The sequence below is a fragment of the Streptomyces sp. NPDC046716 genome (assembly GCF_040645755.1).
Classification (GTDB): Bacteria; Actinomycetota; Actinomycetes; order Streptomycetales; family Streptomycetaceae; genus Streptomyces.
Genome location: NZ_JBEYYU010000002.1, coordinates 227,461 through 282,795, shown reverse-complemented (window position 1 = coordinate 282,795; position 55,335 = coordinate 227,461). Strand labels below are relative to the sequence as shown.

The 55,335-nt window shown below is 71.7% G+C and carries 56 protein-coding genes (2 of these 56 cut by a window edge); 35 read left to right on the top strand and 21 right to left on the bottom strand.

The window, feature by feature from the left end; genetic code table 11:
• From ABZ930_RS02815 to ABZ930_RS02795, 5 genes are all read left to right on the top strand, one after another.
• A protein-coding gene (locus tag ABZ930_RS02815; RefSeq protein WP_361540299.1) for an ABC transporter substrate-binding protein crosses the window boundary here: on the top strand, positions 1-1,491 show its 3' portion. The gene continues 141 nt to the left of window position 1, outside the view; only the last 1,491 of its 1,632 coding nucleotides appear in the window; its start codon lies off the left edge, out of view; it ends in the stop codon at positions 1,489-1,491.
• A 78-nt stretch (positions 1,492-1,569) separates the two neighbouring features.
• Positions 1,570-2,493 carry an ABC transporter permease gene (locus ABZ930_RS02810; protein ID WP_361540296.1) on the top strand — a complete coding sequence of 308 codons (924 nt, stop codon included), beginning with the start codon at positions 1,570-1,572 and terminating at the stop codon, positions 2,491-2,493.
• Positions 2,486-3,508: an ABC transporter permease gene (locus tag ABZ930_RS02805; RefSeq protein ID WP_361540293.1), complete on the top strand. Its 1,023-nt coding sequence runs from the start codon at positions 2,486-2,488 to the stop codon at positions 3,506-3,508. The genes ABZ930_RS02810 and ABZ930_RS02805 overlap by 8 nt, the downstream gene beginning before the upstream one ends.
• 5 nt (positions 3,509-3,513) lie before the next feature.
• The gene (locus tag ABZ930_RS02800; protein ID WP_361540291.1) at positions 3,514-4,497 is read left to right on the top strand and encodes an ABC transporter ATP-binding protein; all 984 of its coding nucleotides are present in this window, start codon (positions 3,514-3,516) and stop codon (positions 4,495-4,497) included.
• Positions 4,484-5,629: a dipeptide ABC transporter ATP-binding protein gene (locus ABZ930_RS02795; RefSeq protein WP_361540289.1), complete on the top strand. Its 1,146-nt coding sequence runs from the start codon at positions 4,484-4,486 to the stop codon at positions 5,627-5,629. The genes ABZ930_RS02800 and ABZ930_RS02795 overlap by 14 nt, the downstream gene beginning before the upstream one ends.
• Positions 5,630-5,769: 140 nt before the next feature.
• Here the strand turns inward: ABZ930_RS02795 and ABZ930_RS02790 are convergent, their stop codons facing one another.
• Positions 5,770-7,914 carry a prolyl oligopeptidase family serine peptidase gene (locus tag ABZ930_RS02790; protein WP_361540286.1) on the bottom strand — a complete coding sequence of 715 codons (2,145 nt, stop codon included), beginning with the start codon at positions 7,912-7,914 and terminating at the stop codon, positions 5,770-5,772.
• Between the two features lie 164 nt (positions 7,915-8,078).
• On the opposite strand from ABZ930_RS02790, the gene ABZ930_RS02785 reads away from it, so the two are divergent.
• From ABZ930_RS02785 to ABZ930_RS02750, 8 genes are all read left to right on the top strand, one after another.
• Positions 8,079-8,273, top strand: coding sequence for a hypothetical protein (locus ABZ930_RS02785; protein ID WP_111666458.1), 195 nt, complete (start codon positions 8,079-8,081; stop codon positions 8,271-8,273).
• Between the two features lie 37 nt (positions 8,274-8,310).
• The gene (gene mshB, locus ABZ930_RS02780) at positions 8,311-9,213 is read left to right on the top strand and encodes an N-acetyl-1-D-myo-inositol-2-amino-2-deoxy-alpha-D-glucopyranoside deacetylase (RefSeq protein ID WP_361540283.1); all 903 of its coding nucleotides are present in this window, start codon (positions 8,311-8,313) and stop codon (positions 9,211-9,213) included.
• Positions 9,210-9,644 carry a DUF6113 family protein gene (locus ABZ930_RS02775; RefSeq protein WP_361540280.1) on the top strand — a complete coding sequence of 145 codons (435 nt, stop codon included), beginning with the start codon at positions 9,210-9,212 and terminating at the stop codon, positions 9,642-9,644. The genes mshB and ABZ930_RS02775 overlap by 4 nt, the downstream gene beginning before the upstream one ends.
• Before the next feature lie 187 nt (positions 9,645-9,831).
• Positions 9,832-11,868, top strand: a complete 2,037-nt coding sequence (locus tag ABZ930_RS02770) for a hypothetical protein (RefSeq protein WP_361540277.1) — start codon at positions 9,832-9,834, stop codon at positions 11,866-11,868.
• 95 nt (positions 11,869-11,963) lie between these two features.
• Positions 11,964-12,872, top strand: a complete 909-nt coding sequence (locus ABZ930_RS02765) for an ABC transporter ATP-binding protein (RefSeq protein ID WP_361540274.1) — start codon at positions 11,964-11,966, stop codon at positions 12,870-12,872.
• Complete coding sequence (locus ABZ930_RS02760; RefSeq protein ID WP_361540271.1) at positions 12,869-13,609, top strand: ABC transporter permease; 741 nt, start codon at positions 12,869-12,871, stop codon at positions 13,607-13,609. The genes ABZ930_RS02765 and ABZ930_RS02760 overlap by 4 nt, the downstream gene beginning before the upstream one ends.
• Positions 13,606-14,775 (top strand): sensor histidine kinase, encoded by a 1,170-nt coding sequence (locus tag ABZ930_RS02755; protein WP_361540267.1) that lies wholly within the window; start codon positions 13,606-13,608, stop codon positions 14,773-14,775. The genes ABZ930_RS02760 and ABZ930_RS02755 overlap by 4 nt, the downstream gene beginning before the upstream one ends.
• Positions 14,772-15,386: a response regulator transcription factor gene (locus ABZ930_RS02750; RefSeq protein ID WP_361540264.1), complete on the top strand. Its 615-nt coding sequence runs from the start codon at positions 14,772-14,774 to the stop codon at positions 15,384-15,386. The genes ABZ930_RS02755 and ABZ930_RS02750 overlap by 4 nt, the downstream gene beginning before the upstream one ends.
• Positions 15,387-15,474: 88 nt before the next feature.
• Here the strand turns inward: ABZ930_RS02750 and ABZ930_RS02745 are convergent, their stop codons facing one another.
• Together ABZ930_RS02745 and ABZ930_RS02740 are read right to left on the bottom strand one after the other, a co-directional pair.
• Complete coding sequence (locus tag ABZ930_RS02745) at positions 15,475-16,317, bottom strand: transglutaminase-like domain-containing protein (RefSeq protein WP_361540261.1); 843 nt, start codon at positions 16,315-16,317, stop codon at positions 15,475-15,477.
• 30 nt (positions 16,318-16,347) lie between these two features.
• Positions 16,348-17,385: a GNAT family N-acetyltransferase gene (locus tag ABZ930_RS02740; protein ID WP_361540258.1), complete on the bottom strand. Its 1,038-nt coding sequence runs from the start codon at positions 17,383-17,385 to the stop codon at positions 16,348-16,350.
• Positions 17,386-17,526: 141 nt separating this feature from the next.
• On the opposite strand from ABZ930_RS02740, the gene fdxA reads away from it, so the two are divergent.
• Positions 17,527-17,847 (top strand): ferredoxin, encoded by a 321-nt coding sequence (gene fdxA, locus ABZ930_RS02735; RefSeq protein ID WP_111666449.1) that lies wholly within the window; start codon positions 17,527-17,529, stop codon positions 17,845-17,847.
• 107 nt (positions 17,848-17,954) lie between these two features.
• On the top strand, positions 17,955-19,058 hold the full coding sequence (locus ABZ930_RS02730) for a bifunctional succinyldiaminopimelate transaminase/glutamate-prephenate aminotransferase (RefSeq protein ID WP_361540254.1): 1,104 nt from the start codon (positions 17,955-17,957) through the stop codon (positions 19,056-19,058).
• Positions 19,059-19,137: 79 nt separating this feature from the next.
• Here ABZ930_RS02730 and ABZ930_RS02725 read toward each other — a convergent pair whose 3' ends face one another.
• Positions 19,138-19,581: an ATP-binding protein gene (locus tag ABZ930_RS02725; protein WP_361540251.1), complete on the bottom strand. Its 444-nt coding sequence runs from the start codon at positions 19,579-19,581 to the stop codon at positions 19,138-19,140.
• A 311-nt stretch (positions 19,582-19,892) separates the two neighbouring features.
• Positions 19,893-20,822 (bottom strand): heavy metal transporter, encoded by a 930-nt coding sequence (locus ABZ930_RS02720; protein ID WP_361540248.1) that lies wholly within the window; start codon positions 20,820-20,822, stop codon positions 19,893-19,895.
• A gap of 74 nt (positions 20,823-20,896) precedes the next feature.
• Here ABZ930_RS02720 and dapE point away from each other — a divergent pair, with 74 nt between their 5' ends.
• Both dapE and ABZ930_RS02710 read left to right on the top strand, forming a co-directional pair.
• Positions 20,897-21,982 (top strand): succinyl-diaminopimelate desuccinylase, encoded by a 1,086-nt coding sequence (gene dapE, locus ABZ930_RS02715; protein ID WP_361540245.1) that lies wholly within the window; start codon positions 20,897-20,899, stop codon positions 21,980-21,982.
• Positions 21,983-22,069: 87 nt separating this feature from the next.
• Entirely contained in the window at positions 22,070-22,819 is a 750-nt protein-coding gene (locus ABZ930_RS02710) for a TIGR00730 family Rossman fold protein (protein ID WP_361540242.1), read from the top strand.
• A 17-nt stretch (positions 22,820-22,836) separates the two neighbouring features.
• Here ABZ930_RS02710 and folP read toward each other — a convergent pair whose 3' ends face one another.
• The gene (gene folP, locus ABZ930_RS02705) at positions 22,837-23,697 is read right to left on the bottom strand and encodes a dihydropteroate synthase (RefSeq protein ID WP_361540239.1); all 861 of its coding nucleotides are present in this window, start codon (positions 23,695-23,697) and stop codon (positions 22,837-22,839) included.
• Between the two features lie 151 nt (positions 23,698-23,848).
• On the opposite strand from folP, the gene ABZ930_RS02700 reads away from it, so the two are divergent.
• Both ABZ930_RS02700 and ABZ930_RS02695 read left to right on the top strand, forming a co-directional pair.
• Positions 23,849-24,238 (top strand): DivIVA domain-containing protein, encoded by a 390-nt coding sequence (locus ABZ930_RS02700; protein ID WP_361540397.1) that lies wholly within the window; start codon positions 23,849-23,851, stop codon positions 24,236-24,238.
• Positions 24,235-24,843 carry a DNA-3-methyladenine glycosylase I gene (locus ABZ930_RS02695; RefSeq protein WP_361540236.1) on the top strand — a complete coding sequence of 203 codons (609 nt, stop codon included), beginning with the start codon at positions 24,235-24,237 and terminating at the stop codon, positions 24,841-24,843. The genes ABZ930_RS02700 and ABZ930_RS02695 overlap by 4 nt, the downstream gene beginning before the upstream one ends.
• Here ABZ930_RS02695 and ABZ930_RS02690 read toward each other — a convergent pair.
• A complete protein-coding gene (locus ABZ930_RS02690) occupies positions 24,840-25,643 on the bottom strand; it encodes an enoyl-CoA hydratase-related protein (RefSeq protein ID WP_361540233.1) in 804 nt (267 codons plus the stop codon). The two genes, ABZ930_RS02695 and ABZ930_RS02690, sit on opposite strands and share 4 nt — an antisense overlap.
• A 320-nt stretch (positions 25,644-25,963) precedes the next feature.
• Between ABZ930_RS02690 and ABZ930_RS02685 the strand changes: the two genes are divergently transcribed.
• Positions 25,964-26,131, top strand: coding sequence for a DUF3117 domain-containing protein (locus ABZ930_RS02685; protein WP_003966491.1), 168 nt, complete (start codon positions 25,964-25,966; stop codon positions 26,129-26,131).
• 189 nt (positions 26,132-26,320) lie between these two features.
• Here ABZ930_RS02685 and ABZ930_RS02680 read toward each other — a convergent pair whose 3' ends face one another.
• Positions 26,321-27,019 (bottom strand): O-methyltransferase, encoded by a 699-nt coding sequence (locus ABZ930_RS02680; RefSeq protein ID WP_361540394.1) that lies wholly within the window; start codon positions 27,017-27,019, stop codon positions 26,321-26,323.
• A 145-nt stretch (positions 27,020-27,164) separates the two neighbouring features.
• Between ABZ930_RS02680 and sigE the strand changes: the two genes are divergently transcribed.
• The 5 genes from sigE to ABZ930_RS02655 all read left to right on the top strand — a co-directional run bounded on the left by sigE (position 27,165) and on the right by ABZ930_RS02655 (position 32,216).
• Positions 27,165-27,950 carry an RNA polymerase sigma factor SigE gene (gene sigE, locus ABZ930_RS02675; protein ID WP_361540391.1) on the top strand — a complete coding sequence of 262 codons (786 nt, stop codon included), beginning with the start codon at positions 27,165-27,167 and terminating at the stop codon, positions 27,948-27,950.
• The gene (locus ABZ930_RS02670) at positions 27,947-28,936 is read left to right on the top strand and encodes a zf-HC2 domain-containing protein (RefSeq protein WP_361540230.1); all 990 of its coding nucleotides are present in this window, start codon (positions 27,947-27,949) and stop codon (positions 28,934-28,936) included. The genes sigE and ABZ930_RS02670 overlap by 4 nt, the downstream gene beginning before the upstream one ends.
• 140 nt (positions 28,937-29,076) lie before the next feature.
• Positions 29,077-30,768: a trypsin-like peptidase domain-containing protein gene (locus tag ABZ930_RS02665; protein ID WP_361540227.1), complete on the top strand. Its 1,692-nt coding sequence runs from the start codon at positions 29,077-29,079 to the stop codon at positions 30,766-30,768.
• A gap of 165 nt (positions 30,769-30,933) precedes the next feature.
• On the top strand, positions 30,934-31,404 hold the full coding sequence (locus tag ABZ930_RS02660) for a sec-independent translocase (RefSeq protein ID WP_361540224.1): 471 nt from the start codon (positions 30,934-30,936) through the stop codon (positions 31,402-31,404).
• 134 nt (positions 31,405-31,538) lie between these two features.
• Positions 31,539-32,216, top strand: a complete 678-nt coding sequence (locus tag ABZ930_RS02655) for a hypothetical protein (RefSeq protein ID WP_361540221.1) — start codon at positions 31,539-31,541, stop codon at positions 32,214-32,216.
• 205 nt (positions 32,217-32,421) lie between these two features.
• Here the strand turns inward: ABZ930_RS02655 and ABZ930_RS02650 are convergent, their stop codons facing one another.
• The 3 genes from ABZ930_RS02650 to ABZ930_RS02640 are packed head-to-tail and all read right to left on the bottom strand — an operon-like array spanning position 32,422 to position 35,448.
• Complete coding sequence (locus ABZ930_RS02650) at positions 32,422-33,555, bottom strand: Mrp/NBP35 family ATP-binding protein (protein ID WP_361540218.1); 1,134 nt, start codon at positions 33,553-33,555, stop codon at positions 32,422-32,424.
• A gap of 44 nt (positions 33,556-33,599) precedes the next feature.
• Positions 33,600-34,175, bottom strand: coding sequence for a DUF1003 domain-containing protein (locus ABZ930_RS02645; RefSeq protein WP_361540215.1), 576 nt, complete (start codon positions 34,173-34,175; stop codon positions 33,600-33,602).
• The gene (locus tag ABZ930_RS02640; protein ID WP_361540212.1) at positions 34,165-35,448 is read right to left on the bottom strand and encodes a CBS domain-containing protein; all 1,284 of its coding nucleotides are present in this window, start codon (positions 35,446-35,448) and stop codon (positions 34,165-34,167) included. The genes ABZ930_RS02645 and ABZ930_RS02640 overlap by 11 nt, the downstream gene beginning before the upstream one ends.
• A 219-nt stretch (positions 35,449-35,667) precedes the next feature.
• Here ABZ930_RS02640 and ABZ930_RS02635 point away from each other — a divergent pair, with 219 nt between their 5' ends.
• Positions 35,668-36,372 (top strand): hypothetical protein, encoded by a 705-nt coding sequence (locus tag ABZ930_RS02635; protein ID WP_361540388.1) that lies wholly within the window; start codon positions 35,668-35,670, stop codon positions 36,370-36,372.
• An 18-nt stretch (positions 36,373-36,390) separates the two neighbouring features.
• On the opposite strand, the gene ABZ930_RS02630 is transcribed toward ABZ930_RS02635, so the two are convergent.
• On the bottom strand, positions 36,391-36,909 hold the full coding sequence (locus ABZ930_RS02630; protein WP_361540209.1) for a hypothetical protein: 519 nt from the start codon (positions 36,907-36,909) through the stop codon (positions 36,391-36,393).
• A 13-nt stretch (positions 36,910-36,922) separates the two neighbouring features.
• Positions 36,923-38,056: a magnesium and cobalt transport protein CorA gene (locus ABZ930_RS02625; protein ID WP_361540206.1), complete on the bottom strand. Its 1,134-nt coding sequence runs from the start codon at positions 38,054-38,056 to the stop codon at positions 36,923-36,925.
• A gap of 521 nt (positions 38,057-38,577) precedes the next feature.
• Between ABZ930_RS02625 and ABZ930_RS02620 the strand changes: the two genes are divergently transcribed.
• Positions 38,578-39,168: a suppressor of fused domain protein gene (locus tag ABZ930_RS02620; protein WP_361540203.1), complete on the top strand. Its 591-nt coding sequence runs from the start codon at positions 38,578-38,580 to the stop codon at positions 39,166-39,168.
• 16 nt (positions 39,169-39,184) lie between these two features.
• On the opposite strand, the gene ABZ930_RS02615 is transcribed toward ABZ930_RS02620, so the two are convergent.
• Positions 39,185-40,441, bottom strand: coding sequence for an MFS transporter (locus ABZ930_RS02615; protein ID WP_361540200.1), 1,257 nt, complete (start codon positions 40,439-40,441; stop codon positions 39,185-39,187).
• 193 nt (positions 40,442-40,634) lie between these two features.
• On the opposite strand from ABZ930_RS02615, the gene ABZ930_RS02610 reads away from it, so the two are divergent.
• The 3 genes from ABZ930_RS02610 to ABZ930_RS02600 all read left to right on the top strand — a co-directional run bounded on the left by ABZ930_RS02610 (position 40,635) and on the right by ABZ930_RS02600 (position 43,006).
• Positions 40,635-41,273, top strand: coding sequence for a DUF6758 family protein (locus ABZ930_RS02610; RefSeq protein WP_361540197.1), 639 nt, complete (start codon positions 40,635-40,637; stop codon positions 41,271-41,273).
• Between the two features lie 124 nt (positions 41,274-41,397).
• Positions 41,398-42,261: a PHP domain-containing protein gene (locus ABZ930_RS02605; protein ID WP_361540194.1), complete on the top strand. Its 864-nt coding sequence runs from the start codon at positions 41,398-41,400 to the stop codon at positions 42,259-42,261.
• Between the two features lie 139 nt (positions 42,262-42,400).
• Positions 42,401-43,006 carry a MarC family protein gene (locus ABZ930_RS02600; RefSeq protein WP_361540191.1) on the top strand — a complete coding sequence of 202 codons (606 nt, stop codon included), beginning with the start codon at positions 42,401-42,403 and terminating at the stop codon, positions 43,004-43,006.
• 75 nt (positions 43,007-43,081) lie between these two features.
• On the opposite strand, the gene ABZ930_RS02595 is transcribed toward ABZ930_RS02600, so the two are convergent.
• The 3 genes from ABZ930_RS02595 to ABZ930_RS02585 form a co-directional block, all read right to left on the bottom strand.
• On the bottom strand, positions 43,082-43,234 hold the full coding sequence (locus ABZ930_RS02595) for a hypothetical protein (RefSeq protein WP_181512666.1): 153 nt from the start codon (positions 43,232-43,234) through the stop codon (positions 43,082-43,084).
• A 203-nt stretch (positions 43,235-43,437) separates the two neighbouring features.
• Positions 43,438-44,328 carry an alpha/beta hydrolase gene (locus tag ABZ930_RS02590; protein ID WP_361540186.1) on the bottom strand — a complete coding sequence of 297 codons (891 nt, stop codon included), beginning with the start codon at positions 44,326-44,328 and terminating at the stop codon, positions 43,438-43,440.
• Positions 44,329-44,425: 97 nt separating this feature from the next.
• Positions 44,426-46,738 (bottom strand): DEAD/DEAH box helicase, encoded by a 2,313-nt coding sequence (locus tag ABZ930_RS02585; protein ID WP_361540183.1) that lies wholly within the window; start codon positions 46,736-46,738, stop codon positions 44,426-44,428.
• Between the two features lie 536 nt (positions 46,739-47,274).
• On the opposite strand from ABZ930_RS02585, the gene ABZ930_RS02580 reads away from it, so the two are divergent.
• Positions 47,275-48,045 (top strand): ferritin-like fold-containing protein, encoded by a 771-nt coding sequence (locus tag ABZ930_RS02580; protein ID WP_361540180.1) that lies wholly within the window; start codon positions 47,275-47,277, stop codon positions 48,043-48,045.
• A gap of 52 nt (positions 48,046-48,097) precedes the next feature.
• On the opposite strand, the gene ABZ930_RS02575 is transcribed toward ABZ930_RS02580, so the two are convergent.
• The 4 genes from ABZ930_RS02575 to ABZ930_RS02560 all read right to left on the bottom strand — a co-directional run bounded on the left by ABZ930_RS02575 (position 48,098) and on the right by ABZ930_RS02560 (position 50,019).
• The gene (locus ABZ930_RS02575) at positions 48,098-48,370 is read right to left on the bottom strand and encodes a hypothetical protein (protein WP_361540177.1); all 273 of its coding nucleotides are present in this window, start codon (positions 48,368-48,370) and stop codon (positions 48,098-48,100) included.
• Positions 48,371-48,550: 180 nt separating this feature from the next.
• Entirely contained in the window at positions 48,551-48,778 is a 228-nt protein-coding gene (locus ABZ930_RS02570) for a DUF3107 domain-containing protein (RefSeq protein WP_361540174.1), read from the bottom strand.
• A 155-nt stretch (positions 48,779-48,933) separates the two neighbouring features.
• Entirely contained in the window at positions 48,934-49,575 is a 642-nt protein-coding gene (locus ABZ930_RS02565; protein ID WP_361540172.1) for a TetR/AcrR family transcriptional regulator, read from the bottom strand.
• A gap of 225 nt (positions 49,576-49,800) precedes the next feature.
• Positions 49,801-50,019 (bottom strand): hypothetical protein, encoded by a 219-nt coding sequence (locus tag ABZ930_RS02560; RefSeq protein WP_361540169.1) that lies wholly within the window; start codon positions 50,017-50,019, stop codon positions 49,801-49,803.
• A 241-nt stretch (positions 50,020-50,260) separates the two neighbouring features.
• Here ABZ930_RS02560 and ABZ930_RS02555 point away from each other — a divergent pair, with 241 nt between their 5' ends.
• From ABZ930_RS02555 to ABZ930_RS02540, 4 genes are all read left to right on the top strand, one after another.
• The gene (locus ABZ930_RS02555) at positions 50,261-51,331 is read left to right on the top strand and encodes an alpha/beta hydrolase (protein ID WP_361540166.1); all 1,071 of its coding nucleotides are present in this window, start codon (positions 50,261-50,263) and stop codon (positions 51,329-51,331) included.
• A 59-nt stretch (positions 51,332-51,390) separates the two neighbouring features.
• A complete protein-coding gene (locus ABZ930_RS02550; RefSeq protein WP_361540385.1) occupies positions 51,391-52,737 on the top strand; it encodes a DUF3152 domain-containing protein in 1,347 nt (448 codons plus the stop codon).
• 200 nt (positions 52,738-52,937) lie between these two features.
• Complete coding sequence (locus ABZ930_RS02545; protein WP_361540163.1) at positions 52,938-54,737, top strand: DUF3492 domain-containing protein; 1,800 nt, start codon at positions 52,938-52,940, stop codon at positions 54,735-54,737.
• Positions 54,734-55,335, top strand: the beginning of a protein-coding gene (locus ABZ930_RS02540) for a hypothetical protein (protein WP_361540160.1). 874 nt of this gene lie beyond the right edge of the window; 602 of the gene's 1,476 nt are visible here — the first part of the coding sequence; the start codon lies at positions 54,734-54,736; its stop codon lies off the right edge, out of view. Before ABZ930_RS02545 ends, ABZ930_RS02540 begins: the two co-directional genes overlap by 4 nt.

Genomic DNA, 55,335 nt, shown 5'->3' with positions numbered 1-55,335 from the left:
AACCCGCTGGAGCCCGCCAACACCAACGAGGTGCAGGGCGGCAAGGTCCTGGACATGATCTTCCGCGGTCTGAAGCGGTACGACCCGAAGACCGGCGAGGCCAAGGACATGCTCGCCGAGAAGATCGACACGTCCGACTCGCAGAACTTCACGATCACCGTGAAGAAGGGCTGGACGTTCTCCAACGGCGAGAAGGTCACCGCCAAGTCCTTCGTCGACGCCTGGAACTACGGCGCGAGCCTGAAGAACAACCAGAAGAACGCCTACTTCTTCGGCCAGATCGACGGCTACGACAAGGTGCACCCGGACTCCGGCTCGCAGAGCATGGACAAGCTCTCCGGCCTCAAGGTCACCGGCGACGACACCTTCACGGTCAAGCTGAACCAGAAGTTCTCCACCTGGCCCGACACCCTCGGCTACGCGGCCTTCGCCCCGCTGCCCAAGGTCTTCTTCGACGACCACGACTCGTACGTCCAGAAGCCGATCGGCAACGGGCCGTACACCGTGAAGTCGTACCAGAAGGGCTCGCAGATGTCCCTGCGCAAGTGGGACAAGTACCCGGGCGACGACAAGGCCGAGAACGCGGGCGTGGACCTCAAGGTCTACACCGACAACAACACGGCCTACACCGACCTGACGGCCGGCAACCTCGACCTCGTCGATGACGTGCCCGCCGCCCAGCTCACGAACGTGAAGAGCGACCTCGACGGCCGGTACATCAACACCCCCGCCGGCATCATCCAGACGCTCGCCTTCCCGTTCTACGACGCCGACTGGAACAAGGCGGACAGCGACAAGGTCCGCAAGGGCCTGTCGATGGCGATCAACCGCAAGCAGATCACCGAGTCGATCTTCCAGAAGACCCGCACCCCCGCCACCGACTGGACCTCGCCGGTCCTCGGCGAGGACGGCGGGTACAAGGAGGGCCTGTGCGGTGAGTTCTGCGACTACAACCCCACCGAGGCCAAGAAGCTGGTCAAGGAGGGCGGCGGCATCCCCGGCGGCCAGGTGCAGATCGGCTACAACGCCGACACCGGCAGCCACAAGGAGTGGGTCGACGCCGTCTGCAACTCGATCAACAACGCCCTCGGCAACGACAAGGCGTGCGTCGGCAGCCCCACCGGCACCTTCGCCGACTTCCGCAACAAGATCACCGACAAGAAGATGACGGGCCCGTTCCGCGCCGGCTGGCAGATGGACTACCCGCTCATCCAGAACTTCCTGCAGCCGCTGTACTACACCGACGCCTCGTCCAACGACGGCCACTGGTCCAACAAGGAGTTCGACTCCCTCGTGGACAAGGCCAACGCCGAGTCCGACCAGGCCGAGGCCGTGAAGATCTTCCAGCAGGCCCAGGAGGTCGTCCGGGACAACATGGCGGCCATCCCCCTCTGGTACCAGAACGGCAGCGCCGGCTACTCGGACAAGGTCTCCAACGTGGCGCTGAACCCGTTCAGCGTCCCGGTCTACAACGAGATCAAGGTCAACTGACGCCAGGGGAGGGGCGGCCGTCGGGCCGCCCCTCCCGCCCCCTCGCTGAACCCTCGCGGAAACGGAACCGGAGTCCTCATGGGACGTTATGTGATCCGGCGCCTGCTGCAGATGATCCCGGTCTTCATCGGCGCGACGCTGCTGATCTTCCTCATGGTCAACGTGATGGGCGACCCCATCGCCGGGCTGTGCGGCGACAAGGCCTGCGACCCTGCCACCAAGGCGCAGCTGTCGAAGGAGTTCGGCCTCGACAAGCCGGTGTGGCAGCAATACCTGACGTACATGGGGAACGTCTTCACCGGCGACTTCGGCACGGCGTTCAACGGCCAGAAGGTCACCGAGCTGATGTCGACCGCGTTCCCCGTGACCATCCGTCTGACGATCGTGGCGATCCTCTTCGAGATCGTCGTCGGCATCACGCTCGGCGTCATCACCGGCCTCAAGCGCGGCCGCCCCATCGACACCACCGTGCTGCTGCTGACCCTCGTCGTCATCTCCATCCCGACGTTCGTCACCGGTCTGCTGCTCCAGCTGCTGCTCGGCGTCAAGTGGGGCTGGATCGAACCGGCGGTGTCCACGGAGGCGACCTTCAGCGAGCTGATCGTGCCCGGCCTGGTCCTCGCCTCGGTCTCCCTCGCCTACGTCACCCGCCTGACCCGGACCTCCATCGCCGAGAACAAGCGCGCCGACTACGTGCGCACCGCCATCGCCAAGGGCCTGCCCAGGCGTCGCGTCATCACCCGGCACCTGCTGCGCAACTCGCTGATCCCCGTCGTCACCTTCATCGGCGCCGACGTCGGCGCGCTGATGGGCGGCGCCATCGTCACCGAGCGCATCTTCAACATCCACGGCGTCGGCTACCAGCTCTACCAGGGCATTCTGCGCCAGAACACCCAGACCGTGGTCGGCTTCGTGACGATCCTCGTGCTGGTCTTCCTCGCGGTGAACCTGATCGTCGACCTCCTGTACGCCGTACTCGACCCGAGGATCCGCTATGCCTGAACCGCAAGCACCAGAGCCTTCCAGGCGGCCCGGGGCGTCCGGCGGCGGGCGCGCGCCCGAGGACGGTGCCATCGCCGCGACCGGCATGGGCGGCGCGATGGACCTCGCCACCAGCGAGGGCGCGACCGTGGAGAGCTCCCCGGGCGGCCCCGCCGGCGGCCCGGCCGACAAGCCCCGCAGCCTGTGGTCCGACGCCTGGCGCGACCTGCGCCGCAACCCGGTCTTCATCATCGCGGGCCTGGTCATCCTCTTCCTGGTGATCATCTCGATCTGGCCGCAGCTGATCGCCTCCGGCAACCCGCTCTCCTGCGACCTGTCCAAGCGTCAGCAGGGCTCCGCGCCGGGTCACCCCTTCGGCTTCGACGGTCAGGGCTGCGACGTCTACACGCGCACCGTGTACGGGGCCCGCAACTCCATCACGGTCGGTGTCTGCGCCACGGTCGGTGTCGCGCTCCTCGGGTCGGTCCTGGGCGGTCTCGCCGGGTTCTTCGGCGGGTTCTGGGACTCGATCCTGTCCCGTATCACCGACATCTTCTTCGCGATCCCCGTCGTCCTCGGCGGCCTGGTGCTCCTGTCGGTCGTCAGCAGCAACACCGTCTGGCCGGTCATCGGTTTCATGGTGCTGCTCGGCTGGCCGCAGATCTCGCGCATCGCGCGCGGTTCGGTCATCACCGCCAAGCAGAACGACTACGTGCAGGCGGCCCGCGCGCTCGGCGCCTCCAACTCGCGGATGCTGCTGCGGCACATCACGCCGAACGCGGTCGCGCCCGTCATCGTCGTCGCGACGATCGCCCTCGGCACGTACATCGCCCTGGAGGCGACCCTGTCGTACCTCGGCGTCGGTCTGAAGCCGCCGGCGGTCAGCTGGGGCATCGACATCTCGTCGGCGTCGGCGAACATCCGCAACGCCCCGCACGCGCTGCTGTGGCCGTCCGGCGCCCTCGCGATCACGGTCCTCGCGTTCATCATGCTCGGCGACGCGGTGCGCGACGCCCTCGACCCGAAGCTGAGGTAGCGCCCATGCCGTTGCTCGAAGTACGCGACCTGAACGTGGAGTTCCGGACCCGGGACGGCATCGCCAAGGCGGTGAACGGTGTCAACTACACGGTCGACGAGGGCGAGACCCTCGCCGTTCTCGGCGAGTCCGGCTCGGGCAAGTCGGTCACCGCGCAGGCCGTGATGGGCATCCTCGACATGCCGCCCGGGAAGATCACCGGCGGCGAGGTCCTCTTCCGCGGCCAGGACCTCCTGAAGCTCAAGGAGGAGGAGCGGCGCAAGATCCGCGGCGCCGAGATGGCGATGATCTTCCAGGACGCGCTCAGCTCCCTCAACCCCGTGCTCTCGGTGGGCGAGCAGATCGGCGAGCTGTTCACCGTCCACCGCGGCATGTCCCGCAAGGACGCCAAGGCCAAGGCCGTCGAGCTGATGGACCGGGTCCGCATCCCGGCCGCGAAGGAACGCGTCGGCCAGTACCCGCACCAGTTCTCCGGCGGTATGCGCCAGCGCATCATGATCGCGATGGCGCTCGCCCTGGAACCCGCCCTGATCATCGCCGACGAGCCCACGACCGCCCTCGACGTCACGGTCCAGGCCCAGGTCATGGACCTGCTCGCGGAGTTGCAGCGCGAACTCCACATGGGCCTCATCCTCATCACGCACGACCTCGGTGTCGTCGCGGACGTCGCCGACAAGATCGCCGTGATGTACGCGGGCCGCATCGTGGAACAGGCCCCCGTGCACGAGATCTACCGGGCGCCCGCGCACCCGTACACCAAGGGCCTGCTGGAGTCGATCCCGCGCCTGGACCAGAAGGGCCAGGAGCTGTACGCGATCAAGGGCCTGCCGCCCAACCTGATGAACATCCCGCCCGGCTGCGCCTTCAACCCGCGCTGCCCGATGGCACAGGACGTGTGCCGCACCGACGTCCCCCCGCTCGCCGACGTCTCCGAGAGCCGTCGCAGCGCCTGCCACTTCTGGAAGGAGACGCTCGATGCCGCACAGTGAGCACGTCAGCAAGCAGGACCTCAAGCGCGAGGGCGAGATCGCCCGGCACCTGCTGCACCAGTCGCAGGCGGAGTCCTCCTACGCGGCGAACGGCTCGGCCTCCGGGCACGAACCGATCCTCGAGGTGCGCGGCCTGGTCAAGCACTACCCGCTCACCCAGGGCATCGTCTTCCGCAAGCAGGTCGGCGCGGTCAAGGCCGTCGACGGCGTCGACTTCGACCTCGGCCAGGGCGAGACCCTCGGCATCGTCGGCGAGTCCGGCTGCGGCAAGTCCACGGTCGCCAAGATGCTCGTGAACCTGGAACGCCCGACGGCGGGCCAGATCAAGTACAAGGGCGAGGACATCACCAAGCTGTCGGGCCGGGCCCTGAAGGCCGTCCGCCGCAACATCCAGATGGTGTTCCAGGACCCGTACACCTCCCTCAACCCCCGCATGACGGTCGGCGACATCATCGGCGAGCCGTACGAGATCCACCCCGAGGTGGCACCCAAGGGCGACCGGCGCCGGCGCGTCCAGGAACTGCTCGACGTGGTCGGGCTCAACCCCGAGTACATCAACCGCTACCCGCACCAGTTCTCCGGCGGCCAGCGCCAGCGCATCGGCATCGCCCGCGGACTCGCCCTGCGGCCCGAGATCATCGTGGCCGACGAACCGGTCTCCGCACTCGACGTCTCCGTCCAGGCCCAGGTGATCAACCTGCTCGACCGGCTGCAGAACGAGTTCAACCTCTCCTACGTCTTCATCGCCCACGACCTGTCGATCGTGCGGCACATCTCCGACCGGGTCGGCGTCATGTACCTGGGCCGCGTCGTGGAGATCGGCTCCGACTCGCAGATCTACGACCACCCGACCCACCCCTACACCCAGGCGCTGCTCTCCGCGGTCCCCGTCCCCGACCCCCGCGCACGCGAGCACCGCGAACGCATCCTGCTGGCGGGCGACGTCCCCTCACCGGCCGACCCGCCCTCCGGCTGCCGCTTCCGCACCCGCTGCTGGAAGGCACAGGAACGCTGCGCGCAGGAGGAACCGCTGCTCGCGGTGCCCGAGGTGTTCAGCACGGTCGACACCCCCGCCCGACACCCCTCGGCCTGCCACTTCGCGGAGGAGAAGCAGGTCGTGCCGTCGGAGTGAGAGCCCCCTCGGGCCTTTACACACAGGCAACTTGACGGACCCGGTCCCGATATACGGACAGGCCAGGATGTTCCACGTACGGCCGTGCGGGTGCCGTGAACCGGGGCCGGAGCGCGCCATGTCGCTCCGGCCCCGGTTGCCTACGCCCTCGGCAACGACCGCTTCAGGAAGTCGACCTGGAGCAGCAGCAGATTCTCGGCGACCTGTTCCTGCGGCGTCATGTGCGTGACGCCCGACAGCGGCAGCACCTCGTGCGGCCGCCCGGCGGCGAGCAGCGCGGAGCTGAGCCGCAGCGCGTGCGCCACGACCACGTTGTCGTCCGCGAGTCCGTGCACGATCAGCATCGGCCGGTGCTGATCGGCCGCCTCGGCCAGGCCGTCGTCCGTCACCAGGGAACTCTTCGCGTACGTGTCCGGGCTCTTCGCCGGATCCCCGAGGTAGCGCTCCGTGTAGTGGGTGTCGTACAGCCGCCAGTCCGTCACCGGCGCCCCGGCGATCCCCGCGTGGAAGACGTCGGGACGGCGCAGCACGGCCAGCGCCGACAGGTAGCCGCCGTAGCTCCAGCCGCGCATCGCCACCCTGGACAGGTCAAGCGGGAACCGGTCGGCCAGCGCGTGCAGCGCCGTGACCTGGTCGTCCAGCGTCACCGTGAAGTCGCCGCGCACCGCCTTCTCCTGGCCGGGCGAGACGCCCGGGGTGCCCCGGCCGTCCGCGACGATCACGGCGAAGCCCTGGTCGGCGAACCACTGGGACGTCAGATACGGATTGTGCGCCGCCATGACGCGCTGCCCGTGCGGACCGCCGTACGGGTCCATCAGGACCGGCAGCGGACCGTCTCCCTCGGTGTACGAGGAGGGGAGCAGGACGGCGCACGGAATGCCGTCCGCCTCGGTCAGGGTCACGCGCGGCGAGAGGACGGGCGTCTGCGCGAAGGAGGCGATCTCGGCGACGTGCTTGCCGCCGCGCTCCACGCGCACCCGTGCGCCGGGGGCGTCGAGGGTTGCCGAGACGAGGACCGTGACATCGCCGGAGCGGACCGCCGAGTGGACGCCGGGCTCGCCGGTCACCCGCTGCACGCCCAGCTCGTTGACCCGGTAGACGTGCACCTCGCCGGTCTCCGGCGCCTCGGCGTCCGCGCCCGCCGACGCCGAGACCAGCACATCGCCCTCGCCGACATCGAGAACGGCGCGGACATGCAACTGCGGTCCGGTGAGCGGGCGTTCGCCCACCGCCAGGACCCGCGCGCCCCCCTCGTCGGCGATCCGCACCAGCTGCCCGCTCGGCGACCAGCACGGCACGCCCGGCAGCAGCTCCAGCCACTGGTCGTCCTCGTCGGCGTGCACCATGCGGGTCGAGCCGTCCTCGGGGTCCACCGCGAGGTACAGCGCGCTGAGCTGGTCGCGGGCCTGCACCAGGAGCAGCGGGGCGCCGTTCGCCGACCAGTGGACGCGGGCCAGGTACGGATAGGCGGCCCGGTTCCAGTTGATCTCGGTGCGGGTGCCGTCGAGCGCGTACGAGAAGAGCCGCACCTCGGCGTTGGGGGTGCCGGCCGACGGATAGGCGACCCGGGCCGGTTCGCGGTCGGGGTGCGCCGGGTCGGCGATCCACCAGCGGTGCACGGCCGCGTCGTCGGCGCGGGCCACCAGGAGCCGGTCCGAGTCGGGGGACCACCAGTGGCCCCGGTAGCGGGACATCTCCTCGGCGGCGATGAACTCCGCCAGCCCGTACGTGACCGTGTCCGACTCCGGGGTCGCGAGCGCCCGGTCGTCCCCGCCCTCCGCGCCGACGACGCGCAGGGCGCCCTTGGCGACGTAGGCGATGTGCCGGCCGTCGGGGGAGGGGCGCGGGTCGATCACCGGTCCGGGCACGGGCAGTTCACGGGCGGTCCCGGCCCGCAGTTCGGCGGCGAAGAGGCGGCCGGACAGGGCGAACGCCGCCAGCTCCACCGCCGCGTCCGTCGCGTACCCGACGATGCCCGCGCCGCCCTCGCGGCTGCGCTCGCGCCGGGCGCGCTCCGCCGCGGACAGCTTCTCCGACGCGCCGCCGAGCAGCGCGGACGGCTCCGCGGCCGGCCGCTCCCGGCCGCTCGCCACGTCCAGCACCCACAGCGCGCTCGCCCGGTCGGTACCGGAGGGGGAGCGCAGGAAGACGACGCGCTCCCCGTCGGGCGCCACCGTGAACGCCCGTGGCGCGCCCAGCGTGAAGCGCTGGGTACGCGCGTGCTGACGAGGGAAGGAAGGAGGAGTCGACGGCTCTGTGACGAGCGTCTCGGTCTCGGTGGTCATCCCCGAAGCGTAGGGCGCGAGTGGACCATGCGCCCCCTCGTGCTTCCGGTGCCCCCTGGTGGCGACTCATGCGTGACGACGGATAGTTATGATCCGTAGCATTCCGTGGGTAGACAGGTCTCGGAAGACTCCCGGCGACCGGATCACTTTGGAGGAGGACCGCTGTGGCACTCTCGATCTCGGCCGTGGTGCTGTTCGCGATCATCGTCTTCATCCTGATCAAGAAGTCCGGGCTGAAAGCCGGTCACGCGATCGTCTGTGTGCTTCTCGGCTTCTACCTGGCGAGCTCGTCCATCGCGCCCACGATCAAGGAGCTGACGACGAACGTGGCGGACATGGTCGGCGGCATCAAGTTCTAGGCGCGGGGTTCCGCGCGCGGGGTTCTAGGCTGGGGGCATGACCGAACTGCCCGCCCGGCGTCTGCTCCTCGTGCACGCGCACCCCGACGACGAGTCGATCAACAACGGCGCGACGATGGCCAAGTACGCCGCCGACGGCGCGCACGTCACCCTCGTGACCTGCACCCTCGGCGAAGAGGGCGAGGTCATTCCGGACGAACTGGCCCATCTCGCCCCGGACCGGGAGAACCTTCTCGGACCGCACCGTATCGGCGAGTTGGCCGCGGCCATGAAGGAACTGGGCGTCACCGACCACCGCTTCCTCGGCGGCCCGGGCCGCTTCCACGACTCCGGGATGATGGGCGCCGAGCAGAACGGCCGGCCGGACTCCTTCTGGTCCGCCGACCTCGACGAGGCCGCCGCCCACCTGGTCGCCGTCGTCCGCGAGGTCCGCCCGCAGGTCCTCGTCACGTACGACCCCGACGGCGGCTACGGCCACCCGGACCACATCCAGGCGCACCGCGTCGCCCTGCGCGCCGCCGACCTCGCCGCCGAGCCCGCCTTCCGGCGCGACCTCGGAGAGCCGCACACGATCGCCAAGATCTACTGGAACCGGGTGCCCCGCACGGTCGTCGAAGAGAGGTTCCGGCGTCTCGACCCCGCCCCGTTCGGCGCCGTCGCCGCCGTCGGTGACGTACCGGGCGTCGTCGACGACGGACGGATCACCGCCGAGATCGACGGGCGGCCGTACCTCGACCGCAAGGCCGCGGCGATGCGCGCCCACGCCACCCAGGTCGAGGTCGCGCGGGGAGACACGGTGTTCGCGCTGTCCAACGGGCTGGCGCAGCCCCTGTTCGACGTCGAGTACTACGAGTTGGTGCGGGGCGAGCCCGGATCGGCCTACGAGAAGGACCTGTTCGAGGGCGCCGAGAGCCCGACCGCCGAGGGAGCGCGACGATGACGAGCAAGAACACGACCCCGGCCCGGACGCAGGGCGGCAGCGCCCTCGCCCAGCCGATCGACTTCAGCCCCGGCCGGATCGCCGCGCTGCTCGGTCTCCTCGTGCTCGGCGCGCTGGTCGGCGGCGCGGGCGCGCTGGCCCAAGGCGGCTGGTTCCCGGGCGGATTGCTGCTCGCGCTGCTCGGCGCGGCCGGCGCCTTCCACGGCGGAGCCCGGCTCACCGGCGGCAGAGCCGGGGCCGTGGCGCCGGCCGTGGGCTGGCTCGTCGTCGTCGTGCTGCTCACCACGAGCCGGCCCGAGGGTGACTTACTCTTCGGCGCGGGACTGGGCTCCTACCTCTTCCTCCTCGGAGGGATGGCAGCGGCTGTGATCTGCGCCACCATCGGGCTGCCGGGGCAACCACCCGTGTCCGGCGCCCGACTTGGGAAGTGACGTGACTTTTTTGGTGGACGCCCGACGGGCACGTGACGGACACCTGACGGATATCGCCACCGGCCCCACAGGGGATTCACCATCCGTCACACGATGACTTCCCGCGACGGCCAGTATGGTGGTGCGCGCCGCCGAACAGCCCGCGCGAGGTCGAGACGGGCGGCGGAGCCAACCGGGAGAACCTGCCTTGAGTCGTGAAACTGACAGTTCGTCCTCCGGGCCCCAGGGGCGCGGCGCAGCCGCCTACCCGTCCGGGACGCCTCCGTACGGCACGTCCGCGCAGGGCGCGGCGTCCGGGGACGCCGAGCCGACACCGCCGGGCGACCAGGACGGCCCCAAGACCGAGACGACCCTGACGACCCGGATCCGGATCAACATCCCGGGCTCGCGGCCGATCCCGCCGGTCGTGATGCGTACGCCGATGAGCGACGTCGATGGAGGTGCCGGTGGCGCCGACGGGCCCCAGGACGCCGAGCCGGGCCGCGGTCCCGCCGCCCCGCAGACGCCCCAGGCGCCGGCCGCCGAAAGCCGTCCCGCGGCGCCCGCCGGGTTCCCGGCCGACGCCCCGCAGCCGGGTGCGCCCGCCGAACCCGCGGCGCAGCGCGAGGAGAAGACCAGCGACTGGTTCGCCCCGCGCAAGGCGGCGCCCGCTCCACCGCGTCCCGGCGCCGCGGGCGCTCCGGCCCCCGGCCCGGGCACCCCGAAGCGCGGCACGTCCGCCGGTACCTCCGGCGGCTTCGACGTGTCCGGCGCCGTCGCGGCCGGACCGCTGGGCAGCGGCGCCCCGCAGGGACCCGAGGGCGGGCCCTCGGGCCGGCCGGGTCCGGGCGGCCAGGACCGCGGTGACCTGCCGTACTTCTCGGCGAACGCGAGCGGGAACGCGCCGGGCGGTCCCGACGGCGCCCCGCGCCGCGGCCCCGCCGGTCCCACCGGTGGTCCCGTCACCGGCGACGGCCCGAAGCTGACGCCGCCGGGCGCGCCGAGCGGTCCGAATCCGCTGACGCCCGGCGCCGGTGCCCCGACGCCGCCCCGGATGAGCGACGACACCGCGATCCTGACGCCGCAGGTTCCCGCCCCCGAGCCCCCCGGGGCCGGCGGCAACGTCTCCGGCGACACGCTCACCAGCGGCATCCCCGTCGTCCCGCAGCCCGGCCAGGGCGCGGGCCCCGGCTCGCCGTTCGCTCCGCAGGGTCCGGGCGGCGGACCGGTGGCGCACACCCCGCCGAAGCTGCCGGACCCGGTGCAGAGCGCCCCGGCCGCGGCCCCCGCGAAAAAGAAGAAGGGCCGCAGCAAGCTGGTCCTGCTCGGCGCGGGCGTCGTCGGCGTGGCCGGTGTCGCCTACGGCGCGGGCCTGCTGATGAACCACTCCGACGTCCCCAAGGGCACCACCGTCCTCGGTGTCGACATCGGCGGCGGCACCCGGGACGAGGCGGCCGCCAAGCTGGAGAGCACCCTCGGCAAGCGCACCGACGACGCCCTGAAGCTGGAGGTCGACGGCAAGACCGTCGAGCTGAAGCCGGACCAGTCGGGCCTCTCGCTGGACAGCGCGGCCACCGTCTCGGCCGCCGCGGGCAGCGACTACAACCCGGTCTCGGTGATCGGCTCGCTCTTCGGCAACCAGCGGGTCGTGCAGCCGGTCATGCCCGTCGACGAGGAGAAGCTGCACGCGGCCCTCCAGGACGCGGCGGGCGGCGGTGCGACCTCCGGCGACGGCACGATCAAGTTCGTCCCCGGCAAGGCCGTCGCGGTCTACGGCAAGGCGGGCAAGGGCATCGACGTCGACCAGTCGGCCGGCGCGGTCGCCGAGGCGTACCGGGCGCACGTCGAGACGGGCAAGGACGCACCGGTCTCGGTGGCGACCTCGACCCAGCAGCCGACGGTCTCGAACGCCGAGGTCGACCGGAAGATGAAGCAGTTCGCCGAGCCGGCGATGTCCGCCAACGTCACGATCACGGCGGGCGGCAAGCAGATCGACTTCGGCCCGGCGATCTCGCTGCCGAAGGTGCTCGGCATGAAGGCCGTCGACGGCAAGCTGGTCGAGACGTACAACCTGCCGGCGCTCAAGAAGCTCTACGGCAACACCTTCGACGGCGTCCTGATCACCCGCGGCACCGGCAAGAAGACGGCGGTCCAGCCGACCGACGTCGCCCAGGCCATGGGCAGGGCGCTGCTGGGCAAGACCAAGGCCGAGCGCACCGTGGACATCCCCACGAACGCCGGCTAGCACGGCTCGTCGTCCGTCCCGCATGACATCTGTCATGCGGGACGCGCGACAGGAAGCACTGCCGTACCGGGCCGCCGAGCGGCGACGATGGCGTCATGAACACAGACGCAGCGGTCACCTTCACCGGGGTGACGAAGACGTACGGCACGGTGAAGGCGGTCGACGGGCTCAGCCTCACGCTGCACCCCGGCGAGACCGTCGCCCTGCTCGGCCCGAACGGCGCCGGGAAGTCCACCACCCTCGACCTGCTCCTCGGCCTGCGTCCCGCCGACACCGGTGACGTACGGGTCTTCGGCCTCGGCCCGCGCGACGCGATCGTGCGCGGCCGGGTCGGCGCCATGCTGCAGAGCGGCGGCCTGATGGACGAGGTGACCGTGCGCGAGCTGGTGCGGCTCGCGGTGGCCCTGCACCCCAAGCCGCACAAGACCGACGAGGTCCTGAGCCGGGCCGGCATCACCCAGATCGCCGACCGCAAGGTCAACAAGCTCTCCGGCGGCCAGGAGCAGCGCGTCCGCTTCGCCCTCGCCACCGCCGGCGACAGCGATCTGATCGTCCTCGACGAACCGACGACCGGCATGGACGTGTCGGCCCGCCAGGCGTTCTGGGCGACCATGCGCGAACAGGCCGACCAGGGCCGCACCGTGCTGTTCGCCACGCACTACCTGGAAGAGGCGGACGCGATCGCCGACCGCGTCCTCGTCCTGCACCGCGGCCGTCTGCTCGCCGACGGCACCGCCGCCGAGATCAAGGCGAAGGCGGGCGCCCGGAAGGTCTCCTTCGACCTGGAGGGCACCATCGACGAACCCGCCCTGCGCGCCCTGCCGTTCCTGACCACCGTCGACGTGTCCGGCCAGACGGTCCGCATCCAGTCCACCGACGCCGACGCGACCGTGCACGCGCTGTACGGGCTCGGCGTCTACCCCCGAAATCTCGAAGTCGCCGGACTCGGCCTGGAGCAGGCCTTCGTCGCCATCACCAACGCCGAGGAGGCGAAGGCGTCATGAACAGCCTGATCAAGCTGGAGCTGACCCGCGCCCTGCGCAACAGGAAGTTCCTGTTCTTCTCCGTGGTCTACCCGTCGGTGCTCTTCCTGCTGATCGCCGGATCGGCCGACAGCAAGGACATCGTCGACGGCACCGGGCTCAGCCTGCCCGCGTTCATGATGGTCTCCATGGCCTCCTTCGGCGCGCTCACCGCCGTCCTCATGGGCAACAGCGAGCGCATCGCCAAGGAGCGGGAGAGCGGCTGGGTGCGCCAGCTGCGGCTCACCACCCTGCCCGGCCGCGGCTACGTCCTCGCCAAGACGGCCAGCGCCGCCGTGGTCTCGCTGCCCTCCATCGTGATCGTCTTCGGCGTGGCCGCCGTCTTCAAGGACGTACGGTTCGACGCCTGGCAGTGGCTCGCGCTGACCGGCGCGATCTGGGCGGGCAGCCTCTGCTTCGCCGCGCTCGGGGTCGCCCTCGGCTATCTCGCGTCCGGCGACGCCGTCCGCCCGATCACGATGATCGTCTACTTCGGTCTGTCCATCCTGGGCGGCCTGTGGATGCCCACCACGACGTTCCCGCAGTGGCTCCAGGACATCGCCAAGTGGCTGCCCACGCACGCCTACGCCGGTCTCGGCCAGGCCATCGAGCTGGGCAACGCCCCGCACGCCAAGGACGTTCTGCTGATCGTCGTGTACTTCCTGCTCTTCGCGGGCGGCGCGGCGTACCTGTACCGGAAGGACACGTTGAAGGCGTGAGCACCGAGTTGGAGGCCACGGGCCGCATCCCCAGGGTCGGTCAGCCGCCGGAGAGCCGCCGGGAGTTCTTCGTGAAGCTCCTGTGGATCGCCATGTGGCTGGCCTTCCTCGGCAGCCCGGTCGCGGATCTCGCCCAGGGGCACCACAGCGCCGTGGGCACCACCCTCGGCAGCCTGGGCCTGACGGTGTTCGTGGTCGCGTACATCGGCCTCGTGATGCGGCAGACGGGCCGCCGACTCGGCCGGTTCGCGGCCCGCGCCTGCCTGAGCGTGCTGCCCGTCTTCGCCGTCGTCCTCTCGCTCACCCTCGGGTCCGAGTGGCTGGTCCTGTTCGTCTACGTGTCCGTGGCCTTCGGCGCGGTCCTGCCGCTGCGCCACAGCCGGCTCGCGATCGTCGGGGCGACGGCCGTCATGGTCGGCGTCGGCCTGCTGCTCGGCACCGAACCGCAGTACTGGCTGGTCGTCCCGGCCCTGCTCGGCGGCTTCTCCATGATCGGCGTACGGGAACTGGTGCGGACGACCCGGGAGTTGCGGGAGGCGCGGGCGCAGGTCGCGCAGCTCGCCGCCAACGAGGAGCGGCTGCGGCTCGCCCGCGATCTGCACGATCTCCTCGGGCACTCGCTCTCCCTGATCACGCTGAAGAGCGAACTGGCGGGCCGGATGCTCCCCGACCACCCCGACAAGGCGGCCGACCAGGTCGCCGACATCGAGAAGGTCAGCCGCCAGGCCATGGTCGACGTGCGCGAGGCCGTCACCGGCTACCGGCGCGCCCGGCTGTCCGCCGAGCTCGCGGGCGCCCAGGTCGCGCTCACCGCGGCGGGCATCGAGGCGACGGTGCCGGCCGAGGCACCCGGCCTGCCCGAGGCCCGCGAGGCGGCGCTCGCCTGGTCGCTTCGCGAGGCCGTCACCAACGTCGTACGGCACAGCGGCGCCCGCCGCTGCGTCGTCGCCGTCACCCGCCGCGAGACGCTGGACGGGCCGGTGGTCGAGCTGACCGTGGAGGACGACGGCGCGGGACCCGCGGGCCGGCCCGCCGGGAACGGGCTGACCGGCCTCGGCGAACGCCTCGCCGCGGTCGGCGGCTCGCTGGAGACCGGCGCGGCCGCCGGGCACGGATTCCGCCTGGTGGCCCGGGTCCCGGCGGCCTCCGTAGGATCCGCGGCATGACCCACCCGATCAAGGTGCTGCTCGCGGAGGACCAGTCGATGGTCCGTGAGGCCCTCGCGGCGCTGCTCGGCCTGGAACCCGACATCGACGTCGTCGCCCAGGTGGCGCGCGGCGACGAGGTACTGGCGGCGGCCCGCAACCACGCGGTGGACGTGGCGCTGCTCGACATCGAGATGCCGGGCTGTACGGGCATCGAGGCCGCCGCCCGGCTGACGCGCGAGCAGCCCGGGGTGAAGGTGGTCGTCCTGACCACGTTCGGCCGCCCCGGCTATCTGCGCAGCGCCATGGAGGCGGGCGCGCACGCGTTCCTGGTCAAGGACGCCCCCGCCGCGCAGCTCGCGGAGGCCGTCCGCAAGGTCCTCGCCGGCGAACGCGTGATCGACCCCACGCTGGCCGCGGCGGCCCTGGCCGAGGGCGCCAACCCGCTCACGGACCGGGAGCGCGAGGTGCTCCGCGCGGCTGCCGACGGCCGCACCAACGCCGAACTGGCCCGTTCCCTGAACCTCTCCCAGGGCACGGTCCGCAACTACCTCTCGGTGACCATCCAAAAACTGGCGGTCCGCAACAAGGCGGAGGCGGTACGGGTGGCCGAGGAGAAGGGCTGGCTGTAGCAGCGCCCCGCAGGGGCGCGGGGCTGTATCGATGTGCGGCTCCGCCGCGTGGGCGCGAGCAACCACGACGGCGCCGCACCTGAAGACCTCAGTTCAGCATCGCCCGAGCACCCCGAGCCTGCCCCAGCACCAGCTCCCCAGCGGCAGCGTCCACGGCCCCGACCACCTCGGCATAGGCCTCCAATTCGGCGGCCCCCAGCAAGAATTCACCCCGCTGCACCAACAACTGAGCCCGCTCATAACGCAACCGCGCCGGATGCGAGGGCAACAGCAGCGACCACTCCACGGCCCACAGCGACACATCCGACCGCTCCGGCCGCGTCGACGCCCAGGCCCGCACATTGTTCAGAATCCGCAGGACGACCTCCAGCGGATCGGCGGGCCGCAGCATCGACGGATCGAGCGGCGCCCCCGTCGCCCCCGCCACCAGCAACTCCGCGTCGGACCCGGTCAGCACCCGCCCCCCGTCGAACGGGTCGGCGAGCACCTGATGCTCCGGCGGACCGAACCCGACCACGAAGTGCCCCGGCAGCGCCACGCCGTACACGGGCGCCCCGGCCCGCCGGGCCACCTCCAGCCACACCACCGACAGCAGGATCGGCAGCCCGCGCCGGCGCCGTACGACCTCGTGCAGCAGCGACGACTCCAGCCGCTGGTAGTCGCCCGGCACGCCGTGGAACCCGAGCTGCGCCCCGAGCAGTTCGGCCAGGGCCGTCGCCCAGGCCCGCGGCCCGCCGGGCCGGAACGGCAGCCGGCCGGCCAGCTCGTCCAGCTCGATCTCCACGGCGTCCATGCCCGCCTCGTCGAGCGAGCCGTCCGCCTCCGCGGCGAGCAGCAGACACAGCCGCGTGAGGTCGGGCCGCTCGGCCCGGGCCTCCTCGGCGAACCGGCGCCGCAGTTCGGTGGAACGGGGGGACAGGTGCGGGGACATACGTGCCTCGTGCCCTCTCAGGCCGATCGATTAGCGGGCGCGGCGGTGGTCGGCACCGCCGATGCCGCTCAGGTGCTCCGGTGCACGGTAGTAGTGGTAGGTGTGATGCGTGGCGAAACCCATGCGGTCGTAGAGGGCGCGCGCCCCCTCGTTGTCCGCCTCCACCTGGAGCCAGGCGGCCGACGCGCCCTCGTCGAGGGCCTGCCGTGCCAGCGCCGTCATCACCTTCGTGGCGAGGCCGCGGCGCCGCTGGGCAGGGTCGACCTCCACGGCACCGAACCCGGCCCACCGTCCGTCGACCACGCACCGCCCGATCGCGGCGGGCACGTCGCCCTCGCCCGGCACGGTCGCGAACCACACCGAAGGACCGGCGCACAGCACCTTGAGGGCGACCTCGCTCGCCCCCTTGCGCTGGTAGCGCGCGAGCCAGTCCACCGACGGCTGCCGTGTGAGCACGACCTCGGCCCCTGGGTCGGGCCCGTCCCCGACCGGCGCGAGCGCGCCGATCCGCACCTCGGTCGGCGACTCGTCCGTCCAGCCGCGGGCGGTCAGTTCCGCGCAGAGCAGTTCCTGCGTCCCCTCGGCGCCGGTCGCCGCCTGCGCGTACACGGGCAGCCCCCGGGCCGCGTACCACCGGTGGACGTGCGCCAGCGCCTCGTCGAGCGGCATGCCCGGGTCGCCCACGGGCAGCACGGAGTTGGCCCGTTTGGTGTAGCCCTCGGCCGCCCGCAGCCGCCACTCGCCCAGCCGTTCGTCCTCGAGCGGCTGCCAGGCCCGTGCGCAGATGTGCGCCAGTTCGGCGAAGGTCGCGGCCGGCCCCCGGCGCCGGGCCGGTTCGGCGGGCACCACCTTCCCGGCGACCAGCGAGGACTCCTCGACCGTGACCCGTTCACCGTCTTTTCGTGTGATGAGCAGCACACCGCTGTTCCACGATGTGAGAACTCCGACGGTGTCGGTGAAACGCCGACCCGCGGGACCGTCCTCGCTCACCCGTCGTACTGACACGCGTTTTCCCACGTCATCGCCCGAGATGCGGACTTCGAGCCGTCCGCCAGCAGTGAATTCCACAGCTAGGCCCACCCCTCCTGTTCGGATCATGGCCGGGAACGGAGATACTAGGTGGCGGGCATCGACGACGCCGCGCTCCCGCGCGCCAGGCGGCGGAGCCTGCGGAGGCCCGCCAGCGCCCTATCGAGGAGGAACGACAGCGTGACCTACGTCATCGCGCAGCCTTGTGTCGACGTCAAGGACAAGGCGTGCATCGAGGAGTGCCCGGTCGACTGCATCTACGAGGGCTCCCGGTCCTTGTACATCCACCCGGACGAATGCGTCGACTGTGGTGCCTGTGAGCCGGTCTGTCCGGTCGAGGCCATCTTCTACGAGGACGACACTCCGGAGGAGTGGAAGGACTACTACAAGGCGAACGTCGAGTTCTTCGACGAGCTCGGTTCGCCCGGTGGTGCCTCGAAGATGGGCCTGATCGAGAAGGACCACCCGTTCATCGCCGCGCTGCCGCCGCAGAACCAGTAACTGCGCAAGCGGTACGCACAGGCGCTGCCCCGGTCCCGTACGGCTTCCACTGCCGTACGGGGCCGTGGCATTTGTCCACCGTCGTCGTGAGAGAAGTGAGCTGACAGGTGTCCGCAGTCCCGGCCCCCATCGACCGCATTCCGACCTTCCCCTGGGACAAGCTGGAGCCGTACAAGAAGACGGCCGCGGCGCACCCGGGCGGCATCGTCGACCTGTCCGTCGGCACGCCCGTCGACCCGGTGCCCGAGCTGATCCAGAAGGCCCTGGTCGACGCCGCGGACTCGCCCGGCTACCCCACGGTCTGGGGCACCCCGCAGCTGCGCGACGCCCTGGTCTCCTGGTGCGAGCGACGGCTCGGCGCCCGCGGTCTGACGCACCACAACGTGCTGCCGGTCGTCGGCTCCAAGGAACTGGTGGCCTGGCTCCCGACGCAGCTGGGCCTCGGCCCCGGCGACAAGGTCGCCTACCCGCGTCTGGCCTACCCCACGTACGAGGTGGGCGCCCGCCTCGCCCGCGCCGACTACGTCTCCTACGACGACCCGACCGAGCTCGACCCCACGGGCATCAAGCTCCTGTGGCTCAACTCCCCGTCGAACCCGACGGGCCGGGTGCTGTCCAAGGACGAGCTGACCCGGATCGTGGCCTGGGCCCGCGAGCACGGCATCCTGGTCTTCTCCGACGAGTGCTACATCGAGCTGGGCTGGGAGGCCGACCCGGTCTCGATCCTGCACCCGGACGTCAACGGCGGCAGTCACGAGGGGCTGGTCACCGTCCACTCGCTGTCCAAGCGCTCGAACCTGGCGGGCTACCGGGCGGCGTTCCTGGCCGGTGACGCGGCGGTCCTCGACCCGCTGCTCCAGATCCGCAAGCACGGCGGCATGATGACCTCCGCCCCGACGCAGGCGGCCGTCGTCGCGGCGCTCGGCGACGAGGGCCACGTCCACGACCAGCGCGCCCGCTACGCGGCCCGCCGTGAACTGCTGCGCGAGGCGCTGCTGAAGCACGGCTTCCGCATCGAGCACAGCGAGGCCAGCCTGTACCTGTGGGCGACCCGCGGGGAGTCCTGCTGGGACACCGTCGCCCATCTCGCGGAGCTCGGCATCCTGGTGGCGCCCGGCGACTTCTACGGCGCGGCGGGGAACACGTTCGTCCGCGTCGCCCTGACGGCGTCCGACGAGCGGATCCAGGCGGCCGTGGACCGGCTGGCCTGACGCCCACCGACCACGACGAAGGGGCCCCGGACGCTTGCGCAAGCGTCCGGGGCCCCTTCGTCGATCAGTCGCGCGCGACTCAGCCGAGCGGCAGGCTCTGGACCGGGAGGGACTCGGTCGGCAGACCGCCCTGGGTCAGGGAGTCGGTGGGCAGGCCGCCCTTGGTGGCGGTGCCGGCGGTGTCGCCGACCACGTCACCGGTGCTGCCGGCCAGGTCGCCCGCGGCCTTCTGCGCCGCCGGGGTGGCGGTCTTGGCGCCCTTGCCGACCGTCTTGCCGGCCGCCGGAACGGCCTTCTTCACGGCCTTGCTCCCGGTGTCGCCGGCCATGCCGGTGGCGTTCTGGGTCGCTCCGTCGACGGTGTTGCCCAGGTTCGCGCCGTCCAGCGCGGTCACACCGCCGAGGTCGGGCGTGGCGGGCAGTTCGGCAGCGCTCACGGAACCGGCCGCACCGACCACGGGTGCCGCTCCCGCCGCAAGGAGCAGCGCGGCCTGGGCGATCCGACGGGTCAGGGGGAGGGACATGATGCTCCTTAGACGGGAGAGAACGTGTGGTGCCCGGTCACCGTGCGGCGCCTGCCGTGCGGCGGTCGGACGCCGTGACAACAGCCCGACGCCCCGGGAAGGTTGCGGGTCGGCAACGTAAAGGGTTGGTAATGCGTCGCATTATCTGCTGCGGATAAAAACGGGCAAACGCCGCCGTCCGTACAGGCTCGAAAACCGCTGGAAGCCCCTTGTCCCAAGGGGATCGCGGCCTGCGCCGAAGTGCGCCCGCGAGCGCGTGCACGACGTTCACCGGACGCGACCCGCGTGCCCCTATCGGGTGACAGCCCGCACTACTGCCCAGTGACGATTCGGACCTCGCCGACGGCGGTCTGTGCCTTTGCCGGGTTCGGTGCCGTGCGCCACTTCTGCCCGGATTCTCCGGCGGTCCACTCCCGGCCCGCATAGGAGACGCGTTCGACGCGCAACGCGGACGAGTTGGCCACCGCCCACTGCGCCAGCTCCCAGCCGCGCTGCCGCTCCCCGCCCACGGCGGAGTCCGGTTCGGCGGGCACCGGGACCCGCACCGTGGCCCCGCCCCCGGCCGGCGGGACGACCTTCCGCCCGAAGTCCCGCCCGAAGTCCCGCCCGAGCGCCGCCCGCACGCCCGCCGGACCGCCGGCCCGCGTCGTCCCGACACCGCTCGGGCGGCCCTCGCAGGTCAGCGAGGCGGCGGCCCGCCCGGTCAGGGAGGCGGCGAGCAGCGAAGCGTCCGGCTCGTGCTTCGCGTACGCCTGCGGAAAGCCGCTGCGCTGCACGCGCTGGGCGGCCACGGTCAGCGGCAGCCGCGAATAGCCCGGGACCCTCTCCAGGCGCGCGTAGAACCGCCCCGCCGCGTACGCCGGTTCCATGATCTGCCGCGCGGTGCCCCAGCCCTCCGAGGGGCGCTGCTGGAACAGGCCGAGCGAATCCCGGTCGCCGTACCCGATGTTGCGCAGACCGGACTCCTGGAGGGCCGTCGCCAGCGCGATGGTGACGGCGCGCTCGGGCATCCCGCGCGACGTGCCCACCGCGGCGATCGTCGCCGCGTTCACCGCCTGCTCGGACGTGAACACATAGGACACCCCGCCGCCGTGGGCCGACGTCACCGTGCACCTCGGCGCGGGGCGCGAGCCGGTGGCGTACTGCACGGCCGCATAGCCGGCCACGGCGAGCAGCACGGCGACGGACGCGCCGAACCTCACGAGGCGGCCGCGCCGCACGGGAGTGGGGGGCCCAGGCACGCGACGTACGGTACTGGAGCCCACCGACAGGACGGGCGACGGCGGCCGGGCGCCGCCCGTCTAGGATCGGCGCCATGGACCGCACCGCGCTTGACCTCACCCAGGACGCCGCCCGCCTCACCGCCCAGCTGGTCGACTTCGCCTCGCCCAGCGGCAGCGAGAAAGAGCTCGCGGACGCCGTCGAGGAGGCCCTGCGCGCCCTGCCGCACCTCACCGTCGACCGGTACGGCAACAACGTCGTGGCGCGGACGAACCTGGGCCGCGCCGAGCGGATCATCCTGGCCGGTCACATCGACACCGTCCCGATCGCGGACAACGTCCCCTCGCGCCTCGACGAGGACGGCGTCACCCTGTGGGGCTGCGGCACCAGCGACATGAAGTCGGGCGCCGCGGTCCAGCTCCGGATCGCGCGGACCGTCACCGAGCCCAACCGCGACCTCACCTTCGTCTTCTACGACAACGAAGAGGTCGCCGCACACCTCAACGGCCTGGGGCATGTGGCCGACGCCCACCCCGACTGGCTGGAGGGTGACTTCGCGATCCTCCTGGAGGGCACCGAGGGCCTGGTCGAGGGCGGCTGCCAGGGCACCCTGCGCGTCATCCTGAAGGTGTCGGGCGAGCGGGCGCACTCCGCGCGCGCGTGGATGGGCAAGAACGCCATCCACGCCGCGTCCCCGATCCTGGAGCGCCTCGCCGCCTACGAGCCGCGCAAGCCGGTCGTCGACGGCCTGGAGTTCCACGAGGGCCTGAACGCCGTGGCCATCGAGGGCGGACTCGCCAAGAACGTCATCCCCGACGCCTGCGCCGTCACGGTCAACTTCCGTTACGCCCCGGACCGTTCCATGGAGGAGGCCGAGCGGTTCGTCCGCGACTTCTTCGCCGGCTGCCCCCTCGACGAGTTCATCGTCGACGACCACACCGGCGGCGCCCGGCCCGGCCTCACGCACCCCGCGGCCGCAGCCTTCCTGGCCGCCGTCGGCGGCGAGCCGCGCCCCAAGTTCGGCTGGACCGACGTCTCCCGCTTCAGCGCCCTCGGCGTCCCCGCGGTCAACTACGGACCGGGCAACCCGATCTACGCCCACAAGATCGACGAGCGGGTGGACACCCGGCTCATCCTGGAGGCCGAGAAGGTGCTTGCCTCCTGGCTCACCGCTCCTTGATACGCCGAGGTCCCTCGCATGTAACCCGCGTAGACCTACCCTTGCTCTACGTAAGTGCGTGATGACTGCGCAGGAAGGGAGCGGACAATGAGCAACCCCGAGGGCACGCGACGTCCCAAGGAGCAGCGGACGGGGCCGGTGGTCCGCCGCCGTGACCAGGTCCAGCCCGGGACGAGCGACCAGCGTCTGCTCGACACGGAGGGCCCGTCGGGCTGGGTGCACACCGACCCCTGGCGGGTGCTGCGCATCCAGTCCGAGTTCATCGAGGGCTTCGGCACGCTCGCCGAACTGCCGCCCGCGATCAGTGTGTTCGGCTCCGCCCGCACACCGGAGGACTCACCGGAGTACGCGGCGGGCGTCGAGATCGGCAAGGCCCTGGTGGAGGCCGGTTTCGCCGTGATCACGGGCGGCGGGCCGGGCGCCATGCAGGCCGCGAACCAGGGCGCCGTGGAGGCCAAGGGCATTTCGGTCGGCCTCGGCATCGAACTGCCCTTCGAGCAGGGGCTCAACCAGTATGTCGACCTCGGCCTGAACTTCCGCTACTTCTTCGTCCGGAAGACGATGTTCGTGAAGTACGCGCAAGGGTTCGTCGTGCTGCCCGGCGGCCTCGGCACCCTGGACGAGCTCTTCGAGGCGCTCACGCTCGTCCAGACCACCAAGGTGACGCGCTTCCCGATCGTCCTGTTCGGCACGCAGTACTGGAGCGGACTCGTCGACTGGCTGAAGAACACGGTCATCGCCCAGGGCAAGGCCGGCGAGGCCGACCTGCTGCTGTTCCACGTCACGGACGACGTGGAGGAGGCGATCACGCTGGTCACCAAGGAGACCGGCAAGTAGACCGCTCGCGCGTGCGGTCAGGCCAGTCCCCGGCGGGCGACCGCCGGGGGCCGGTGACCCGCGATGGACGCCACCATGTCGAGCACCTGCCGCGTCTCCGCGACCTCGTGCACCCGGTAGACCTGCGCGCCCAGCCACGCCGACACCGCCGTCGTCGCCAGCGTCCCGATGACCCGCTCCTTGACGGGCTTGTCGAGCGTCTCGCCCACGAAGTCCTTGTTGGACAGCGACACGAGCACCGGCCAGCCCGTCTCCACCATCTCCGGAAGGCGCCGCGTCGCCTCCAGCGAATGGCGGGTGTTCTTGCCGAAGTCGTGGCCCGGGTCGATCAGCACCGACTCGCGCGCCACCCCGAGGGACACCGCCCGCTCCGCGTAGGAGACCGTCACGTCCAGGATGTCCGCCATCACGTCGTCATAGGTGACCCGGTGCGGCCGCGTACGGGGCTCCGCGCCCCCCGCGTGCGTGCACACGATGCCCACGCCGTAGCGCCCCGCGACCTCCGCCAGCTTCGGGTCGACGCCGCCCCACGCGTCGTTGAGCAGATCCGCGCCCGCCTCGCACACGGCCTCACCGACCTCGTGCCGCCAGGTGTCGACGCTGATGATCACGTCGGGGAAGCGCCGCCGCACCTCCGCCACGAAGCCCACGGTGCGCCGCGCCTCCTCCGCCGCGTCGACCTCCTCGCCGGGACCGGCCTTCACCCCGCCGATGTCGACGATCAGGGCGCCCTCGGCGACGGCCTGCTCGACCCGCGCGAGCGCGGGCTCGTCCCGGAACGTGGCGCCCTGGTCGTAGAAGGAGTCGGGGGTCCGGTTGACGATCGCCATGATCACCGGTTCGTGCGCGGCGAACTCGTGCCGGCCCAGCCTGAGCATCCCTGTGACTCTCCTCTGGATCCCACTGCAATCACGTATCAAGGGTCGCCTGCGACCTTAACTGTCAGTACGGCATGGCACGATCGGACCCTGACGGTTTCGGGCTGCGTGAAGGCCGGCCCGGTCGAGCCAGGGGACGGCACAGATGGTCATGTTCTTGTTTCTGGTCGTCGCGCTCGTCGTGGTGGTCGGAGCGGTGACGCTCGCGATCGTCGGCGGGGGCGACGGCGGCACGCTGCGCGACGAGCCGTCCCAGTTCTACGCCGACCCGCTGCCGCACGATCGCCCCGTCGGCCCCGCCGACGTGGACGCGCTGCGGCTGCCCACCGCCGTGCGCGGCTACCGCATGGCGGAGGTCGACGACGCGCTGAACCGGCTGGGAGCGGAGCTCGCCGAGCGGGACGCCCGCATCACCGAGCTGGAGTCGGCGCTCGCCTCGGCCGACGCACAGAGCCGCCAGCAGCCGTTCGACCGCCGCCCCGACAGCGGTTTCGCCCCGCCCGGCGGATACCTGGACGAGCCGGGGGAGAGCCACCGATGAGCGAGCCGACCGGCGCCGCGATCCCCGGCCCCGACGGCAGGCCGCGCTGCCCCTGGGGCCTGTCGACCGACGACTACGTCGCGTACCACGACACGGAGTGGGGCCGCCCGGTCCACGGCGACGACGCGCTCTTCGAGCGGCTCAGCCTGGAGGCCTTCCAGTCCGGGCTGTCCTGGATCACGATCCTGCGCCGCCGCGAGACCTTCCGCACCGCCTTCGCCCACTTCAAGATCGCGGACGTCGCCGCCTTCACGGACGCCGACCGCGAGCGCCTGCTGGCCGACCCCGGCATCATCCGCAACAGAGCGAAGGTCGACGCCACGCTGTCGAACGCGCGGGTGCTCGCCGACTGGCCCGCCGGCGACCTCGACCGCCTCATCTGGTCCTTCGCGCCGGACGCCACCGACCGCCCGGCCCCGCGGCTGCTCTCCGACGTACCGGCGAGCACCGACGAGTCGAAGGCCCTCTCCAAGGAGCTGAAGAAGCGGGGCCTGCGCTTCGTCGGCCCCACCACGGCGTACGCGCTGATGCAGGCGTGCGGGCTGGTCAACGACCACCTGGCCGACTGCACGGCCCGCACGACGGCCGGTCGGGACACGCCCTAGCGGCCGAGGTACTTCGGCTTCTCCTTGGCGATGAAGGCCTGCACCGCGATGGCGTGGTCCTCGGAGACCCCGGCCCGCGCCTGCAGCTCGTCCTCCTTGTCGAGGGCCTCGTCGAGGGAGTGGTCGGCGGCGAAGGCGACCGACTCCTTGAGCGCGGCGTAGGCGACGGTCGGCCCGGCCGCGAGCAGCAGCGCCAGCTTGCGGGCGGTCTCCGCCAGCTCGGCGGCGGGCACGATCTTGTTGACGGCGCCGATCTCGAAGGCCTCCTGCGCCGTGATCGTGCGCGGGAACAGCAGCAGATCGGTGGCCCGGCCCGGCCCGATCAGCCGCGGCAGCGTCCAGGAGACACCCGAGTCGGCGGTCAGCGCGACACCCGCGAACGACGTGTTGAACGACGCCGTGTCCGCGACGATCCGGTAGTCCGCGCAGAGCGCGAAGCCGAAGCCCGCGCCGGCCGCCACGCCGTTCACCGCCGCCACGACCGGCTTCGGCATCTGGGTCAGCGCCCGCACGATCGGGTTGTAGTGCTCGCGCACCGTGTTCATGGTGCGGCCCTGGCCGTCCTCCCGGTCCGCCATGAGCGACCCGATGTGCTCCTTCAGGTCCTGCCCGACACAGAACGCCCGGTCGCCGGCCGCGGTGAGCAGCACCGCCCGTACGGCCTTGTCGTCGGCGGCGGCCTGCACCGCGTCGCGGAGGGCGACCTTGGCCTCGGTGTTCATCGCGTTCATCGCCTCGGGGCGGTTCAGCGTGATCGTCGCGAGCCCGTCGCTCACCTCGTAGAGCACGGCGTCGGCCATGGGAGCCTCCTATGCGGTTGCTTAGTCGTCCGTGCACAGCATGACGGAGATCACGGCCCGCGGAACGCCCCTCGCATGTGACCTGCGTCAAACGATTGCGTCACGGAAGAGGCGCGAGAGCGGCGTAGTATCGCAGCCACATCCCCGAATTGAGTGGTTTTGCTCAAGCGCGTTGCGCAAGCGATGCCTGCCGATGTTGGTCATGGGGTCCTGCGATGCGGGATAATGGCCTAGAAGCAATGTGTTCGATGCCGGTGATGAGTGCCCGTTCAGGGGGCCGTCGGCGCTGATGTGAGCTGGTTTCAGGAAGGGGAACGAGCATGGCGGCCATGAAGCCGCGAACGGGTGACGGCCCGCTCGAGGTGACCAAGGAGGGGCGGGGCATCGTCATGCGCGTTCCGCTCGAAGGCGGCGGTCGGCTCGTGGTCGAGCTGACGCCGGACGAGGCAGACGCCCTCGGCGACGCCCTGAAGAAGGTCGTCGGCTGACGCGGAAGCGACCATACCTTTTCGACCGCCCTGGCACACATCCGGTGCCGGGGCGGTCGTGTTTTACCAGGTCAAGTAGGGTGCGGGACGCCGTGGGGTGCCCCGCCAGGGGCGCGGGGCCGTGTCAGTCTGGGCGCGGCCGGCCACGACGGACGGGTCGACCGCGAGACAACCGGACCAGCCCTTTGCCTAGCGCTTCACGGCGCAGAGCAACCCGTCCCCGACGGGCAGCAGCGAAGGCACCAGCTCCGAAGACTCCCGTACGGCCCGCAACAACTCCCGCAACCGCACGACCTCCACCGGCTGCGGCCCCGAGTCCACGGTCCGCCCGTCGGCGAAGACACCCTCGAAACAGACCAGCCCACCCGGCCGCAGCAGCCGCAACGATTCGGCGAGATACTCCAGCGACTCCATCCGGTCCCCGTCACAGAAGACGAGGTCGTACCCGCTGTCCGCGAGCCGCGGCAGCACATCGAGCGCCCGCCCCGGAATGAACCGGGCCCGGTTGCTGGCGAAGCCGGCCGCGCGGAACGCCTGCCGGGCGAACTGCTGCCGCTCCGGCTCCGGGTCCACCGTGGTCAGCACGCCGTCGGGCCGCATGCCGTGCAGCAGATGGATTCCGGACACGCCGGTGCCCGTACCGATCTCGGCGACGGCCTTGGCCCCGACGGTGGCGGCGAGCAACCCCAGGGCCGCGCCCGCGCCGGGTGACACCGAGCGCAGCCCCGCGTCCCGGGCCCGGTCCCGGGCCCAGCGCAGTGCCTCGTCCTCGGCGACAAAGGCGTCGGCGAACGCCCAACTCGTCTGCCGGTTGCCGGTAATGGCCCTCTCCTGTCCCCGTGGTTGCCTGCGCGTGACTTTATCCGTTGGTGGCGGGAACTCGCAGATGGGACCGGGCGTTTAGGAGAGCAGGGGGAAAGAGCAGGACGAAGCGGGGGAGAGCGGGATGGCGACAGCGGTAGAACCGGTGGTCGACAGCCGACCGGCAAATCTGAGTAAAAACGCTTATCCGGAGCTAACGGGCGAGGTGGCTATGGTAGGGGCTCCACTGGACACCACCAGAGCCGATAGGGGAGGTGCGGCTGCGCCTGTGGATCGGGGAGGAGTGCTGCGGCGCTTTCTCAGGTCGGCGGGTGAGCCGAAATCTGTGACCAACACCGCTGACCGATTCCGCAGCACTGACTCCGCGCAGCAGACCGCGACCTTTGCCGCTGACGCGGAATCTCAGGCGTGGACTCCGCCCACATGGGAGGAGATCGTCAGCACGCACAGCGGCCGGGTGTACCGGCTCGCCTACCGCCTGACCGGCAATCAGCACGACGCCGAAGATCTCACCCAGGAGGTCTTCGTCCGCGTCTTCCGCTCGCTGTCGACGTACACGCCCGGCACCTTCGAGGGCTGGCTGCACCGCATCACGACGAACCTGTTCCTGGACATGGTCCGCCGCAAGCAGCGCATCCGCTTCGACTCCCTGGGCGACGACGCCGCCGAGCGTCTGCCCAGCAGAGAGCCGTCCCCGCAGCAGGTCTTCAACGACGCGCACTTCGACGCCGACGTCCAGCAGGCGCTGGACACCCTGGCGCCCGAGTTCCGCGCCGCCGTCGTCCTCTGTGACATCGAGGGACTGTCGTACGAGGAGATCGCCGCGACCCTGGGCGTGAAGCTCGGCACGGTCCGCAGCCGGATCCACCGTGGCCGTTCACAGCTGCGCAAGGCCCTGCAGCACCGCTCGCCGGAGGCCCGCAAGGAGCGCCGCACGCTCGCGACGGCGACGACGGGGGCGATCCCTGTCCTAGGAACAGGGGGCGCGACCGCGTGAGTGGATCACGTCTCAATCCTGCCGACCGCCAGCTCACCGCGGCCGACCAGCATCTCGGGGACCGGCTGGCCGCCTTCGTCGACGGTGAACTGGACCACGACGCCCGCGAGCGCGTCCTCGCCCACCTGGCGACCTGCGCCCGGTGCAAGGACGAGGCCGACGCGCAGCGCCGCGTCAAGAGCGTCTTCGCCGAGGTGGCCCCGCCGCCGCCCAGCGACAGTTTCCTCGCCCGCCTCCAGGGCCTGCCCGCCGGCGGTGACGCCGATGACGACGGAACACCGTTCGGCAGCGGCACCTTCGGCACGGGCCGAGCCTTCGGCAACGTCCGAGGCCTGGGGAACGGCGTGTTCGACGTCGACGCCGAGCCCTTCGGCTACGCACGGTCCGGCGCCCACGCCGCCGTGCTCCCCGTGCAGCACGGCTTCCGTATCCACGAGGTGAGCCGCGACCGGCACGACAGCGACCGGGCCTCGCGCGGGCGCCGGTTCGCGTTCGCCGCGGCCGGGGCGGTCTCGCTCGCCGCGATCGCGCTGGGCGGTGTCACGTCCGGCGTTCCCGCGGACACCTCCGACGCCCGCGGCACGGGAGGCGGCGGCAACAGCAATGTCACGCCGCTGCGCAGCCAGGCGGCCGGCGCCGCGTCCACGCCCGAGACCCAGCGCCGCAGGGCGCTCTCCCCGCTGCTCGGCCAGAGCGGCGGCGCCCTCGCCGCACCGGTCTCCTCGGCCGGATCGAGCGCCCCGCTGCTTCCGGGGGGCGGCCACGCGGACAGCGCCAGCTATCCGTTCTCCACCCCGATGCTCTCCGCCGCCGCCCGCATGACCCCCCTCATACGTCCCGCCGCCACCGTCCCCGTGGTCTCCCTCGCTCTGAACCCGCACACGTCCTCCGAGGTGACCGGCCTCGGTCTCGCGACGGAGTCGACCCTCGCCGCGACCCCCACAGCCGAGCCGACGGTCTCCTCGCATCCGTCGTCCGCCCGCTGAGCCTGCCTGACAGCCCTTCGCCGGACCCGCCGAACCTGGTTGAATCCAGGTGAGGCCACGTCCCGGGTATCGCCCCGGGGTGCGCGGCCGGGAGCCGGCGGTGACGTGCCGCGGGCCGGGTGCGGGGAGAACAGCGGGACATGGACGAGGGCAAGCCCACAAAGGCCAAGTGGTGGAGCCGCCCCCGACCGGACACGGGGCGCCCGGTGGAGGACGACGGCGACTGGCATCTGCCGGCCCCCGAGGCGGCCTCCGGCGGTGCACCCGACACCGTCGCCCCGGAAGCCGGGCCGGAGGAAACCGTCACCCCTGCCGCCCAGGAGGCCGTAGAGGCTCCTGGGACGCCTGTTGACGCCCCGAGAACCCCTGACGCCCCCCAGGCCCCCCAGGCCCCGCAGGCCTCTCAGGCGCCGGTGGAGCCGGTGGAGCCGGTGGACGCCTCCCCTCCGGTGCCCGCCCCCGCTGCCGCCCCGGAGCAGCCTCTTCCCGCTCCTCCGGCCGACCCGTACACCGAGGTGCCGTACGGTGCGCCCGGACCGTGGGCGCCCGCGCCGCCGGTCCAGCACCCGGGGCTGACCCGAGCCGCACCGCCGGCCCCCTACGCGGGCGCAGCGGCTCCCCACCCGGCTCCGGCCCCGATGCCTGCCGCGCCCTGGCAGCAGTACGACCCCTGGGCCGGGCCCGTATCGCTGTCGCAGAGCGGCGCGACCGTCGGGGCGAGGCCGCGGCGCGGGCGGCGCGGCCTCGTGGTCGCCGCCGTACTGATCGCGCTGGCCTCCGGTGGCATCGGCGGCGCCATCGGCTCGTACCTGGAGCGCAACGGCGGGACGGACATCGAACTCCCGCAGGCGGGCGCCGAGTCCACCCACCGCGCGCCCGGAAGCGTCGCGGGCATCGCGGCGAGCGCGCTGCCCGGCGTCGTCACCATCCACACCAAGGGCTCGTCCGAGCAGGGCACCGGCACCGGCTTCGTCCTCGACGACCGCGGCCACATCCTCACCAACAACCACGTCGTGGACCCGGCGGGGACGGGCGGTGAGATATCGGTCACGTTCGCCGGAGGGGAGAGCGCCCGCGCGAAGGTCGTCGGGCACGACACCGGCTACGACCTCGCCGTCATCAGGGTGGACAACGTGCACGGCCTCAAGCCCCTGCCGCTCGGCAACTCCGAGAGCGTGCAGGTCGGCGACCCGGTCGTGGCCATCGGCGCGCCCTTCGACCTCGCCAACACGGTCACCTCCGGCATCATCAGCGCCAAGGACCGGCCGATCACGGCGGGCGGCGAGAAGGGCGACGGAAGCGACGTCAGCTACGTCGACGCCCTGCAGACCGACGCACCCATAAACCCGGGCAACTCCGGCGGCCCGCTGGTCGACTCCAAGGGCCGTGTCATCGGCATCAACAGCGCCATCCGCTCCGCCGGCGGCGGAGCGGAGCTGGACGGCGGCCAGTCCGGCTCCATCGGCCTCGGCTTCGCCATTCCGGTCAACCAGGCCAAGCGCGTCGCCGAGGAACTGATCAACACCGGCCGGGCCACGCACCCGGTCATCGGCGTCACCCTGGACATGGACTACACGGGCGACGGCGCGCGCGTGGGCACCAAGGGCAACAGCGGCGGCTCGTCCGTCAGCCCCGGCGGGCCCGGCGCCAGGGCCGGGATCCGGCCGAGTGACGTGATCACCGAGGTCGACGGGGTGCGGGTCCACTCCGGCGAGGAGCTGATCGTCAAGATCCGCTCCCACCGCCCCAAGGACAAACTGGTCCTCACGGTCGAAAGGGACGGCGAGGAGCGCAAGGTGTCCCTGGTTCTCGGCTCGGCCGACGGCAACTGACCGGCAACCGGCCGGTCAAGTCCCGGCACAGATGATCCCGGACGTAGCCGGGTGGCTACCAAATGGACAGGTACGCCGGGTACCGTGGACCGGTCCCCTGTCGGACCCTGCCGAAGACCTGCTACCGAAGACCGCCGCGGGCCGAGGACACGCTAGGAGTGCAAGGTGTTCAACGACATTGGCCTACCGGAGGTCATAGCGCTTGTTGTGCTGGCCGTGCTCATCTTCGGCCCCGACAAGCTGCCGCAGGTCATTCAGGATGTCGCGCGGACCATCCGGAAGATCCGTGATTTCTCGGACAGCGCGAAGCAGGACATCCGTAATGAACTGGGTCCTGAGTTCAAGGACTTCGAATTCGAGGACCTGAACCCCAAGACGTTCATCCGCAAGCAGCTGGACAGCGATGAACTGGGGCTCAAGGAGATTCGCAACGGCTTTGACCTGAAAAAGGAAATGGCCGAGGTCGGCGACGCCGTGCAGACGGTCGGTGACGTGCGCGACGACGGCTCGTCCTCATCGCCCGCCACCAGCGGTCGGATCAGCATGACCAAGGGTCCTGATCTCGAGAAGCGTCCCGAGGCGACGGAGCAGTCGGCCAAGCCGACGCCGCCGCCCTTCGACAGCGACGCGACCTGAACCACACCTCTCGAAACCGGGCCCTGTGGACCCGGTGTGGCATCCTGCCTTGTTGTTGCGCGGACCGGACGTGAGAACGCCCGAGGGGGGCGGGCCGCTGCGGTCCGTACGAGAGCGAGGAGGCGGCCGGGTACATGGAGACGACGAGTCGGGTGGGCGCGCAGGCGCCGGCCACCGAGGGGGCCGGTCAGGTCCCCGGGGCCCGGCGTACGGTCGACGGATACCTGCTGGCGTCCTTCCCGTGGTACGGCCTCGACGAGGCCTTCACGGGACCGCGTTGGCTGATGCAGGTCGGCACCACGGCGGACGGGTCCGTCGAGCACGGTTCGATCGGGCACGGTGACGAGCCCTCCGTGCGCAGCGAGGGAACCCTTCACGGGGACGCCGCCGAGCGGTTCGCGGTCGTGGTGACCGTCGCCGCCAATCCGGTACGGCGCAGCTCCGACGGCACGGGTGTGCTGGAGGCGACGTCCGTCTCCTCTGCGGCCTGGCTCGCCGGGGTGGGGCTGCTCTCGTACACCTGGCCGGGGCAGATGGATCACACACTCCGGGACGACTGGCTGGAGCAGCAGACCGAGACGGCGTGGGTCCTCGCGGACGATCTCCGGTCGTCGGACTGGGCCGTGCTGTCCTTGCCGGTCGACGGGGTGCCGACCGAGTTCCATTACCGGGAGTCGGAGTACGGCTGGGTTCTCGCCGGGTCGACGCAGGCCGGGGTTCATCTCGGGGCCTACGGCCGGGGGATGAGCGCCTACGGTCTGGGCTTCTCCGTGGTGAAGGACATCGCCGAGTACGCCTCGGGCTCCGCGTAGAGCACGGGCCGACGGGGGCTGACCGGGCTGTTGCGCCGTCGGTCGGCTGTCGGCCGGTGGGGGCTTCTCGCGCAGTTCCCCGCGCCCCTGGAAGCGAGCTCCGCTCGCCCAGGGGCGCCAGGGGGAGGCTGCGCGCAGCGCATGCCTCAGGGGCGCGGGGAACCGCGCGACCAGCCCCCGTGCACCCGCGCCCAAGGGCGAGGGCTCAGAACTTGTTGCGCGGGGTGATTCCCAGCGACATGCCCGACAGGCCGCGCTGGCGGCCCCCCAGCTGATCCGCGATGCCGCGCAGCGCCGCGCCGGCCGGGGAGTCGGGGTCGGACAGCACCACCGGCTTGCCCTCGTCGCCGCCCTCGCGGAGTCGCACGTCGATGGGGATGGAGCCGAGCACCGGCACCTCGGCGCCCGTCGTCCGCGTCAGCCCCTCGGCGACCAGCTTGCCGCCCCCGGTGCCGAACACGTCGACCATCTCGCCGCAGTGCGGGCACGGCAGCCCCGACATGTTCTCCACGACGCCCACGATCTTCTGGTGCGTCTGCACCGCGATCGACCCGGCCCGCTCGGCGACCTCGGCGGCGGCCTGCTGAGGCGTCGTCACGACGAGGATCTCGGCGTTCGGCACCAGCTGCGCGACGGAGATCGCGATGTCACCCGTCCCCGGCGGCAGGTCGAGGAGCAGGACGTCGAGGTCGCCCCAGAAGACATCGGCCAGGAACTGCTGCAGCGCGCGGTGCAGCATCGGCCCGCGCCACACCACCGGCGCGTTGCCCGGCGTGAACATGCCGATGGAGATGACCTTCACGCCGTGCGCGGACGGCGGCATGATCATGTTCTCGACCTGGGTGGGCTTGCCGTCGGCGCCCAGCATGCGCGGCACGGAGTGGCCGTAGATGTCGGCGTCGACGACACCGACCTTCAGACCGTCGGCGGCCATCGCGGCGGCGAGGTTCACGGTCACGGAGGACTTGCCGACGCCGCCCTTGCCGGAGGCGACCGCGTAGACACGGGTCAGCGAGCCGGGCTTGGCGAACGGGACCTCGCGCTCGGCGGTGCCGCCGCGCAGCGCCGCGGCCAGCTCCTTGCGCTGCTCGTCGCTCATCACGTCGAGGGTGACCCGGACGTCGGTCACGCCCTCGACGCGCAGGACGGCGTCCCGCACGTTGTTCTCGATCGTCGAGCGCATCGGGCAGCCCGACACGGTCAGGTACACGGTGACCGCGACGACTCCGTCCGCACCGATGTCCACCGATTTGACCATCCCCAGCTCGGTGATGGGTCGCTGGATCTCGGGGTCGTTCACTGTCGCGAGTGCCTCGCGCACCGCGTCTTCCGTAGCCATACGACCGATAGTACGGCGCGGTAACCGGGGCACGGAAAGCCCCGTCAGCGGTCGTCTACGTCACGTGCCCGATCCCGCTCGGCCGGGAATACCCCGTTCTCGGGAACGGACCGCCGCTGCTCCTCCAGCTCCTTGAGGAGGTCCTGCAGCTCGGAGCGGATCCAGTCCCTGGTCGCGACCTCGCCGAGGCCGATCCGCAGGGCCGCGACCTCCCGGCTCAGGTACTCGGTGTCGGCGATCGACCGCTCGTTCTGCTTGCGGTCCTGCTCCAGGTTGACCCGGTCGCGGTCGTCCTGCCGGTTCTGCGCGAGCAGGATCAGCGGAGCGGCGTAGGACGCCTGGAGCGACAGCATCAGCGTCAGGAAGATGAACGGGTACTGGTCGAAGCGCAGATGGTCGGGCGCCGCGATGTTCCAGATCACCCACGCGATGATGATCACCGTCATCCAGACGATGAACCGCCCCGTCCCCAGGAACCGGGCGATGCGCTCCGACAGCCGTCCGAAGGCCTCGGGGTCGTACTCGGGCAGCAGCCGGCGACGCGGGGCGCGCGGCTGGTCCAGGCGGATCCGGGGGCGGCGCGTCGCCTCCTCGCGGCGGGACGTCTCCTCATTCGCCATGGTTCACGTCCCCCGCGAGGTGGAACTCCTGCTCGCGCCAGTCGTCGGGCAGCATGTGGTCGAGGACGTCGTCGACGGTGACGGCGCCGAGCAGCGACCCGCTCTCGTCGACGACGGGCGCGGCCACCATGTCGTACGTCGCGAAGAACCCGGCGATCTCCGGCAGCGCGGCGGACGGCGACAGGGCCTGCAGATCGTCGTCCAGGATCGAGCCGACCATCGTGTACGGCGGATCGCGCAGCAGCCGCTGGAAGTGGATGGTGCCCAGATACTTGCCGGTCGGCGTCTCGTCCGGCGGGCGGCAGACGTAGACCTGCGCGGCGAGCGCGGGGGAGAGGTCGGGATTGCGGACCCGGGCGAGCGCGTCGGCGACGGTCGCGTCCGGGCGCAGCACGATCGGTTCCGTCGTCATCAGACCGCCCGCGGTCTTGTCCTCGTACGCCATCAGGCGCCGCACGTCGGCCGCGTCGCTCGGCTGCATCAGGGTGAGCAGCCGCTCCTTGTCGTCCTCGGGCAGCTCGCCGAGCAGGTCGGCCGCGTCGTCCGGGTCCATCTCCTCCAGGACGTCGGCGGCCCGCTCCTCCTTCAGCTTGCCGAGGATCTCGATCTGGTCGTCCTCGGGGAGTTCCTCGAGGACGTCGGCGAGCCGTTCGTTGGTGAGCGCCGCGGCGACCTCGGCCCGCCGCTTGGGCGAGAGGTGGTGCAGGACGTTCGCCAGGTCGGCGGGGCGCAGCTGCTCGAAGGTCGCGAGCAGGTTCTCGGCGCCCTGCCCGTGCTCCTCCAGGGAGAACCCGGTGACGGCCGACCAGTCCACGGTCAGCGTCTCGCCCTTGCGCCGGAAGGTGCCGCCCTTGCCCCTGCGGACGAAGACCCGGTCGATCTCCCAGTCCCGGCGGGCCGGCAGCTGCTGCACGGAGACGTCGAGGACGGTGACGACTTCTCCAGGTTCCCCGGACTCCACCAGCCGCACCCGGCGGTCCAGCATCTCGCCCAGCACGAGGCGCTCGGTGGGCCGCTGCTCGAAGCGCCGGACGTTGAGCACTCCGGTGGTGATGACCTGGGCCGACTCGATGCCGGTGACGCGGGTCATGGGCAGGAAGATGCGCCGCCGCGTCGACAGTTCGACGACCAGGCCGAGGACCCGGGGCGGCCGCCGTCCCACCCGCAGCATCGCGACGACATCGCGGACCCGGCCGACCTGGTCCCCGTTCGGGTCGAAGACGGCGATGCCCGCGAGGTGCGAGACGAAGATCCGGGGGGCGCCACCTGCCATGTCTGCCCGCACCTCCTCCGCGCGTAAGTGATCAATCCGTGGTTCAGGCTAGCCGGTACCCGTCGAACACGCCTTTGCGCATCCGCCCGCCCGGACCGACACCGGCCACGGCGGACACCACGGGTACGCTGCCGTACTGCCGACGAGCCCCTTTCCGTACGAGAGGTAGTACCGCCCGTGACCGTTTTCCCCCTGGCCCGCCGTACCCGCAGGACGCTCATGGTCGGCGTGATGTGCACGGGGCTCGCGGCCGGGCTCGCGGCCTGCGGAGACGATCCGGACGCGGGCACCAACGGGGTCGGCAAACTGGAGCCGGACACGATCCAGTCCCGCACGGTCAAGGCCGCACGCGGCGCCGACGCCGTGCGCCTCGCCGGCACCGTCGTCAGCGGCGGCAGGACGTACAAGCTCGACATGCGGCTGAAGGACGAGGGCGGCACCGGCTCGGTGACGACGGGCGGCGGCACCTTCCGGCTGCTGCGGGTCGACGAGCACCTCTACCTCAAGGCCGACGCCGACTTCTGGTCGCACTCCGACGACGAGGGGCAGCACGGCGACGGCGCCGCCGCCGACAAGCTCGACGGCAAGTACGTGAAGGTGCCGGCCGGCGACCCCTCGTACAAGCGGCTGAGCACCTTCACCGACAAGGACGTGCTGCTCGACGGGCTGCTCACGCTGCACGGCACCCTCGCGAAGGGCGACCGCGGCACCTCCGGAGGGGTCCGCACGATCGCGCTCACCGGCGACGACGGCTCCGGCGGCACGCTCGACGTCTCCCTGGAGGGAACGGCGTACCCCATGCGGCTGGCGCGGGCCGGCGGCGCCGGGATCCTGCAACTCACCGAGTGGGGCAAGGACTTCGCGCTGGACGAGCCGACGTCGGACGACACCGTCGACTACGGCCGGCAGCTGCCGGAGTCCTGAGCGGCCGCGCGGGCGCCCTCAGCGGCGTCTGCCGCGTCGTGCCAGGAGCCGGGGCAGCCCCGCCGGCGCCGGATCGCGGGTGGTGGCGGGCGACGGCACCGGCGGCGCCGCCTGCGCGTCCGCGGGGGCCGGGACCGGATCCGCGCCGCGCACCGGCTCCAGCCGCAGCACCCGGCACTCGCGGCTCCAGCGCTCGGTCATCGTCTCCGCGTCCGGCGCGTTGAGCCGCTTGCCCTTCAGCTCGCCGACGGCCGCCTCCCACTGCGGCGTACCGGGCGCCAGCTCCACGGCCGTCGCCCGCCAGCCGACCAGCCGGCCGCCCTTGTCCTTGCTGCGCACGGTGACCACGGCGGTGCCCCCGTCGACGAGACCGGGCAGCGGCTGCTCGCCGGGCCCGTCCCCGACCACATGGGCCGCGCCCTCGTGCCACACGTGCCACAGGGCCCGCTCGGCGTCGGTGCCCCGCACCCAGATGAGCCCGGACTTCTTGGTGGCCTCCTCGACGAGGGCGGCGTCGAGCAGTTCGGCAGTCGTCATGCCGTCAGCGTAGCTACAGCCAGCCGTTGCGCTTGAGGGTGCGGTGGATGGTGACGCACGCCGCGACGGTGACGGCGAGCACCAGCGGGTAGCCGTACCGCCAGTGCAGCTCGGGCATGTGCTTGAAGTTCATGCCGTAGACGCCGCAGACCATGGTCGGTACGGCGACGATGGCCGCCCACGAGGTGATCTTGCGCATGTCCTCGTTCTGCGCGACGGACGCCTGCGCCAGGTTGGCCTGAAGGATCGAGTTGAGGAGTTCGTCGAAGCCGATGACCTGCTCCTGGACGCGCTCCAGGTGGTCGGCGACATCACGGAAGTACTTCTGGATGTCGGGGTCGATCAGCCGCATCGGCCGCTCGCTCAGCAGTTGCAGCGGACGGCGCAGCGGGGCGACGGCCCGCTTGAACTCCAGCACCTCGCGCTTGAGCTGGTAGATCCGGCCGGCGTCGGTGCCGCGCGGCCCGCCCTTGCCGGTCTGCGAGAAGACGTCGGTCTCGACCTCGTCGATGTCGTCCTGCATCGCGTCGGCCACCGCCAGATAGCCGTCGACGACGTGGTCGGAGATGGCGTGCAGCACCGCGCTCGGGCCCTTGGCGAGCAGCTCCGGCTCTGCCTGGAGGCGACGGCGCAGCGCGCGCAGCGAGCCCTGCCCGCCGTGCCGCACGGTGATGAAGAAGTCGCGGCCGAGGAAGCACATGACCTCGCCGGTCTCCACGACCTCGCTGGTGTCGGTCAGTTCGGCGTGCTCGACGTAGTGGATGGTCTTGAACACGGCGAAGAGCGTGTCGTCGTACGGCTCCAGCTTGGGCCGCTGGTGGGCGTGGACGGCGTCCTCGACGGCGAGCGGGTGCAGCCCGAACTCGGCGGCGATACCGGCGAATTCCTTCTCGGTCGGCTCGTGCAGACCGATCCAGGCGAAGCCGCCGTCCCGGCGCACCTGGAGGCGTGCCTCGCTCGGCGTCAGGCAGCGGTCGCCGCTCTCCACGCGGGCCCCGTCGCGGTAGACGGCGCAGTCCACGACGGCCGAGCAGGCGGACGGGGCGCGGGTGGGGTCGTACGAGGAGCGGCTCTCGTTCTCGTACGGGGCCACGCTCTTGCGCAGCGAGGGGCGGACGGCGAGACGCAGGTCGCGCATCATCGACATGGGCAGGCTCCTTCGCGGGCGGGAGCCGCGCGGGGCACTCGGGAAATCGGAACTGCCCGGAATGAGGACGTCCTGGCCAACCGGAAACCGGGACATGCTGCACGTCCACAAAGCGGGGAGCACCGCACCGACGCCGGGCGGCTCCGCTGACTGATTCAGATCAGGAAGATCGGAAAGATCAGGTGGAAACGAAGTGCTCTTCCGGCGAACGCGAACAGCCCGGACAGCCCAAGAGGCAGACGGCCGACGAAACGCCGGTGACTGCTGACTGCGGTGTGGGACGCGGGCCTAGCGGCCGGAAGAACGGGTGGTACTGCACGGTCGACTTCGATCCATGACAGCCCCACCTCCTCCGGCCGGTCCCCCGTGAGGGACGATCAGTGGGTCGGGTCTTCGAGGGCTCTTGAGGGCCTTCGGCGGGGACGCTCGGCGTTCCGTCCCGACCAGCGGCCAAGACTATCAGCCGACTGAAGAAGCAAGCCCCGCCTTTACCCGTTCCATGCGAGTTCTATGCTCGCGGGATGGGAGAAGTTCTTGCGCTTGTAGAGGCCCGGCTGCGGACGGCCCTGGGCGAACCGGACGCGCGCGCGGCGGTCACGTTCCTCGGCACGGACCGCATCGAGGTGCTGCGTTTCACCGACGCCGACCAGGGTGTCGTGCGCTACGCGACGCTGGGGATGTCCGCCGCGCCGATGGCCGACCCGACCGCGGCCCTCGCCGATCCGGTCGAGGGCCCGCGCGCCGAACTGGTCCTGACGGTCCGTGCGGGGCTCGCCGACACCGACAAGGCGCTCAGGCCGCTCGCGGTGCTGGCCGCCTCGCCGCAGGTGGAGGGCGTGGTCGTGGCCCCGGGCGCGTCGCTGGACGTGGGGGAGCCGTTGTGGCCGGGCGCGCCGTTCACCTCGGTCCTGGTCGCGGAGTCGGGCGGTCTCGTGGAGGACCTCGACCTCGACGCGCCGATGGACCCCGTACGGTTCCTGCCGCTGCTGCCGATGACCCAGAACGAGGCGGCGTGGAAGCGGGTGCACGGCGCGGCCGAGCTCCAGGAGAAGTGGCTGAACGGCGGAACGGACCTGCGCGATCCGCTGCGCAGGTCCGTCGCCCTCGACTGAGGACCGGTACGGGGCTTCAGTTCGCGAAGACGGTGACGCCGTCCTCGGTGGCGTGCCGCGGCTCCAGCTCCTCCGCCTCGTGCGTGAGCGCGTTCCTGCGCACCCAGACCACGACGGCGCCGAGGAGCGCGGTGACCGCGGCGACCACGAACGGGATGTGGATGTCGGTCCACTCCTCGATCTTCGGCGCCAGGTACGGCGCGGCCGCGGCGGCGAACCACCGGACGAAGTTGTAACCGGCGCTCGCCACCGGCCGCGGCGCCTCCGAGACGCCGAGCGCCAGCTCCGTGTACACCGTGTTGTTCACGCCGATGAAGGCGCCGGACAGGATCGTGCAGACGATGGCCGTCGTGTGGTTGCCGTATCCGAGCACGAGCACGTCCACGGCGAGCAGCACCAGCGAACCGCCGACCACCTTGAGCGAGCCGAACCGGGCCTGCATGCGCGGCGCGACGAGCACCGAGAACAGCGCGAGCAGCACCCCCCAGGCGAAGAAGACGCCGCCCGACTTGTACGGGGTCATGTTCAGCACGAACGGGGTGAAGGCCAGCACCGTGAAGAACGTGTAGTTGTAGAAGAAGGCCGAGACGGCGGCGGAGGCGAGCCCGCCGTGCCCGAGCGCCTTGAGTGGGTCGAGGACCGACGTCCTGCGCGCGGGCTTCGGCTGCTCCTTCAGGAACAGCGTGATGCAGATGAACCCGATGGCCATCAGGGCCGCCGTGCCGAAGAACGGGTAGCGCCAGCTGGCGTTGCCGAGCAGGGCGCCCACCAGCGGCCCGCACGCCATGCCGAGACCGAGCGCGGACTCGTAGAGCAGGATCGCCGCGGCCGAGCCGCCGGCCGCCGCGCCGACGATGACGGCGAGCGCGGTCGACACGAAGAGCGCGTTGCCCAGACCCCAGCCGGCCCGGAAGCCGACCAGCTGGCCGACGGTGTCCGAGGTGCCGGAGAGGCCCGCGAAGATCACGACGAGCGCGAGCCCGACGAGGAGGGTCTTCTTGCCGCCGATCCGGCTGGAGACGAAGCCGGTGAGCAGCATCGCGACGGCGGTGATCAGGAAGTACGAGGTGAAGAGCAGGGAGACCTGGCTCTGCGTGGCCTTCAGGCCCTGTGCGATCGACGGCAGGATCGGGTCGACGAGCCCGATGCCCATGAAGGCGACGACGGATGCCCCGGCGGTCGCCCAGACCGCCTTCGGTTGACGCAGGATGCTGCCCGCACCTGCGTCGAACGGGTCCCCTTCGGCGGGACCTCCTGTACTGCTGTGGCTCATGCCCGTTTCCCTTCCTTCGTCCCGCGTCCCGTGCGGACGCCCGACCAGATGGTTGACGTATACACATAATAAGTTAGCGTCGCTAATTAATGCAAGCTACATCTATTTGTGCAGGTGAGGCGCACCGAACCGGCACGCTCCGGACGGGTGATCGTCCTTGACGCGGCGCGGGACGGGGAGGACCGTGGGCCGTATGAGGGGCGAACCCAGTTGCCCGAAGTGTGGTGGCCGGGTCAGGGCTCCCGGACTCTTTGCCGACTCCTGGCAGTGCGATGTGCACGGCACCGTGCACCCGCTGCAGCCCGTGATCCCGCCCAGCGTCGAGGCCCTCAGCGTCGTGGTGCGCCGCGCGAAGGTACCCGTCTGGATGCCGTGGCCGCTGCCCGTCGGCTGGCTGTTCACGGGCGTGGCCAACGCGGGGGACGACCGCCACGGCGGCCGCGCCACCGCCGTCGCCTGCTCCGGACCCGCGCCGCTCGGCGGCATGGGCGAGCTGGTGCTCGTCGCCGAGGAACTGGGCGTCGGGCTCGGCGCGCGCTACGCGGGCATCGAAGGCCCCGACCCCGGCCCGCACATGGACGTCCTCGGGCCGCCGCACGCCAAGGTGGTCGCCGCCGGCCGGCCCACCCCGCTGTGGCACGTGCGCGGCGGCCCCGACGACCGCGCGGTCTTCGCGGGCGAGGCGTGCGGGCTGTGGCTGTGGGCCATCGTCTGGCCCGCGGAGTCCGGCCTGCTGATGTACGACGAGCTGGTCCTGACCGATCTGCGCGACGCGGGCGCCGAGGTGGAGCTGCTGCCGTGCGGGGCGCTGTCGCCGCGCGTTCTCCAGTGACCCGGCGGGCCTACCCGCGCGGGTAAGGGGCCGTGGCCCGGATCGGCCGTGACGGGAGTGCTCTCGAACCCCGTTATCCTGGAGCGGCCCCTTCCGTCCCCGTCCGAGCCTGGAGTACGCAGCCGTGCGCATCGACCTGCACACCCACTCCACCGCGTCCGACGGCACGGACACCCCGGCCGAGCTGGTGCGGGGCGCCGCCGCGGCCGGTCTGGACGTCGTGGCCCTCACCGATCACGACACCACGCGCGGGCACGCCGAGGCGATCGCCGCACTCCCCGAGGGGCTCACGCTCGTCACGGGCGCCGAGCTCTCCTGCCGCCTCGACGGCGTGAGCATGCACATGCTGGCGTACCTGTTCGACCCGGAGGACGCCGCGCTGCTCGCCGAGCGCGAGCTGGTCCGCGACGACCGCGTCCCGCGCGCCAAGGGCATGATCGCCAAGCTGAACGACCTCGGCGTCCCCGTCACCTGGGAGCAGGTCGCCCGGATCGCCGGGGACGGCTCGGTGGGCCGGCCGCACATCGCCTCCGCGCTCGTCGAGCTCGGCGTCGTGCCCACCGTCTCCGACGCCTTCACCGAGAACTGGCTGGCCGACGGCGCCCGCGCCTACGTGCCGAAGCACGAGACCGACCCCTTCGAGGCGATCCGCCTGGTCAAGGCAGCCGGCGGGGTCACCGTCTTCGCGCACCCGGCCGCCGTCAAGCGCGGCCGCACCGTCCCCGAGGCCTCGATCGCGAAGCTGGCCGAGGCCGGGCTCGACGGCATCGAGGTCGACCACATGGACCACGACCCGGCCACGCGGGACCACCTGCGCGGCCTCGCCGCCGACGTGGGGCTGCTGACCACCGGCTCCTCGGACTACCACGGCAGCCGCAAGACCTGTGTGCTCGGCGAGTACACCACCGACCCGGAGATCTACGGGGAGATCACCCGCCGGGCCACCGGCGCCTTCCCGGTGCCGGGCGCCGGCGGACGCCGCGCCTGACGGAAGCGCACGGGCACGTCCCGTACGGTGCCCCCGCACCGCCTTCTTCCCTCCTCGCCCCGCACCACGTCGCGCGCCCGCACCGAGCGGGCGCGCCCGCACGCCCGCTCACCCCTCGCACCGCAAGGCAAGCCCTCCTGTGTTCGACGCCGCCGTCTTCGGATCCCTTTTTCTCACGCTTTTTGTGATTATGGATCCCCCCGGAATCACTCCGATCTTCCTCGCCCTCACCGCGGGCCGCCCCGCCAAGGTCCAGAAGCGCATGGCCTTCCAGGCCGTCTGCGTCGCCTTCGGCGTGATCGCCGTCTTCGGCGTCCTGGGGCAGCGGATCCTCGACTACCTGCATGTCTCCGTGCCCGCCCTGATGATCGCGGGCGGGCTGCTCCTGCTGCTGATCGCGCTCGATCTGCTCACCGGCAAGACGGACGAGCCGAAGCAGACGAAGGACGTGAACGTCGCCCTCGTCCCGCTCGGCATGCCGCTGCTCGCCGGGCCCGGCGCGATCGTGTCCGTGATCCTCGCCGTGCAGAAGGCGGACTCGTTCGCGACGCAGGCCTCCGTCTGGACGGCGATCATCGCCATCCACGTCGTGCTGTGGCTGGTCATGCGGTACTCGCTGGTGATCATCCGTGTCATCAAGGACGGCGGTGTGGTCCTGGTGACCCGGCTCGCGGGCATGATGCTCTCCGCGATCGCCGTGCAGCAGATCATCAACGGCGTCACCCAGGTGATCCGGGCCGGCTGACCGGGGCCCGCACATGCGAAGCCCCCGTACGCACCGTGCGTACGGGGGCTTCGAAGTGTGTAAGTCGCCGCGCTGTTACGAGGCGGACGACTCGGCCGGGCGGATGTAGAGGCGCTGCCCGATGGCCGCCGCCTGCTGAACGATCCGGTTGACGGAGGCGGCGTCCACGACGGTGGTGTCCACGGCGGTGCCGTCGACGTCGTCGAGTCGCATGATTTCGAAGCGCAAGGGCTTCTCCCTTCGTCTGGTCATCCTCCTGAAGGAGAACTGCTGGTGCAGGACATCAGTCTCGTCCTGCCGTACGGCCAGGCGGTTGCCTGCCCGTTAAGAGTGGATTGCGTGGCTAGGGAGCCCCGCGTTCTGTATGGGTACAACGGGTTGCCCCCTGCAAACATTCCCTACGCTAAAGAAATTTTTCGAGAAACTAATTACTAGCTAGTAGCGCGGTGGTGTGCGCACGGAGAGTGACGGTCCCAGAAGGCCGCCAGGGCCGCGGCCGTCTCCCGCGGGCGGTCGGTGTTGGGGGAGTGCTCCGCCCCCGTGATCACGGATCGCTCGGCGCCGAGGCGGCGCGCCATGTCGTCGAGCAGCGGCACGGGCCAGGTGTCGTCGTGCTCGCCCGACAGCACGTGCACCGGGGGCGCGAGCGCGGCCAGCTCCGCGACCCGGTCCGGCTCGGTGCACAACTGGTGTCCGGTGGCGATGAGCTGCGCCGGGCTGTTCAGCATCCAGCGGTGCCGCAGATCGTCCCGGGCGTCGGCGCCGCGCACATCGGCCACGTCGTCGGCGGCGTCGAGGGCTTGGATCGCCTCCCAGACCTCCGCCATGTCCAGGGTGGCCAGCGCCCCCTGGAGCAGCTTCACGCGCTGCTGCTGCGGCTCGGTGACGGCGGCGGGCCCCGACGCCATCAGGGTCAGGGACGCGAACGGCGCCGGGTTCGCGATGACCGCGGCCCGCGCGACGAGCCCGCCGAGCGAGTGCCCGAGCAGATGCACCCGCGGGGTGTCGAGCGCCGCGACCTGGGCGAGCACGTCCTGGGCCAACTCGGCCTGTGCGTAAGGGGCTTCGTCGTCCGCCGGGCCGGGTGTCTCGTACTGTCCGCGTCCGTCGACGGCCACGGTACGGTAGCCGGCCGCGCCCAGCGGGCCGTGCAGCGCGATGAAGTCCTCCTTGCTGCCGGTGAACCCGGGAAGGAGCAGCACGGTGCCGCGTACGGACCCCGACTCCGGCTCCCCGACGAGTGCGGCGAACTCGCCCCTCTCGGTGGCCAGTCGGTGCGCGCGGGTGCCGGACGGTGGGGTGAAGGTCGAGGGCCTGCTCATGCCGTGAGATTACGTCGTGCACCGCACCGGGGCGACAGGGCGAAGGCCCGGGCTCCGCATGCTGCGGAACCCGGGCCTTCGGCTACCGAAGTGCTGCTCAGGCCTCGGGGGCCTCGACGGCGGCTACGGCCTTCTTGCGGGTGCGGCGCGGCTTGGCCTCCGCCGGGGCCTCGGCCTCGACGGGGGCCGCGGCGGCCTTCTTGCGGGTGCGGGTGGCGGGCTTGGCCTCGACGGCCTCCGCGGCCTCCGCGGTGTCGACGGCGGCCACGGCCTTCTTGCGGGTCCGGCGCGGCTTGGTCTCCGCCGGGGCCTCGGCCTCGACGGGGGCCTCGACCGGAGTCGCGGCGGCCTTCTTGCGGGTGCGGGTGGCGGGCTTGGCCTCGACGGCCTCGGCCGTGTCGACGGCGGCTACGGCCGTGTCGACGGCGGCTACGGCCTTCTTGCGGGTGCGGCGCGGCTTGGCCTCTGCCGGGGCCTCGGCCTCGACGGGGGCCTCGACCGGAGTCGCGGCGGCCTTCTTGCGGGTGCGGGTGGCGGGCTTGGCCTCGACGGCCTCCGCGGTGTCGACGGCGGCCACGGCCTTCTTCCGCGTGCGGCGCGGCTTGGTCTCCGCCGGGGCCTCGGCCTCGACGGGAGCCTCGACCGGAGCCGCGACGGCCTTCTTGCGGGTACGGGTCCGCGCGGGCTTGGCCTCGGCGGTCTCGACGGTGGCCTCCACCGTGTCGACGACCGCTTCCGCCTGCTTCCGCGTCCGCGTACGCGCGGGCTTCGCGACGGGCTCGGCGGCCTCGACGGGCTCCACCGTGTCGACAGCGGCTTCCGCCTTCTTGCGCGTACGGCGACGCGGCTTGGCAGGAGCCTCGGTCTCGGTCACCGGGGCGACGGCCTCGACGACCGCCTCGGCGGTCTCGACAACGGCCTCGGCGGCGGCCGGAACGACCGGGGCGACGGCAGCGCCGCGGGTGCGGCGGCGACGGCGCGGGGTGCGCGGCTCGGCCGGCGCGGAGGAGTCCTCGGCGACCGGGCTGACCGGAGCTGCCGTGCTCGCGGCCGCGGCCTCCGCGGAGACCGGCTCGCCGTTGCGGGTGCGACGGCGGCGGCGCGGCGTACGGGCGGACCGCTCACGGTCCTGCTCGCGGCCCTGGTCCCGGTCGCGACGGTCGCGGTCCTGCGACGGACGGCCACCCCGGCCGCCGCGCGGCGAACCGCCACGGCCACCGGTCTCGCCCAGGTCCTCGATCTGCTCGGCGTCGAGCCCGGCGCGGGTCCGCTCCGAACGCGGCAGCACACCCTTGGTGCCGGCCGGGATGCTCAGCTCCTCGTACAGGTGCGGGGAGGACGAGTACGTCTCGACCGGGTCGTTGAAGTTCAGCTCGAGGGCCTTGTTGATCAGCTGCCAGCGCGGGATGTCGTCCCAGTCGACCAGCGTGATCGCGATGCCCTTCTTGCCCGCGCGGCCGGTGCGGCCGATGCGGTGGAGGTAGGTCTTCTCCTCCTCGGGCGACTGGTAGTTGATGACGTGCGTCACGCCCTCGACGTCGATGCCGCGGGCGGCGACGTCGGTGCAGACCAGCACGTCCACCTTGCCGTTGCGGAACGCGCGCAGCGCCTGCTCGCGGGCGCCCTGGCCCAGGTCGCCGTGGACCGCGCCGGAGGCGAAGCCGCGCCGCTTGAGCTGGTCGGCGATGTCGGCAGCCGTCCGCTTCGTGCGGCAGAAGATCATCGCGAGCCCGCGGCCGTCGGCCTGCAGGATGCGCGCGACCATCTCGGGCTTGTCCATGTTGTGCGCGCGGTACACGTGCTGCGCGATGTTGCGCACGGTCGCGCCCTCGTCGTCCGGCGACGTGGCGCGGATGTGCGTGGGCTGCGACATGTAACGGCGGGCCAGGCCGATGACCGCACCCGGCATGGTCGCCGAGAACAGCATCGTCTGACGCTTCGCCGGCAGCATGTTGATGATCTTCTCGACGTCGGGCAGGAAGCCCAGGTCGAGCATCTCGTCGGCCTCGTCGAGGACGAGCGCCTTCACGTGCGACAGGTTCAGCTTCTTCTGGCCGGCGAGGTCGAGCAGCCGGCCCGGGGTGCCGACGATCACGTCGACGCCCTTCTTGAGGGCCTCGACCTGGGGCTCGTAGGCGCGACCGCCATATATGGCGAGGACGCGGACATTGCGCACCTTGCCGGCGGTGAGGAGGTCATTGGTCACCTGCTGGCACAGCTCGCGCGTCGGGACGACGACGAGGGCCTGCGGGGTGTCGGTGAGCTGCTCGGGCGTGGCCCGGCCCGCCTCGACGTCCGCGGGGACGGTGACGCGCTCCAGGAGCGGCAGACCGAAACCGAGGGTCTTGCCCGTGCCGGTCTTGGCCTGGCCGATGACGTCCGTGCCGGAGAGGGCGACGGGGAGGGTCATCTCCTGGATGGGGAAGGGATTGATGATGCCGACTGCCTCAAGGGCCTCTGCCGTCTCGGGGAGAATGCCGAGCTGACGGAATGTCGAAGTCTGCGTAGTCAGGGTGTTGCCTCTTCTGTGAGGTGCGGTGCGAGGCGAACGCGGGGGTCTTGACCGTGCCAGTGCCGTGCCTTTGGTACGCCGGTCCTGATCCGCTGCTGCGGTGGACCGGGTGGCGCGGGACCACTGCCGACGCTCGAGCGCTCGTGCCGCTGAGGGGCCCCTCCTCGATCCGTACGTCTCGTGACGTACGACCCGGAGGGCTGTCGGGTCGGAGCCGATCGGGCCACCGACCGGGCATCCTCATTCGTGCGGCCCGTCGCATGTACGTGCAAACGCCATTGCGATGTGGGGGCAAAGCGCCTTGCACTCGGCGGGCTCTTTACCACCATACCCCGGAAACGCGCATGTGCGATGGCCGATTTGGTCACGTAGTCGTCGTCACACTCTTTGACCAGGGACTTACCCGCGACGGCGAGCGGGCTATTGTGCGCTTCATGGAGACGCCTGACAACGCCACGCCCGCCACTGAAGCGACCGACGCAGCGACCGACGCAGCGACCGACGCTCCGACCGGGATCGCGGCCCAGGACTGGGCCACCGCGTCCGCGGACGAGAACTACCGCGCCGCCGTCGTCGACCTGCTCGGCGCGCTGGCCTACGGCGAGCTGGCGGCGTTCGAGCGGCTGGCCGAGGACGCCAAGCTGGCGCCGACGCTCGCCGACAAGGCCGAGCTCGCGAAGATGGCCTCCGCCGAGTTCCACCACTTCGAGCAGTTGCGCGACCGGCTCGCGGCGGTCGGCGCCGAGCCGACCGAGGCCATGGACCCGTTCGTCGGCGCGCTCGACGGCTTCCACAAGCAGACCGCGCCGTCGGACTGGCTGGAGGGCCTGGTCAAGGCGTACGTGGGCGACTCGATCGCCTCCGACTTCTACCGTGAGGTCGCGGCCCGGCTCGACTCGGACACCCGTGAGCTGGTGCTCGCCGTGCTCGACGACACCGGACACGCGTCGTTCGCCGTCGAGAAGGTGCGGGCCGCCATCGAGGCCGAGCCGCGCGTCGGCGGCCGGCTCGCGCTGTGGGCGCGGCGGCTGATGGGCGAGGCCCTGTCGCAGTCCCAGCGGGTGGTCGCCGACCGCGACGCCCTGTCGACCATGCTCGTCGGCGGTGTCGCCGACGGCTTCGACCTGGCCGAGGTCGGCCGGATGTTCTCGCGGATCACCGAGGCGCACACCAAGCGGATGGCGGCCCTCGGACTCGCCGCCTAGGAGTTCGTCGGCTGTACCGCCCGGCGGACCCTGCCGCCCGGGCGGCCCGCGCTCACGCGGACGGCGTGAGCTGGTGCCCTCTGCTCCGGGTGGGGCGCAGCAGCAGCGACAGCAGGGCCACCGCCATCACGATCGAGCCGCCGAGCGTGGCCAGCACATGGCCGGACCCCAGCGACGTATGGGTGACGAACGCCCCGAACAGGGCGCCGACGATGCCCGTCGCCAGCACCAGCGTGCGCGACGGCAGGCGGTGCGGCAGACGGCTGCTCGCGGCCCAGGCGAGGGCCAGACCGAGCAGTGCGGAGCCAAGGGCTTCGAGAAGCATGGTGAGGGTCCCTCCCGCGCGGCCAGTAGGTGCAAATCGGTCCTAGCCGGTCTACCCCTGGGACCCGGAACGCAATCCTCCTTGTGTGCTCCGGCTGTGCTCGCGCTGTGAACCGGCCGCGAACGCGGGAGGGGCCCGGCAGCGTGACGCTGCCGGGCCCCTCCCACGTTCATCCCTGCTCTACAGCGGGCCGAAGCCCACCTTCCGCACTGCGGGCTCGCCCAGCTCCACATAGGCCAGACGGTCGGCCGGGACCAGGACCTTGCGGCCCTTCTCGTCCGTCAGGGAAAGCAGCTGCGCCTTGCCGGACAGCGCCGCGGACACCGCGCTCTCGACCTCCTCGGCGGACTGGCCGCTCTCCAGAACGATCTCGCGGGGCGTGTGCAGCACGCCGATCTTGACCTCCACGGCCTTGTCCCTCCGACGATCCGTGATGCGCGCGGTCTACCGCGCCGTACGCAGCACAGATTAGCCCGCCCGGCCGACGCTCCCGGCGTCCCGGCCGCACGCCAAGAGCGAACAGCGGACCGGGAACAAAACGGGACGGCGGGTGACCCGTCGTTTCAGGAGTGCTCCACGCCGTGCAGCGGGAACCCCGCGATGCCGCGCCAGGCCAGCGAGGAGAGCAGCTGCACCGCCTTGTCGCGCGGCACCGGGCTCTCGCTGGACAGCCAGTAGCGCGCCACCACCTGAGAGACGCCGCCGAGCCCCACGGCGAGCAGCATCGACTCGTCCTTGGACAGTCCGGTGTCCTCGGCGATGACGTCCGAGATCGCCTCGGCGCACTGCAGGCTGACCCGGTCGACGCGCTCGCGCACCGCCGGCTCGTTCGTCAGGTCCGACTCGAAGACGAGACGGAACGCGCCGCCCTCGTCCTGGACGTACGCGAAATAGGCGTCCATGGTCGCCTGCACGCGCTGCTTGTTGTCCGACGTCGACGCGAGCGCCGTGCGCACCGACTGCAGCAGCGACTCGCAGTGCTGGTCGAGCAGGGCGAGATAGAGCTCCAGCTTGCCCGGGAAGTGCTGGTAGAGGACCGGCTTGCTGACGCCGGCGCGCTCGGCGATGTCGTCCATCGCGGCCGCGTGGTACCCCTGCGCGACGAATACTTCCTGTGCCGCGCCCAGAAGTTGATTGCGTCGGGCACGGCGCGGCAGGCGTGTGCCCTTGGGGCGCGCTGCCTCCGTCTGCTCGATGGCTGTCACGCCGCCTCCCAAAATCGTCCGTGTACTGCGGTGTGCGCCGCGCCGTCATCGTACTTTTGGGTAACCAGGATGTGCGCGGTGCGAGCGCAGAATTTCACGGACCGGACGTCTGTGAAAGCCGCTCGTAGCGGCCCTGTGGGCGCAAAGTGGCGCATACCGATGGGTGGGGCGGGAGATGCGGCGGACGCTACGGGTGTGCGCCCGGCACCATCGGTGCCGGTGACGTCACCGATAGTCGTCCTCGTCGAGGGCGACCACCCGCGCCTGCTCCGCCCGGTCCGCCTCGTCGGCGCTGTCCGGGTCGGCCGGATCGACCGGCATGTCGTCCTGCTCCGGAGTCAGCTCGGCCGACTGCTCGGCCGCGTCGGCCTCCGGCTCCTCCACGCCGATCTCCAGAGGGCGGCTGTCCTGGAATGTCCCGGGATCGCTCGGATCGACCGTCATCGGTGGCTCCCTTCCTCACTTGTCGGTGCGTGGGCGGGTGCCCTGTATCGAGCGTAGGAGACACCCGATCGGGGCGCTATGCGATCTCCCGCCGCTGCTCCTGCCTGTCGCATGCCCCCTTTCTGCCCACCCCGGGCCCGGAATTCCCGGCGGGGGACGGAGAGGCTTTGGGGAGAGCTGTGCGCGATCTGTGACGGCGAACACACGATCCTCAGTGTGATCACCTCGTAACATATGCCGCATGCCTTCGACCGATTCGCCGCGTGTGCCTCCCGCCGTCGCTGCCGTGGCACCCAAGCCGGGTGCCGTTCGGGTCGCTGAGGGGGAGAGACTCCGGGCGGTCGGGCTGCCGGGGCTCACACTGACGGTCCGGTCGCGCCCGGGGACGCGGAAGGGCCTGCCGCCCGCGCTCTACGTCCATGGCCTCGGCGGTTCCTCGCAGAACTGGTCGGCATTGATGCCGCACCTCGAGGACGTCGTCGACGGGGAGGCCGTCGACCTGCCCGGCTTCGGCGACTCGCCGCCGCCGGACGACGGCAACTACTCGGTGACCGGGCACGCGCGCGCGGTCATCCGTCATCTCGACGCCGCGCGGCGCGGCCCCGTGCACCTCTTCGGGAACTCGCTGGGCGGCGCCGTCGCCACCCGGGTCGCCGCCGTGCGCCCCGATCTCGTCCGCACGCTGACACTGGTGTCGCCCGCCCTTCCGGAGATCCGGGTCCAGCGCACCGCCCTGCCGACCGGACTGCTCGCCGTGCCCGGAGTCGCCGCGCTCTTCACCCGGCTCACCAAGGAGTGGACGGCCGAGCAGCGCGTGAGCGGCGTCATGGCCCTCTGCTACGGAGACCCGAACCGGGTCACGGAGGAGGGCCTGCGGGCAGCCGTCGAGGAGATGGAACGGCGGCTGAGACTCCCGTACTTCTGGGACGCGATGGCCCGCTCCGCGCGCGGGATCGTGAACGCGTACACGCTCGGCGGCCAGCACGGTCTGTGGCGACAGGCGGGCCGTGTGCTCGCGCCGACCCTGCTCGTCTACGGTGGACGGGACCAGCTCGTCTCGTACCGGATGGCGGCGCGCGCGGCGCGCACCTTCCGGGAGTCGCGCCTCCTCACGCTCCCCGACGCGGGGCACGTCGCGATGATGGAGTACCCGGAGGCCGTCGCGACGGCGTTCCGGGAACTGCTCGCGGACACCGAGGCGTTGAACGAGGCGCGCGGGGCGGGGGAGCAGAGCGGGTCAGTGCCGGACGAGGCACGCGAGGCGCACGACGCGCCGGACAGTACGACGCACCGATCGAAGTTGGGGAGCTGAGGCGGCGAGTGGGACGGCACAGCCGCCGAGGGCCGGCAGACAACGGCGACACCGCCGACATACCTGTAGTACCACCCGAGCCGAACGGCCCGTCGCAGGCGGGCCCGGGCTCCGGGCGCCGCCGCAGGGCCGCCGCACCGGAGAGCGCCGGTCAGGCCGCTCCCCGTACACCCGCGCGACCGGGCGGCCCGTCCGCGCGGGGCGGCCACCCCGAGCAGCGGGAGCCGGGCGGCGGCTGGGGCGCTCCCGGATCCGCCGCCGGGACGCGGGACGGGACACGCACCGATACGCGTGGCGGGGCGCGGACCGATACCCGGGCCGAGCTGCGCAGCGGGCCCGGGGCGCAGTCGCGGGCGGGCGCCACACCGGCGGCCGGGACGCCGACCGTGCCGCGTCCGCGATCGGGCTGGCCCCGTCAGGAGTACGTCGACGCGTTCGACGCCCCCTCGCGCCGGGACCCGTACGCCGGCGTCACCGACTGGGACACCGACGCCGACGAGGCCCCCGGGACGGACGCCTCGGGGGCGGGCGCGGGCCCGGACGACGGCGCCGCGACCGAGGCCGAGGGCGGGCGGGAGAAGCGCGGCAAGGGGCTCACCTTCACCGGGATCGCCGCCGCGGCCGTCACCACCGTGCTCGCCGTCGTCGTCGCGGGCCAGGTCGCCGACGGGCACGGCGGATCGTCCGGTGACCTCTCCGCGAAGTCGGCGGACGGCTCGCGGGTCCACGACGACTCGGCGTCCCGCTCGGACGACCGGGCCACGCCGTCGAGGACCGCGCAGGCCGCCCCGGCGACGTACGACGAGAAAATGGCGAAGAAGTACCCCCTCAAGGCGGACCTCAAGGCGTCGGGGAAGTTCGACGCGGTCGGCGGCTTCGACAAGGCGCCGGGCCGCGGGCAGAAGTTCCGCTACCGCGTCGACGTGGAGAAGGGGCTCGGGCTCGACGGCCGGCTGTTCGCGCAGGCCGTGCAGAAGACCCTCAACGACAAGCGGAGCTGGGCCCACAACAGCGCCCGCACCTTCGAGCGGATCTCCTCCGGCAAGCCGGACTTCGTGATCACGCTCGCCAGTCCGGGGACCACCGCGGACTGGTGCGCGAAGTCGGGACTCGACACCACCGAGGACAACGTGTCGTGCGACTCGGCCGCCACCGAACGCGTGATGATCAACGCCTATCGGTGGGCGCAGGGCTCGAAGACGTACGACGACGTGCTGCACGGCGGCGCCATCCACCCCTACCGGCAGATGCTCATCAACCACGAGGTCGGGCACCGGCTCGGCTACAACCACGTCACCTGCTCGCAGGACGGCGCGCTGGCGCCCGTGATGCAGCAGCAGACCAAGTTCCTGAGCTTCGACGGGATCACCTGCAAGCCCAACCCCTGGGTCTACCCCAACGCTTGACGCTTCGTGGCGTTCCGTAGCCGGATGATCTCCTAGCGCGACAGAACGTCACGCGCACGCGAAAGTTACGCCCGTTCACCCCTTTTGGTGGCGCGATGGACAACCGTCCATCGCGCCACCGGCATGTCCGCATACGTTCGTCCCGCTGCGAGCCGCCGACCCAACGGCGGCTCCCCATACGGGAGATCGGGGGTGTACTCGTGCGCATCGGACTGCTGACAGAGGGTGGCTATCCGTATGTGAGCGGTGAGGCCAGACTCTGGTGCGACCGGCTCGTGCGCGGGCTCGAGCAGCACGAGTTCGACATCTACGCGCTCAGCCGCAGCCAGGCGCAGGAGGACGCGGGCTGGCTCGAACTGCCCCCGCAGATCGGCCTGGTGCGGACCGCGCCGCTGTGGACGGAGGTGTCGGGACCGGGCGCCGACGGGATGTGCGGCGGCGCACTCGGGCGGCGCGCCCGGCGCCGGTTCGCCACTCTGTACGCGGAGCTGGCCGAGGCCGTGGTCGGTGCGCCCGGCGAGGCGGACCGTTTCGCCAGCGCGCTGTACGGGCTGGCCGAACTCGCCAGGGACGAGGGCGGACTCGGGTCCGCGCTGCGCTCCGAGACCGCCGTGCGCATCCTGGAGCGCGCCTGCCGCGCGCCGGGCGCCCGGCGCGCCGCCCGGGGAGCCCGGGTGCCCGACCTGCTCGCCTTCGCGGGCGAGGTCGATTGCGCGCTGCGACCGCTCTCCCTGGACTGGTACGACGACGCGTCCGGCGGATCGGGCGCCGGCGGGCTCGGCGCCGTCGACCTCTGTCACGCCACGTCGGGCGGGGCGGCGGCCCTGCCCGGGCTGATCGCCAAGCGCTTCCACGGCGTGCCGCTGCTCGTCACCGAGTACGGGGTGCAGTTGCGGGCCCGCTACATCGCGGCGGGCGACGCCGAGTTGAGTGCGCCGGTGCGCGCGCTCCTCGCCGCCTTCCACGGCCTGCTCGCCGCCGAGGTCTACCGGCAGGCCGCCGTCATCACCCCCGGCAACGCCCACGCCCGGCGCTGGCAGGAACGGTGCGGCGCCGACCGCGCCAAACTGCGCACCGTCCACCCCGGCATGGAGGCGTCCCGGTTCGCCGAGGTCGGCGAGCGCGAGGAGCCCGGCGAGCCGGACACCCTCGTCTGGGTCGGCCGGATCGACCCCTCCAAGGACCTCATCTCCCTCCTGCACGCCTTCGCCGAGGTCCGCAAGGAGGAGCCGGGAGCACGCCTGCGCATCGTGGGGGCGATGCCGACCGGCTCCGGATCCGGCTCCGGCGACGACCACGAGGCCGAGGCGTACCTCGGACACTGCAAGGCGCTGGCCGCGCAGCTCTTCCCCGACGAGGCGACGGGCCTGCACGCCATGGGGGAGAACCCCGTCTCCTTCGAGGAGCTCGGCGCCCCGGAGGCGCCCGGCCTCGCCGAGGTCTACGGCTCCGGCAGCGTCGTCGTCCTGTCCAGCGTCGTCGAAGGCTTCCCGATCAGCCTGGTCGAGGCCATGTTCTGCGGACGCGCGACGGTGTCGACCGATGTGGGCGCCGTCGTCGAGGTGATCGGTGGCACCGGTCTCGTGGTGCCGCCGCGCAACCCGCGGGCCCTCGCCGAGGCCTGTGTGGCCCTGCTGCGGGACTCCGACCGCCGCGAGCGACTCGGCGCGGCCGCCCGGGCGCGAGCCGTCGAACTGTTCACCGTCGAGCAGAACGTCACGGCATTTCGCGGCATTTACCTGGAGATCGTCTCGCACTGCCCGGTACGCCGGGAAGCCGTGGACGACGCCGGTGAACCCCGGCCGTTCTCTCATCCGCCCGAGGCCCATGTGCCGGGACGGTGGACGGCGCCGGCCGCCGGCGGCATCGGCGGCACCTGGCTCGCCGGGCGCTCCTCCGGTACGGGCACGCCAAGTTGGGCGACCGCCCCCGGTGGCAGTGGCGGCGGGCGCGAGGAGTTGGCCGGAGTGACGCGAGGCGGCGGGGAGGGAGACGCATGAGCGGCAGCGACAGCCTGGACGGCGGCCTGGGTGGCCGCGGCGGTGGCAGTGGGGTCGGCGCGGATGTGCCCAGGGTGCCGGTGGGGGCCGGGGCCTGGGGGACCAGCTCGGAAGAGGCGCTGGCGCTGACCGCGGCCGAACCGGCCGGCCCCGAGGCCGCCGCTGCCCTCGATCCGCTGGACGCCCTCGACGCGGAGCTGCTGCACGAGTCCGGGGCGTGGCGGAAGGAGGCCGACGCGGAGCGGTCCCGGCAGGCCCACGGCGCCGCACGGACCGGCCGGGCCGACGACGGGCCGGGCGCCGCGCCGCGCGCACCGCGCCCCGAAAGCACCACGGGGGCCGCGTCCCGGCCTGCGAACTCCCGCACGGCACAGCGCCGTTCCGGAGTGGACCCCGTCAAGGTCCTGATGCATCGCCATCGCGACCTGTGCGAGCGCGCCGTGGACCCGCTGGAGATCGCGGCCGGCCTGGAGGCGCACGGACTGACCGACCGGACCGCAGCCCGCTACCGGCACAAGGACGTGTTCTCCCTCGCCGAGGAGATGCACGCGCGGATGCCGAGGGACGGCGAACCGGGCGCACCGGCCGCCGCCACCCC

Excerpts from the sequence above, each read along its gene's own strand:
- ABZ930_RS02635 (WP_361540388.1), top strand. The coding sequence starts at position 35,668 with ATGGTCGGCGTGATGTGCACGGGGCTCGCGGCCGGGCTCGCGGCCTGC.
- ABZ930_RS02590 (WP_361540186.1), bottom strand. The coding sequence starts at position 44,328 with ATGAGCAGGCCCTCGACCTTCACCCCACCGTCCGGCACCCGCGCGCAC.
- mshB (WP_361540283.1), top strand. The coding sequence starts at position 8,311 with ATGACCGAACTGCCCGCCCGGCGTCTGCTCCTCGTGCACGCGCACCCC.
- ABZ930_RS02805 (WP_361540293.1), top strand. The coding sequence starts at position 2,486 with ATGCCTGAACCGCAAGCACCAGAGCCTTCCAGGCGGCCCGGGGCGTCC.
- ABZ930_RS02800 (WP_361540291.1), top strand. The coding sequence starts at position 3,514 with ATGCCGTTGCTCGAAGTACGCGACCTGAACGTGGAGTTCCGGACCCGG.
- ABZ930_RS02615 (WP_361540200.1), bottom strand. The coding sequence starts at position 40,441 with ATGAGCCACAGCAGTACAGGAGGTCCCGCCGAAGGGGACCCGTTCGAC.
- ABZ930_RS02690 (WP_361540233.1), bottom strand. The coding sequence starts at position 25,643 with ATGGCCGACGCCGTGCTCTACGAGGTGAGCGACGGGCTCGCGACGATC.
- sigE (WP_361540391.1), top strand. The coding sequence starts at position 27,165 with ATGGTAGGGGCTCCACTGGACACCACCAGAGCCGATAGGGGAGGTGCG.
- ABZ930_RS02645 (WP_361540215.1), bottom strand. The coding sequence starts at position 34,175 with ATGGCGAATGAGGAGACGTCCCGCCGCGAGGAGGCGACGCGCCGCCCC.
- ABZ930_RS02760 (WP_361540271.1), top strand. The coding sequence starts at position 12,869 with ATGAACAGCCTGATCAAGCTGGAGCTGACCCGCGCCCTGCGCAACAGG.
- ABZ930_RS02610 (WP_361540197.1), top strand. The coding sequence starts at position 40,635 with ATGAGGGGCGAACCCAGTTGCCCGAAGTGTGGTGGCCGGGTCAGGGCT.
- ABZ930_RS02655 (WP_361540221.1), top strand. The coding sequence starts at position 31,539 with ATGGAGACGACGAGTCGGGTGGGCGCGCAGGCGCCGGCCACCGAGGGG.
- ABZ930_RS02700 (WP_361540397.1), top strand. The coding sequence starts at position 23,849 with ATGTTCTTGTTTCTGGTCGTCGCGCTCGTCGTGGTGGTCGGAGCGGTG.
- ABZ930_RS02725 (WP_361540251.1), bottom strand. The coding sequence starts at position 19,581 with ATGTCCCTCCCCCTGACCCGTCGGATCGCCCAGGCCGCGCTGCTCCTT.
- ABZ930_RS02560 (WP_361540169.1), bottom strand. The coding sequence starts at position 50,019 with ATGACGGTCGATCCGAGCGATCCCGGGACATTCCAGGACAGCCGCCCT.
- ABZ930_RS02665 (WP_361540227.1), top strand. The coding sequence starts at position 29,077 with ATGGACGAGGGCAAGCCCACAAAGGCCAAGTGGTGGAGCCGCCCCCGA.
- folP (WP_361540239.1), bottom strand. The coding sequence starts at position 23,697 with ATGCTCAGGCTGGGCCGGCACGAGTTCGCCGCGCACGAACCGGTGATC.
- ABZ930_RS02555 (WP_361540166.1), top strand. The coding sequence starts at position 50,261 with ATGCCTTCGACCGATTCGCCGCGTGTGCCTCCCGCCGTCGCTGCCGTG.
- ABZ930_RS02630 (WP_361540209.1), bottom strand. The coding sequence starts at position 36,909 with ATGACGACTGCCGAACTGCTCGACGCCGCCCTCGTCGAGGAGGCCACC.
- ABZ930_RS02695 (WP_361540236.1), top strand. The coding sequence starts at position 24,235 with ATGAGCGAGCCGACCGGCGCCGCGATCCCCGGCCCCGACGGCAGGCCG.
- ABZ930_RS02810 (WP_361540296.1), top strand. The coding sequence starts at position 1,570 with ATGGGACGTTATGTGATCCGGCGCCTGCTGCAGATGATCCCGGTCTTC.
- ABZ930_RS02580 (WP_361540180.1), top strand. The coding sequence starts at position 47,275 with ATGGAGACGCCTGACAACGCCACGCCCGCCACTGAAGCGACCGACGCA.
- ABZ930_RS02795 (WP_361540289.1), top strand. The coding sequence starts at position 4,484 with ATGCCGCACAGTGAGCACGTCAGCAAGCAGGACCTCAAGCGCGAGGGC.
- ABZ930_RS02585 (WP_361540183.1), bottom strand. The coding sequence starts at position 46,738 with ATGACCCTCCCCGTCGCCCTCTCCGGCACGGACGTCATCGGCCAGGCC.
- ABZ930_RS02790 (WP_361540286.1), bottom strand. The coding sequence starts at position 7,914 with ATGACCACCGAGACCGAGACGCTCGTCACAGAGCCGTCGACTCCTCCT.
- ABZ930_RS02750 (WP_361540264.1), top strand. The coding sequence starts at position 14,772 with ATGACCCACCCGATCAAGGTGCTGCTCGCGGAGGACCAGTCGATGGTC.
- ABZ930_RS02625 (WP_361540206.1), bottom strand. The coding sequence starts at position 38,056 with ATGTCGATGATGCGCGACCTGCGTCTCGCCGTCCGCCCCTCGCTGCGC.
- ABZ930_RS02765 (WP_361540274.1), top strand. The coding sequence starts at position 11,964 with ATGAACACAGACGCAGCGGTCACCTTCACCGGGGTGACGAAGACGTAC.
- dapE (WP_361540245.1), top strand. The coding sequence starts at position 20,897 with ATGGACCGCACCGCGCTTGACCTCACCCAGGACGCCGCCCGCCTCACC.
- ABZ930_RS02710 (WP_361540242.1), top strand. The coding sequence starts at position 22,070 with ATGAGCAACCCCGAGGGCACGCGACGTCCCAAGGAGCAGCGGACGGGG.
- ABZ930_RS02745 (WP_361540261.1), bottom strand. The coding sequence starts at position 16,317 with ATGTCCCCGCACCTGTCCCCCCGTTCCACCGAACTGCGGCGCCGGTTC.
- ABZ930_RS02650 (WP_361540218.1), bottom strand. The coding sequence starts at position 33,555 with ATGGCTACGGAAGACGCGGTGCGCGAGGCACTCGCGACAGTGAACGAC.
- ABZ930_RS02575 (WP_361540177.1), bottom strand. The coding sequence starts at position 48,370 with ATGCTTCTCGAAGCCCTTGGCTCCGCACTGCTCGGTCTGGCCCTCGCC.
- ABZ930_RS02685 (WP_003966491.1), top strand. The coding sequence starts at position 25,964 with ATGGCGGCCATGAAGCCGCGAACGGGTGACGGCCCGCTCGAGGTGACC.
- ABZ930_RS02775 (WP_361540280.1), top strand. The coding sequence starts at position 9,210 with ATGACGAGCAAGAACACGACCCCGGCCCGGACGCAGGGCGGCAGCGCC.
- ABZ930_RS02640 (WP_361540212.1), bottom strand. The coding sequence starts at position 35,448 with ATGGCAGGTGGCGCCCCCCGGATCTTCGTCTCGCACCTCGCGGGCATC.
- ABZ930_RS02620 (WP_361540203.1), top strand. The coding sequence starts at position 38,578 with ATGGGAGAAGTTCTTGCGCTTGTAGAGGCCCGGCTGCGGACGGCCCTG.